General features: G+C 57.3%; 34 protein-coding genes and 1 pseudogene (2 of these 35 cut by a window edge). 24 read left to right on the forward strand and 11 right to left on the reverse strand.

Going from position 1 to position 57,671, the window contains the following annotated elements:
* Nucleotides 1-29, reverse strand: partial view of a tetratricopeptide repeat protein gene (locus tag KGD89_RS20560; RefSeq protein ID WP_025261646.1) — the 5' end (the start) only. It extends 346 nt beyond the left edge of the window; 29 of the gene's 375 nt are visible here — the first part of the coding sequence; its start codon is at nt 27-29; its stop codon lies off the left edge, out of view.
* Between the two features lie 178 nt (nt 30-207).
* On the opposite strand from KGD89_RS20560, the gene pyk reads away from it, so the two are divergent.
* Both pyk and KGD89_RS20570 read left to right on the forward strand, forming a co-directional pair.
* On the forward strand, nt 208-1,659 hold the full coding sequence (pyk, locus tag KGD89_RS20565; RefSeq protein ID WP_025261647.1) for a pyruvate kinase: 1,452 nt from the start codon (nt 208-210) through the stop codon (nt 1,657-1,659).
* A gap of 87 nt (nt 1,660-1,746) precedes the next feature.
* A complete protein-coding gene (locus KGD89_RS20570) occupies nt 1,747-3,117 on the forward strand; it encodes a delta-60 repeat domain-containing protein (RefSeq protein ID WP_025261648.1) in 1,371 nt (456 codons plus the stop codon).
* A 40-nt stretch (nt 3,118-3,157) separates the two neighbouring features.
* Here the strand turns inward: KGD89_RS20570 and KGD89_RS20575 are convergent, their stop codons facing one another.
* Complete coding sequence (locus tag KGD89_RS20575; protein ID WP_025261649.1) at nt 3,158-4,096, reverse strand: iron-sulfur-binding ferredoxin reductase; 939 nt, start codon at nt 4,094-4,096, stop codon at nt 3,158-3,160.
* 186 nt (nt 4,097-4,282) lie between these two features.
* Between KGD89_RS20575 and KGD89_RS20580 the strand changes: the two genes are divergently transcribed.
* The gene (locus KGD89_RS20580; protein ID WP_025261650.1) at nt 4,283-5,806 is read left to right on the forward strand and encodes a fumarate hydratase; all 1,524 of its coding nucleotides are present in this window, start codon (nt 4,283-4,285) and stop codon (nt 5,804-5,806) included.
* Nucleotides 5,807-5,873: 67 nt separating this feature from the next.
* Here the strand turns inward: KGD89_RS20580 and KGD89_RS20585 are convergent, their stop codons facing one another.
* Nucleotides 5,874-8,645 carry an RHS repeat domain-containing protein gene (locus KGD89_RS20585; protein WP_025261651.1) on the reverse strand — a complete coding sequence of 924 codons (2,772 nt, stop codon included), beginning with the start codon at nt 8,643-8,645 and terminating at the stop codon, nt 5,874-5,876.
* 447 nt (nt 8,646-9,092) lie between these two features.
* On the opposite strand from KGD89_RS20585, the gene KGD89_RS20590 reads away from it, so the two are divergent.
* The 7 genes from KGD89_RS20590 to KGD89_RS20620 all read left to right on the forward strand — a co-directional run bounded on the left by KGD89_RS20590 (nt 9,093) and on the right by KGD89_RS20620 (nt 35,103).
* Nucleotides 9,093-12,107, forward strand: a complete 3,015-nt coding sequence (locus KGD89_RS20590; RefSeq protein ID WP_025261652.1) for a Tc toxin subunit A — start codon at nt 9,093-9,095, stop codon at nt 12,105-12,107.
* A gap of 46 nt (nt 12,108-12,153) precedes the next feature.
* On the forward strand, nt 12,154-17,010 hold the full coding sequence (locus tag KGD89_RS20595) for a Tc toxin subunit A-related protein (protein WP_025261653.1): 4,857 nt from the start codon (nt 12,154-12,156) through the stop codon (nt 17,008-17,010).
* Between the two features lie 86 nt (nt 17,011-17,096).
* The gene (locus tag KGD89_RS20600) at nt 17,097-21,932 is read left to right on the forward strand and encodes a Tc toxin subunit A-related protein (protein WP_025261654.1); all 4,836 of its coding nucleotides are present in this window, start codon (nt 17,097-17,099) and stop codon (nt 21,930-21,932) included.
* Nucleotides 21,933-21,950: 18 nt separating this feature from the next.
* Nucleotides 21,951-26,261 (forward strand): SpvB/TcaC N-terminal domain-containing protein, encoded by a 4,311-nt coding sequence (locus KGD89_RS20605; protein ID WP_025261655.1) that lies wholly within the window; start codon nt 21,951-21,953, stop codon nt 26,259-26,261.
* Nucleotides 26,261-29,152: an RHS repeat domain-containing protein gene (locus KGD89_RS20610; protein ID WP_025261656.1), complete on the forward strand. Its 2,892-nt coding sequence runs from the start codon at nt 26,261-26,263 to the stop codon at nt 29,150-29,152. The genes KGD89_RS20605 and KGD89_RS20610 overlap by 1 nt, the downstream gene beginning before the upstream one ends.
* A gap of 187 nt (nt 29,153-29,339) precedes the next feature.
* Complete coding sequence (locus tag KGD89_RS20615; RefSeq protein ID WP_025261657.1) at nt 29,340-32,117, forward strand: RHS repeat domain-containing protein; 2,778 nt, start codon at nt 29,340-29,342, stop codon at nt 32,115-32,117.
* A gap of 166 nt (nt 32,118-32,283) precedes the next feature.
* Nucleotides 32,284-35,103: an RHS repeat-associated core domain-containing protein gene (locus KGD89_RS20620; RefSeq protein ID WP_051427745.1), complete on the forward strand. Its 2,820-nt coding sequence runs from the start codon at nt 32,284-32,286 to the stop codon at nt 35,101-35,103.
* Nucleotides 35,104-35,146: 43 nt separating this feature from the next.
* Here KGD89_RS20620 and KGD89_RS20625 read toward each other — a convergent pair whose 3' ends face one another.
* The 3 genes from KGD89_RS20625 to KGD89_RS20635 form a co-directional block, all read right to left on the reverse strand.
* Entirely contained in the window at nt 35,147-36,304 is a 1,158-nt protein-coding gene (locus KGD89_RS20625) for a phospholipase D-like domain-containing protein (protein ID WP_025261658.1), read from the reverse strand.
* Between the two features lie 138 nt (nt 36,305-36,442).
* A complete protein-coding gene (locus tag KGD89_RS20630) occupies nt 36,443-36,781 on the reverse strand; it encodes a hypothetical protein (protein WP_025261659.1) in 339 nt (112 codons plus the stop codon).
* A complete protein-coding gene (locus tag KGD89_RS20635) occupies nt 36,778-37,884 on the reverse strand; it encodes a serine hydrolase domain-containing protein (RefSeq protein ID WP_025261660.1) in 1,107 nt (368 codons plus the stop codon). The genes KGD89_RS20630 and KGD89_RS20635 overlap by 4 nt, the downstream gene beginning before the upstream one ends.
* Before the next feature lie 272 nt (nt 37,885-38,156).
* Here KGD89_RS20635 and olsB point away from each other — a divergent pair, with 272 nt between their 5' ends.
* Together olsB and KGD89_RS20645 are read left to right on the forward strand one after the other, a co-directional pair.
* Nucleotides 38,157-38,912: an L-ornithine N(alpha)-acyltransferase gene (gene olsB, locus KGD89_RS20640; RefSeq protein ID WP_025261661.1), complete on the forward strand. Its 756-nt coding sequence runs from the start codon at nt 38,157-38,159 to the stop codon at nt 38,910-38,912.
* Nucleotides 38,912-39,703 (forward strand): lysophospholipid acyltransferase family protein, encoded by a 792-nt coding sequence (locus tag KGD89_RS20645; RefSeq protein WP_025261662.1) that lies wholly within the window; start codon nt 38,912-38,914, stop codon nt 39,701-39,703. Before olsB ends, KGD89_RS20645 begins: the two co-directional genes overlap by 1 nt.
* On the opposite strand, the gene KGD89_RS20650 is transcribed toward KGD89_RS20645, so the two are convergent.
* Entirely contained in the window at nt 39,661-40,260 is a 600-nt protein-coding gene (locus tag KGD89_RS20650; RefSeq protein WP_025261663.1) for an acyl carrier protein phosphodiesterase, read from the reverse strand. The two genes, KGD89_RS20645 and KGD89_RS20650, sit on opposite strands and share 43 nt — an antisense overlap.
* 157 nt (nt 40,261-40,417) lie before the next feature.
* Between KGD89_RS20650 and KGD89_RS20655 the strand changes: the two genes are divergently transcribed.
* Genes KGD89_RS20655 through KGD89_RS20665 form a run of 3 tightly spaced genes read left to right on the forward strand, consistent with a single transcriptional unit; the run spans nt 40,418 to nt 42,996 of the window.
* On the forward strand, nt 40,418-40,732 hold the full coding sequence (locus KGD89_RS20655; protein WP_025261664.1) for an ArsR/SmtB family transcription factor: 315 nt from the start codon (nt 40,418-40,420) through the stop codon (nt 40,730-40,732).
* Nucleotides 40,733-40,758: 26 nt separating this feature from the next.
* Complete coding sequence (locus tag KGD89_RS20660; RefSeq protein WP_025261665.1) at nt 40,759-41,925, forward strand: MFS transporter; 1,167 nt, start codon at nt 40,759-40,761, stop codon at nt 41,923-41,925.
* 21 nt (nt 41,926-41,946) lie between these two features.
* Entirely contained in the window at nt 41,947-42,996 is a 1,050-nt protein-coding gene (locus KGD89_RS20665) for an alkene reductase (RefSeq protein ID WP_025261666.1), read from the forward strand.
* Between the two features lie 67 nt (nt 42,997-43,063).
* Here the strand turns inward: KGD89_RS20665 and KGD89_RS20670 are convergent, their stop codons facing one another.
* From KGD89_RS20670 to KGD89_RS20685, 4 genes are all read right to left on the reverse strand, one after another.
* On the reverse strand, nt 43,064-43,606 hold the full coding sequence (locus KGD89_RS20670) for a hypothetical protein (RefSeq protein WP_143008667.1): 543 nt from the start codon (nt 43,604-43,606) through the stop codon (nt 43,064-43,066).
* 512 nt (nt 43,607-44,118) lie between these two features.
* Nucleotides 44,119-44,979 carry an ATPase gene (locus KGD89_RS20675; protein ID WP_025261668.1) on the reverse strand — a complete coding sequence of 287 codons (861 nt, stop codon included), beginning with the start codon at nt 44,977-44,979 and terminating at the stop codon, nt 44,119-44,121.
* 66 nt (nt 44,980-45,045) lie between these two features.
* The gene (locus KGD89_RS20680) at nt 45,046-46,044 is read right to left on the reverse strand and encodes an NAD-dependent epimerase/dehydratase family protein (protein ID WP_025261669.1); all 999 of its coding nucleotides are present in this window, start codon (nt 46,042-46,044) and stop codon (nt 45,046-45,048) included.
* Nucleotides 46,045-46,080: 36 nt separating this feature from the next.
* Nucleotides 46,081-46,980, reverse strand: coding sequence for a LysR family transcriptional regulator ArgP (locus KGD89_RS20685; protein WP_025261670.1), 900 nt, complete (start codon nt 46,978-46,980; stop codon nt 46,081-46,083).
* A 96-nt stretch (nt 46,981-47,076) separates the two neighbouring features.
* Here KGD89_RS20685 and KGD89_RS20690 point away from each other — a divergent pair, with 96 nt between their 5' ends.
* From KGD89_RS20690 to KGD89_RS20730, 9 genes and pseudogenes are all read left to right on the forward strand, one after another.
* Complete coding sequence (locus KGD89_RS20690; protein WP_025261671.1) at nt 47,077-47,679, forward strand: LysE/ArgO family amino acid transporter; 603 nt, start codon at nt 47,077-47,079, stop codon at nt 47,677-47,679.
* Nucleotides 47,680-47,882: 203 nt separating this feature from the next.
* On the forward strand, nt 47,883-48,464 hold the full coding sequence (locus KGD89_RS20695) for a superoxide dismutase (protein WP_025261672.1): 582 nt from the start codon (nt 47,883-47,885) through the stop codon (nt 48,462-48,464).
* Nucleotides 48,465-48,706: 242 nt separating this feature from the next.
* Entirely contained in the window at nt 48,707-49,813 is a 1,107-nt protein-coding gene (gene ptaA / locus KGD89_RS20700) for a pyoverdine biosynthesis transaminase PtaA (protein ID WP_025261673.1), read from the forward strand.
* 327 nt (nt 49,814-50,140) lie between these two features.
* Entirely contained in the window at nt 50,141-52,189 is a 2,049-nt protein-coding gene (locus tag KGD89_RS20705) for a putative bifunctional diguanylate cyclase/phosphodiesterase (RefSeq protein ID WP_025261674.1), read from the forward strand.
* Between the two features lie 195 nt (nt 52,190-52,384).
* Complete coding sequence (locus KGD89_RS20710) at nt 52,385-53,737, forward strand: imelysin family protein (RefSeq protein WP_025261675.1); 1,353 nt, start codon at nt 52,385-52,387, stop codon at nt 53,735-53,737.
* 160 nt (nt 53,738-53,897) lie between these two features.
* Nucleotides 53,898-54,014, forward strand: a pseudogene (locus tag KGD89_RS20715) (PAAR domain-containing protein); the annotation flags it as partial.
* A 165-nt stretch (nt 54,015-54,179) separates the two neighbouring features.
* Nucleotides 54,180-55,607: a di-heme oxidoreductase family protein gene (locus tag KGD89_RS20720; protein ID WP_025261676.1), complete on the forward strand. Its 1,428-nt coding sequence runs from the start codon at nt 54,180-54,182 to the stop codon at nt 55,605-55,607.
* 32 nt (nt 55,608-55,639) lie between these two features.
* Nucleotides 55,640-56,704 (forward strand): imelysin family protein, encoded by a 1,065-nt coding sequence (locus KGD89_RS20725; protein WP_025261677.1) that lies wholly within the window; start codon nt 55,640-55,642, stop codon nt 56,702-56,704.
* Between the two features lie 17 nt (nt 56,705-56,721).
* Nucleotides 56,722-57,671: the 5' portion of a DUF1513 domain-containing protein gene (locus tag KGD89_RS20730; protein WP_025261678.1), read on the forward strand. 148 nt of this gene lie beyond the right edge of the window; 950 of the gene's 1,098 nt are visible here — the first part of the coding sequence; it begins with the start codon at nt 56,722-56,724; the stop codon falls past the right edge of the window.

Below are 57,671 nucleotides of genomic sequence, written 5' to 3' on the forward strand. Positions count from 1 at the left end.
AGTAATACAAGAATCGTTAGAATGCGCATGAGAGTCTCCTGTTCTGTGCCTTGATATCGGCCTGCTGCCCCTTTTCTTCAGGGCAGATTCAATACCGATCATCAGCCGATTGCCCTGTCGATTCCCGAAGAGGTAGTGCAAAGGAACAATGACTACAGCCCCGGACAGGAGTAGCCTCTCGCTGCGCTTCAATTAAGGAGTTTGTGCATGACCGTTCGCCGCACCAAAATCGTTGCCACACTTGGCCCTGCCAGTAATTCGCCAGAAGTCATCGAACAACTCATTCTCTCGGGACTGGACGTTGCTCGCCTGAACTTCTCCCACGGCACCCCGGATGAGCACAAGGCACGCGCCAGGCTGATTCGTGAAATCGCCGCCAGACACGGGCGTTTCGTTGCCCTGCTGGGTGACCTTCAAGGTCCGAAAATCCGCATTGCCAAGTTCACCAACAAAAAAATAGAGCTTAAGGTCGGTGACAAGTTCACCTTCTCCACCGCTCATCCACTGACCGACGGCAATCAGGAAATCGTGGGCATCGATTACCCCGATCTGGTCAAGGATTGCGGCGTGGGCGACGAACTGCTGCTCGACGACGGTCGCGTGGTCATGCGCGTCGATACACAAACCGCTGAAGAACTGCATTGCACCGTGTTGATCGGTGGCCCGCTCTCGGACCACAAAGGCATCAACCGTCGCGGCGGTGGCCTGACGGCACCGGCGCTGACCGAAAAAGACAAGCAGGACATCAAGCTGGCTGCAGAAATGGAGCTGGACTACCTGGCCGTTTCCTTCCCCCGCGATGCTGCGGACATGGAATACGCTCGCCAGTTGCGTGACGAATCCGGTGGCACTGCCTGGCTGGTCGCCAAGATCGAGCGCGCCGAAGCCGTTGCCAACGACGAAGTGCTCGACGAACTGATCCGCGCCAGCGATGCCGTGATGGTTGCCCGTGGCGACCTGGGCGTTGAAATCGGTGACGCAGAGCTGGTTGGCGTCCAGAAGCGCATCATTCTGCACGCACGTCGCCACAACAAGGCGGTGATCGTTGCCACGCAGATGATGGAGTCGATGATCTCCAGCCCGATGCCGACCCGTGCCGAAGTGTCCGACGTGGCCAACGCCGTGCTCGACTACACAGACGCCGTGATGCTCTCGGCCGAAAGTGCTGCCGGTTCTTACCCGATCGAAGCCGTTCAGGCCATGGCACGTATCTGCCTGGGCGCTGAAAAGCACCCGACCGGCAAGACCTCCAGCCACCGCATCGGTCATTCGTTCACCCGTTGTGACGAAAGCATCGCACTGGCCGCCATGTACACCGCCAACCACTTCCCGGGCGTCAAGGCGATCATCGCACTGACCGAAAGTGGCTACACCCCGCTGATCATGTCGCGCATCCGCTCCTCGGTGCCGATCTATGCGTTCTCCCCGCACCGCGAAACCCAGGCTCGTGCCGCCATGTTCCGTGGCGTCTACACCGTGCCGTTCGACCCGGCGAACCTGCCGCCAGGTCAGGTCAGCCAGTCCGCCGTGGACGAGCTGCTCAAGCGCGGCCTCGTCGAGCAAGGCGACTGGGTCATCCTCACCAAGGGTGACAGCTACCACACCATCGGTGGCACCAACGGCATGAAGATCCTGCACGTTGGCGACCCGTTGGTCTAAAGCCAGACCTGCAAGACCCAAAAGCCCCGGCTCGAAAGAGTCGGGGCTTTTTTATTGCTCGTCTATCCGCCCCTCCGGCTGTCATTTATGTCAGTAGACATCTGCTTCGCGTTTCGATTACTTACCCGCTTGATCACTTGGCCAGCGCGGCGGGCGATCAGCGCTATCAAGGAGCTTTTTGCAGCTTTCAAGGAGAAAACAATGAATACAACTCATCAACAAAGCGCACCAGGTGATCTGGACCCGGATTTCGGTGACGGGGGGATAGTGGAGCTGAAGTTCAGGGATGGCACGACCCTGGCTGCCTCGGGTCTGACGCTCGACCCAGACGGCAGGATTTATGTCGCCGGCCCCGCCTCTGAACAACGGTACGGACTGGCCAGACTCAATCAGAACGGTCGTCCGGACGAGACGTTCGGGACATCCGGCATCGTTACCGGCAAGTTTGATACCTATACCTCCTGGGGTATGGCAGTGCAGATAATGCCTGACGGGAGACTTCTCCTGCGGGGAGAGGTTGACATCAATAATGTGGATTACCCGGCACTAGCCTGCTTCAACGTCGACGGAGTTCTGGACACGAGCTTCGGCACGAACGGCTGGGTCATCCTCAGACCCCCATTCTTTGCAGGGGGAATATCGCGACGTGTGCATGAACGTCCGTATCCATCGCCCGTAGCAATCGGCCGTATCCATCAGGGTACGATTTGCCGAATTCACACCAGCGGAAAAATCCTGGTCAGCGCGTATATCGGACAGGAAGCCGCCATTGTCCGACTGAACAATGATGGTTCTCTGGATACAAGCTTTGGCGGCACCGGTTACATCATTCCGGAGGCACAGAAGTACGGCATGTGGCTCGGAACCATTCATGACCTGTCGAGCAAACTGATAGCGGCCGGCTCGATACAAACCAACCTGGAAGAGGTCGGTTATCCTTTTCTGATTCGCTATAACGCTGACGCAAGCATCGACAAGAATTTCGGCACGGGCGGCAGAGTGACGTTAGAAAACGAGCCCGGACAGTTCAGCCAACTGGCGTTAACCGACCAGGGAAAAATGGTTTGCATCGGATATACCCTGGATACGGACAAAGCGATGTTGGTAGGCATGACCCAGGATGGCAGCCCGGACTTGGCATTCAACAACGGCGATCCGGTTTTCACTGTGGCGGATACAGGTTGCGCCTGGCTGGACGGAGCCCTTGTCCTTGGAGGCCAACAGATTGTCGTCACTGGCTTTACCTTTGGTGCGCATGGGACAACGCTCGTCGGTCGCTTCGAAAGCGATGGACGTCCCGATCTGTCATTCGGTATCGCCGGGCTGGTGACTCTTGATCTTGGCGAGCACACGCTTTCAGGAGCACTTGCCCCACAAGCTGACCGGAAAATTATTGTCGGCGGGCATGTTCTGAGGTCGCTTGGGAATTTTGGGTATGTCGCCAGGCTGATCGGGTGATTTTTATTGCCGCCTGGGGAGCCCCTGGCATCAGCCGGAATCACGCCCGTGTCAGAAACACATCCGCGAAGAGCTGATTGCGCGGCAAGCCCGAGAGATAAAGACGTTTGGCGAACGTTTCGACACTTACCGGGCTGCCGCAGACCAGTGCCGTGGCTCTGCGTGACAGCAGCCGGAGTTCGTCCAGAGCAATCGCCAACTGGTCAGACTTGATAAGCCGCACCTGCAGTTCGGGATGTCCGGCGGACAGTGCATGAAGCTCGCGGGCCAGATAATGTTCGTCATCCTCATGAGCCAGATGCAGAAGATGGATCTGGCCTTGATGTTCCTGCCGCAGGGCGTCGCGCAATACCCCCCAGAGCGGCCCCAGTCCGGTGCCGGCCGCCAGCAGCAAGAGCGGCCGCTCCTGCCACTCCGGATCGTAGCGCAACGCCCCGCCGCGCAACTCGCCAAGGCGGACAGGATCGCCAACCTGCAATTGCCGCGCAACATCGCTGAACGCACCGGGACGGCGACAATCGAGATGAAACTCCAGAAACGGATCTTCGCCCGGCAGACTGGCGAGGGAATACGGCCGCGCCACGCCGCTGTCGGTCCACAGCACCAGATGTTGCCCGGCCTGATAACGCAACGGCTTCTCCGGTGCCAGGCGCAAACGCAGCACGCCGGGGCTTAGCCAGTCGCAGCCAGACACTTTTGCCGGCAGGCCATCACGCGCCGCATCGAAGACCTCAATGCCGAGATCTTCGACTACCTGACATTGGCACGCCAGACGCCAGCCCTCGCGGCGCTTGTCGGGTGCCAATGCATCGGGCTGCGAATCGTTCGGCTCGCCCTTCACGCAACGAACCAGACACGCATGACAACTGCCCGCCCGGCAACTGTAAGGGACGGCCAGGCCCGCGTGATTCAGCGCGTCCAGCAGATTGCTGCCCGCCGCTACCGACCAATGACGGTCGCCGGCATGTAATTCAGGCATCGAAAAGTTCCAGGCCCTGCGCAGAAAATATTCGCGATTGTACAGGTTGACCGATTGGGCGGGTTATACTGCCGCGCCTTTTTGCGCCCGCTACGGCTAACCTGACAACTCTGGCTCCTGCCGCTGCGCCAGATGTCCGCCGATAGCGTAATTGAATGTTCCCGTCCTTACAGAGGAGCGCGCCGCATGACCGTGATCAAGCAAGACGACCTGATTCAGAGCGTTGCAGACGCACTGCAATTCATTTCCTATTACCACCCCGTTGATTTCATCCAGGCCATGCATGAGGCCTATCTGCGTGAAGAGTCCCCTGCTGCCCGCGATTCCATGGCTCAGATCCTGATCAACTCGCGCATGTGTGCAACCGGCCATCGTCCGATCTGCCAGGACACCGGCATCGTCACCGTATTCGTGCGTGTCGGCATGGACGTACGCTGGGATGGCGCCACCATGAGCCTGGATGACATGATCAACGAAGGCGTGCGTCGCGCCTACAACCTGCCTGAAAACGTCCTGCGCGCTTCGATCCTGGCCGACCCGGCTGGCGCTCGTAAAAACACCAAGGACAACACCCCGGCGGTCATCCACTACTCCATCGTGCCGGGTAACACCGTCGAAGTGGACGTCGCGGCCAAAGGCGGCGGCTCGGAAAACAAATCGAAGATGGCGATGCTCAACCCGTCCGACTCGATCGTCGACTGGGTATTGAAAACCGTTCCGACCATGGGCGCGGGCTGGTGCCCACCGGGCATGCTGGGCATCGGTATCGGCGGCACAGCCGAGAAAGCAGCGGTCATGGCCAAGGAAGTGTTGATGGAGTCCATCGACATTCACGAGCTCAAGGCCCGTGGCCCGCAGAACCGTATCGAAGAAATGCGTCTTGAGCTGTTCGAGAAGGTCAACCAGTTGGGCATCGGTGCTCAGGGCCTCGGCGGTCTGACCACCGTGCTTGACGTCAAGATCATGGACTACCCGACCCACGCCGCTTCGCTGCCGGTGTGCATGATCCCGAACTGTGCGGCCACCCGTCACGCGCACTTCATTCTGGACGGCTCCGGCCCGGCTTCCCTGGAAGCGCCGCCGCTGGACGCCTACCCGGAAATCGTCTGGGAAGCTGGCCCGTCGGCCCGCCGCGTCAACCTCGACACCCTGACGCCGGAAGAAGTGCAAAGCTGGCAGCCGGGCGAAACCGTACTGCTCAACGGCAAGATGCTTACCGGTCGCGACGCCGCGCACAAGCGCATGGTCGAGATGCTGAACAAGGGCGAAACCCTGCCGGTCGACCTCAAGGGCCGCTTCATCTACTACGTTGGCCCGGTTGATCCGGTACGCGAAGAAGTGGTTGGCCCGGCTGGCCCGACCACCGCAACGCGCATGGACAAGTTCACTCGCCAGATCCTTGAGCAGACCGGCCTGCTGGGCATGATCGGCAAATCCGAGCGCGGCCCGACCGCTATCGACGCGATCAAGGACAACAAGGCCGTGTACCTGATGGCCGTCGGTGGCGCTGCCTACCTCGTGGCTCAGGCGATCAAGAAATCCAAGGTCCTGGCCTTTGCCGAACTGGGCATGGAAGCGATCTACGAGTTCGAGGTCAAGGACATGCCGGTCACGGTCGCCGTCGACAGCAAAGGCGAATCCGTCCACATCACCGGCCCGCAGATCTGGCAGAAAAAAATCAGCGACAGCCTGGCGGTGGAAGTGCAGTAAGTCTGGCTGACGTACTGAAGAAACCCGGCGCAATGCCGGGTTTTCTTTTTGTGTTCTTGTGCAAGACTCATGGATGAAATTGCCCCCACGATTGCAGCCTGGAGGTAATGTTTTTTCTGGACAGCAATACGCCAAGGGCGGCAACGGAGTCAGCATTTCGTCGAAGAAGACTTGCCCTGACGGCAGGGTCACTCAAGCGTTCTATCTGGATGTCCTGTTCACTGTTCACGTCCAACAGTTTCATGAGTTCGTCCTTCTTTACCAATCCATTCTGCGCAAGATCCTGGATGCGGGAAAAGAGATAGGCATTCTCCCTTCCCTCTGCCAAACGGTACGAAGACATCGCCAACTGATCAAAATGGGCGTTCAACTGCTTTCTATTCAAGCTGTTCTGGGTTTCTCTCGTTAACGTCGGGTTCAAATAGGCAAAGTCCTTGGTGTTTTCTGGCTCCAGCACATGAGTGAGTTCATGACTGACAATGAAAGCAGCCCCCAAGGCATGCGTCTTAAACCACGTGTCCGACAGGAATATTCTTTTATAAGGATCAGTAGGCGTCACATAAGCCTGCCCCATGGACCCCGTCACCACAGCAAACTGGTTATACCGTTCACCGTCCTTATAGCTCTGCACGATATGGCTCAAGGATGTGTAGTCATCTGCCAGGCTCGGCAGATGTTTCAGCGACTCAGCCCCCATGGTCACAGACACAAGCTGCTTTAAATCTTCCCCAGAAGTGGACGCCTTCAATTCAAAAATCGCGCCGCCATAGGAAAGCTGCGCAAGCTCCAGAGTCTGTTCAATCGTGGGTGAGTCAGGTGACTTCCACTGTACGATCTGTTCACGCCCCCGGGCCACAATCGACTCGTTGCGGCTTTGGGATTTCTGCTCATATTTATCCCCGATCCCCTGATAAGGCACAGGAACCAATCCGTCCTGATCGCGCTTGCAGACGGGGCTATTGTCGACCATCCGATAGCGGTTCAAACCACCTGCCGGGTCCGGGTTGAGCCAGCGTTGCAACCACGGCGCGTAATACCTGAAACCGTAGTAATACAATCCGCTGGCATCGCGCTCCTTGCCTGAATACCTCACCGTCTTGTACTTGGCCTCCACGACACTGCACGCTGCCCACCATGAAGTACCGCCAAACGGGTAGTAGCTTTCCTGGCTGATCAGGCCGCCTTGCTGATTCAGCTCCAGGGTGCTGGAGCCCAGATGATCACTCAGGTTGTAGCGGACTTGATCGTTGGCGATACCGCTCGGCTGACCTGCCTCCCAGTGCAGCACCCTCACGCCATTACGACCTGCCTGAGCAGTGATGACATGCAGCGTCTCGCCACTGGCATTAGTCCGGATTTCCAGCCCTGGCAGGTAGCGGACCTCATTTTTCAAGGTACGGCTTGAGGTGATGGTGCTGTTGATCTTGCGGCAACGCTGGCCCTGCCCGTCGTAGATATAGCGCTCCTGATCGCTGATTCTCATAGTACGAATCACGGTGGAGATTTCGTGCAGTTGATTGCGTGCATCCCACTCCAGCGTTTGCCCGCGTACCAGTTGCAGCAGATTGCCGTTGGCATCGAAGGCTTCGTTGAAATCGGCATCCACCTCACCTTCAGGCAAGCTGCGATTGCTGTCCGTGGCGACGCGCAGGGTGCGGGTGAAACCCTGCGCACCCACATGGCGCATCTGCAACAGATTACCTGCTGAGTCGTAGCTGTAACTCTGGGTGTAGCGGCTGATCCGGTTCGGGTCGGATGGCAGGTTTTGCTGAGCAGGCAAGGCCGGGCCATGGCTGGCACCGGTGTTGATCTCACGACCTGTGGCCTCAATCAGTTGATACAGCGTGTCATAGCGGTAATGGTTGATTGGCTCGGTGCGCTGGTTGTCGAAGTAACGAATCGGTTGGGCAGCATCTTCGATCTGCAGGATATTGCCGACCGGGTCGTAAGCGTAGTGGAGGTTCTGCAACGTCGGGCTGCCAGCGCGTATTTCCAGCAAACGACCTCCATGTGCATCGTAGATAGAACGGCTGACAACGCCATTGCCCGCCGTTTCCTGCTCGACCTGATCGAAGGCGTTGTAGTGGATATCGCTGACCAGCGCCTGCGCCTGTGTGGCACCGGCCACCATCAGATCGACAGCCTTCAGTTGCCCGGCCACGCTCTGTTTGAAGGACTGCACATGGCCCATGGCATCGGTCTGCCGGAGCGTTTCGCCCACGGCATTGAACGTCCATTGTGTTTCCAGGCAGTTGCTTTCCAGCAAGGCATCACGCCCGGCTTCATCCTGCGGCCAGTCCGGCGTATCCACGTCTTGCAGAAAATGCCGGGCTTCGATAAGTGCCGCGCCGCGCACGCCATAGTCCGGTAAATGCCGTGTGCCAGCCGTATCGTCATGGCGTATCAACTGATTGCACTGGTTATGATCGAAAACATCCGACCCTCCATAGCCAAAGCGCTCGGTCACCTGGCCCTGCTCGATGATTGCCTGCGGGCGCAGCACAGGATCGTACTCAATCTGACGCAGCGTACCGCGACCGTCCCATCCCTCAACGATCTGCCCCGCCTCACCCAATAACCCAAGCCGCCAACCGGCATCGACACTGCCGGTAAACAATGCCTGGCCACTGAGGTTGTAAATCGTACTGAGGTTGGGCAGTGCAAGACGCGGATCACGTTGGCTGACAAGCCGGCCCGCGGCGTCATAGGCTTGATAAGTCACTCGCTCATCGAGAGGCTGATCAGGTTCGCTGCGCAATAACGCAATGCTACGTATCGGGAGACCACGCGGGTCGATAACGACCAGCGTGGGGGTGTGAGCATACAGCCCCATGTTCATCCGCAAGCGTCCCTGTCTGCGACATGAAATGAGTTTAGTGCAGAGAGACTGGCCGATGTGGCCGGGCGTCGAATGGTGTCTGGCTCTTTCGCGCCGGAATATCTACAGACAGGCTATCGAACGATCTACCACGGCCTTGGCCATTTCTGCCAGATGCAACACCGCATGGGCGTCCGGGTATGCAGAGAGGTGTTTATTCGCAAGCATCCCTGTTTGCGGTCTGAAGTGAGTCTAGCCGGAGGAAAGATATCGTTTGTAATGCCTAGGCGAGATTTCCGTTCATAACGGTTTTATTTATTATCTCTAATCGGAATATGTCCTTTAAAATCAGTAACCTACTGTTTTTGTTAGGATAAAAAAAACCACTCGCCCCCACTGTCATTTCTGTCAGATGACAAAAAACCTCTATTGAAAAAGGCTGTCGGTTATCCAGCCGGGAGCACTGACATGACCGACCAACCCTTTTCTCTATTACGGAACCTCGCCAAGGCCGAAGCATCCCCCCCAGAGCGCACTGACGGTAAAGTGGCTTTTGTCAGCGCACTGCAAGAGATGGGGATTACTTCGGTATTCGATATTGTGCGCCGCTCCAAACCCGCCTTCGTGCGGGAGCTTGCCCGGTTGAGCGACGCCAACGGTGAGCTGGCTTATGAAAACGCCCGTTGTTACGCCACCCAGATTGTTCGGCTGTATCGCAACCAACTGGTGTCATCCGGGCGTACGCAAAGCATTACCAGGCGTACCGGTGTTCGCTCGCTGGTGGATATCGGTCCCAGCTTCCCCAACCTGTTCAAGGAAAACTGGGACCTGTTTTGCAAGGTGGGCGCGATTGAAGCCAAGGACTCGCCCGCGGCGTACCTCACGTCCCTGTACAGGTTTGCCAGGGAAGAGCTGGAAGGCAGCACCCCGGAAACAAACCGTATCAGTCTCGAAGACCGTCGCCCGGACCTGAAAGATCTTTTGATCGATCAGCAAAGTACCTTCACTCCGGTGCCGACCTTGCAGATCGTCAATCAGGTATTGAGCAAGGCCATCGACACTTATGTCGATACCGTAGAAGCGGACAAGGACAAGACCATTTATCAATTGGTGGCGGAAAAGAAACACCCCTTTCTGTTCCCGTACAACTTTCACCATCAACAGATCATGCTGGGCCTTGGCGGCAAGAAACCGAGGCTGGGCGAGCTGAGTTACCGTATAAGCCTTGAGGTTCCGGCCACATCTGCCGGGACCAGCGCCTATGGAGCTCTGCAACACAACAGTTCCGTAGCGCAGGTGATGATGAGCGGGTTCAGCCCCGAGCAACAGGCACTTGTGCTGGCCCCTGCCCTGCCCCTGGAACCGCCGCCAGCCGAAACCGCAGATGACGCGCGGGATGATCAGGAAGACCTGCTGACCATCACCCGTTTTTTCAAAGCCAGTTACGGTGTCAGTTACATCCAGGGGGCGGCCAACGCTCTGGATTCGCTCAAGGTGTTCATCGAGAAAACCGGCCTGAACAGTGATGCCGTCGAAGCCGTGCTGGCTGTACACAACCATGCCCCCTATGAATCCCCCAACGTCCTGCCGGCAGGACACAGCGCCATCGAACCTCAGGCGAGCGCTGTCAAATACGGGGCCTGCTATGTCAATGGTCCGTCTGATCAGGCACCGCTGGGTTTGAGCAGAGACGACAAGGGCAATGCACGACTGATCAACACCAGCGTGGACCGCTTCGACCGCCTGCAACGCATGATCCGCCTGCAACGCTGGATGGATATTCCCTTTGCCAAACTGGATACGCTGATCATGGCCGTCATTCGCTCGGAAGGCGAAGCCAACACCGGCCAGGTATTGACTCTGAATACCTTGAGAACACTGGGTACCTATCGCTACCTGAGCAAGCACTACTCCATCGAGCCCGAGGAGTTCGCCGGTTTATTCCATCAATTGAGCGCCTATGCCAGCAACCGGCACTTGCCAATGTACGATCAGGCCTTTAACTACCCTGTCGTGTTCGACACCCCATTGGTACTGGATGGCAAGGACGTCTGGCTGACCAGTGGTGACAGCCTCAGCAACAAGACACTCGCCCAGATCTGCATGGCGCTGGGCCTGGAATACACCCGCGAAAGTCTGTGGCCCATTCTGGTCGACACCCGCAACGCCTATGCTGACGCGGACAAGCCGTTCAAACGTACCTTGTCCATGTTGTCCTCGATGTATCGCCAGACCCGGATCGCTTCGATGCTTGATATTCCAGCCCCGTCCAGCCGCGCGCTGGTCGATCTGCTGGGTGGCGAGTCTTACCGCAATCAGATAGTAAAAGGCGTGCTCAAGGCTCCCGAAACATTGAGCGACGACACCACTCCCGACATCCTCGACATCCTCATGCAATTGGAGTGGGCCGTGAGCTGGCTCAACGAAACCGGACGCGACGTGTGGACGCTCCGTCGCCAGCTGGGAATCGACCCGTCAGAATCCACACTCCCTCAATCGCTGCTCGACCAACTGGATCAACTGGGCAAGGACGCCAGTGCAACCGCACTTGCCGAGGAGCAGTTGGCCCCTTTGAACCTGCCGATCAAGGATGACGGCGGCACAGCCATCGACTGGTGGGGAACCGTGCTTTCTCCTCTCGTCGAATCCCATGGGCTGGTCAAGGCCCTGCCATTGGTGCTGGATGACAACGCTTCGGCTGCCATCGACAAACTGCTCGTTGTCCAGATCGAACCACTGAAACTGGGCGCAGATGCCAAAGAAGCGGCCAGGACCAGCCTGGGCGAATTCGTGTTCAAAGGCTACGTGGTTCAGCACCGCCTGGTGGAAGGCTTGCTGCAGTCCAACGCTGGCTTGCCGCTGGATCGATGCGAAACCGTCATGCGCTGGGCGGGCACCAGTGCTGACGCTTTTCTGGGCAAGGTGCTGGATGCATCGGCGCCTGCAAGCTTCAGCCTGCCATTGGCCGCCAGCAGCCAAGAGGTGATCGACAGCCTGATGACCCTGCTGCGCTACGCCGAGGTCAATCAGGAACTGGGCCTCAGCGCCCAGGCACTGCGCACTTTTCTGGTACATCCACAATGGCTGCATGCCAGTTTCGCCGCCCCGCTACCTCTGTCACTGGCAAGCTTTCATGTTCTGGACCGCTACCGGAACTGGCGTGACAGCTCCGGACATCCGGAAGCAGCCTTGCTCAGCTACTTCGTTCTGGCGAACACCGACGCCACAGCCAGTCAGTGGGCGGCGCGTCTGGCCTCGCTCATGGATTGGAGCTCGACGGAAATAGGAGCTGCAAGCGAACTCCTGGCAAATCGCATCGGCAAATCCATGCACCAGATTGATTGGCTGAGACGCATGCACGGTATCTGCACTCTGACTGGCCTCGGTACCGCCCAGCTACTGGCTGCGACGGCCTTGACCAGCGACAGCACCACCGACGAATGGAAAAAGGTCGGCGACGCCGTCATGGGAGCCAGCCGCTGACCCTTGAATGAACGGACTTACATCAACTGCCATGGAGGCTCCAAATATGTCTCGCTCCATTGATAGCCAGCTCAACGAATCCTTTCGGGATGCACTGGTCGCTTATTACCTGGGTGAGGTGGTTCCCAATTCCCCTTTACTGAGGAGTCTTGGTCTGGACCAACGCCTGAAAACTGCCAACGATCTGTATGAGTTTTTTCTGATCGACAATCAGGTCATCAATGAAGTCGAAACCAGTTATGTGGCCTCTGCCATTGGCAGTATTCAGCAGTTCATCAACGGAGCATTGATGGGCATGGAGCCGGGTTATGACTTGCTGCGACCCACCGAAGCAAACTTCGTCGAATGGCGCGAGCGCAGCAGCCAGTACCCGATCTGGGCCGCCAACATGCAATTGGCGCTCTACCCGGAAACCTTCATTTCCCCGGCCTTGCGGTTGAAGAAATCCGGTTACTTTGAAAATCTGGAAAACGATATCAACCAGAACAAGATCAGTATCGATACGACACAGGAAGCCGTGAAATCCTACCTCGCCAGTTTCGAGGAAGTGGCAAACCTGACGGTGATCAATGGCTATATCGACACTGAGCGCTTTGCAGAGGGCAAGTATTACTTCATTGGCCGGTCTCGTGCCGAGAATATCTATTACTGGCGCATGGTCGATATGAACGAGCGCGCCTACAAGGAAGGCACTGAAGGCCCGAAATATGACTACCCGACACCCGGCGCCTGGTCGGACTGGAAGCGGGCAGAGATCGGGGTCAATGCCAATACGATTGAGCGCACCCTTCGCCCGGTATTCTTCAATAACCGGCTGTTTGTGACCTGGGTGGATATGATTCCTGTCTCCGAAGAGATTGAAGTCACACTGCCGACAGAAAGTATCAAACCCGGTACAGATGGCAGCATTCCCATTATCCCGCCACCCCCACCGACATCCACCCCCAAGGTGCGTCTGCTATTCAATATGTCGTACAAGAAATATGACGACTCCTGGAGCGCACCGCTGATTTACATGGATGTCACGTCGCTCAAAACCTTTACCTTTGCAGACAAGCCGGTCAACCTTGAAACCGATCTGAACAGCATTGCTGTCTTTGACGTTTCTGCGTCGCCGGAATCCCTGTTTATCGCCATCTATGCCGGTGAACATCTGGTCAGTGGCGATACGGATGGATCCACTTCAGATTATGCATTGCTGGAAACCGCGTTTGTTGACAAGAACTTCAACAAGGAAAGATCGTTCCCCAAAGATGGTTACGTGGAAGAAAATTACAATGGAGCAGATGCAGAGCCTAATGAAAGCCGCATTCGTAAAACCTGCTGGGCGCTGGCACTCAAAAACAAAGGAAATTTTCAGTTCACATGGAGTGTTCACATTGGTTTAAAACCCATTATTACCAAACCAGCACTTCCTGGGTCTGCCGACTGGGACTACAACGGTTGGCAGTCCCGGATACGGGCGATGGAAGATCCGGCTATACAACAGCCTACCCTTGACCATGCCAGCTCTACGATACGCTTAACATCCGATATCAATGCCGACATCATCCCGGAAAGCGGTGATAATGCTCCTGAACCGATGACCATTGATATAACTTTTCACTTCAGAGGCGCCCCCCACACTAACTTGCATTTAATAGTAGGCAAAAAAGAAGGCATTTACAACAAACTACTGCCAGGCTCACTCATTACCTTTCTGCCTACAGAGGCAGTACCTAATTTTTTATCCGTTCAGTTTTCCGCTTATATAAGCCATGACATCCGTCTACCTATAGAACTAATCGACTTCATAAGAAACCCAAACCACCTACCCTATGTATTCGGTATAGATTCAAGAACGATCGACGCTACAGACGGCTATATAAACCATTACCTTACCCGACTAGTCAGGCATGAGACCCTTTATGACATAGACGATATCAAGGCAGGGCTTGTCATGATGGAGCTACTAATACCCTTCCAATGCAACGTCACCATTGAAGCGTCTAATACAAACCCTGAAATTACTCTCCATCAGTACATGAGCCACCCTCAAAACATGGCACTGCCTTATGGCCCTCAAAAAATCATCACTAAAACGCAAGACCACGAAAATCTGTTCACACCCACTCCCCAATCCATAACAATCCCCTTTAATAAAGCAACATTACTGCCAACATTACCCGCCACTTTTATGGAGGGTTCAAAAAAATTCTACATTACCCACGGCGTCGGGATTAACACTAAAAAAGACCAGGAATGGATTGGCTCCGCCATCAAATCCACCGAAATAGAACTCACCTGGGAATCCGAAGGCGGCGTCGACCCTATCGCCCCCAAAATCAACAAGCGCACCGATCCACTGCTGGGCATCGCCGAATACATCGACTTCTCTGCCTCCACCATAAAATTCAGCGACGGTTCCTCCAGCGACGAGCGCGACCCGATCCGCATGAACACCCTGTTTGCCCGTGAATTGATCAACAAGGCCAATATCGCCCTGGAAGCGCTGTTGTCCTGGGGTACTCAGCAGTTGCCGGAACCACCGATTGGCGAAGAAACCGCCCCCAGCAAGATGGACTTCAAAGGGGCCAACGGCCTGTACTTCTGGGAGCTGTTCCTGCATCTGCCGTTCATGATTTCCCACCGCCTGAATCTGGAGCTGCGGCTCAACGAAGCCGAGTTCTGGCTGGGATTCATCTTCGATCCGGGACGCAAGGAAAACTCCAGCACCGGCGCGCCAGCCTACTGGAATGTCCGCCCGCTGACCGAGCTGCCGGACCCGGACTATTTCATGCGTGCCCCCATCGACCCGGATGGCATCGCCGCCAGCGACCCGGTCCGTTATCAAAAGGCCGTCTACTTCCACTACATCAAGAACCTGATCGACCGTGGCGACATGGCCTATCGACAAGTGACGCCCGACAGCCTTGGCGAAGCCAAGCTGTGGTACGTGCGCATCCTCGACCTGCTCGGCCCGCGGCCCGATGCCGTGATCACCAGCCAGTGGACACCGATCAAACTGGGGGATCTGGCCGGAGCCAGTAACCCTGGCCTGCGCGAGTTCGAGACGCAACTGATCGAACAGGAGCAACAAGTCCGCGCCAGCGCAGCGGCCAACGAAGGCAAGGCAGTGATCAGCTTCACTCAGCCGTCACTGCGCCTGAGCACCTTTGGCAGCGACCCGACACTGGTGGAGGAAGACAACGGCCACTTCATCGTCCCCATGAATGCCGAGTTGACCAGGTACTGGGACATGGTCGAATCGCGTCTGTACAACCTGCGCCACAACCTGACCCTGGATGGCAAACCCTTGTCTCTGCCGCTGTTTGCCGCGCCTCTGGACCCTCGCGCCCTGCTCGCCGCCTACGCCAATGGCGCCACCGAAGGCGGTGCGGGCAGCCTGCTGGCCCAGGAAATTCCGCACTACCGCTACGCGGTGATGTTCAACCGGGCAAGTAGCGCAGTGGATAACCTGATCCAGTTCGGCAATACCCTGCTGTCGATCATCGAACGCAAGGAACAAGGGCAGTTGATGGAACTGCAACAGCAGCAGGTCTGGGAATTCGCGCAGTACGCCATCGACTTGCAGCTGGAGGCGCAGAAGGTCGAAATCGAAGCGCGCAAGGCGCTGCAAGCCGGCAAAGCCATAGCCGATGCCCGGGCCAGCTTCTACAGCAAACTGGCGGAAGAAAACGTCACTGACACAGAGATCATTGCTGCTGCATCCCATATGGGTGCCAAGGTGTTCAGCGGGGTGGCGGCCATCTCGTCAACTGCCGCCGCGGCGATGAAAGTAGTTCCCAACCATGGGGGAGCTCATGGTGGCCTGATTGGCGGGATGGCCGTCGGAGCAGCAGCAGGCGGCGCTGTAGGTGGTTTTGAAATAGAGGGCATTCCCGAGATGGTCGCCATCGGCGCGCAAGCTCTCGCCACACTCGAAGATAGTATCGGTGACGCTCTGGAACGAGCGGAAATATTACGCCGCCGCCAGCAGGAGTGGGTCAATGCATACCAACAGGCGCATCTGGAATCCGAACAGATCGTCGCACAACTGGCCGTGCATGACGCCCAGGCTCGCGTCACCGCCTTGCAGTTGCGTCAGGCTCAGGAAGCCAGACTGCAGGCCGAAGTCGTTTATGCATTTCTCAACAAACGCTTTACCAATAGCCAGCTGTACCAATGGCTCAACGGCCAGTTCTCGACTTTTTACTATCAAGCCTACGACGCCACGTTCTCTTTGTGCCTGGCCGCCCAAGCCTGTTGGCAATACGAAATTGCCGACTACTCCACCACTTTCATTCAGCCCGCCGCCTGGAAAGACACTTGGCGTGGCCTGACCGCCGGCGAATCGCTCAAGCTGGACCTGTTGCGCATGGATGCGGCGTACCTGGCACGCAACGACCGCAAGCTGGAAATCCTCAAGACGGTGTCGGTGAAGCAGTTGCCTGTCTCCACCGAAGAAGAGCCCAGCATCAACGTCGGCTGGGATGCCGTGGTCGCCCGTCTGGCAGAGGAAGGCATCGCCGAATTCGAAATCACCCAGGCGATGCTCGACGCCGACTATCCCGGCCACTATCTACGCCGCATCAAGCGCGTCAGCGTTTCGCTGCCGGTGACCGTCGGCCCTTATCAGGACATTCGCGCCACCCTCACGCAAACCTATAACGCCGTGCAGATGAATGGCCCGCAAGGGGCACCGAAGGAAAACATGCGCGCCAGCCAGCAGATTGCAGTGTCGACCGGCGTCGACGACGACGGCCTGTTCGTTTTCAACTTCGATGACGAGCGTTACCTGCCCTTTGAAGGCACCGGAGCAATTTCACGCTGGGCCTTGAAGTTCAGTGCCAGCCAGGAGGACATGATCGCTGCGATTACCGACATCATCGTCCACGTACGCTACACCGCGAAAAGCCGCTAATGAAGACGTCAGTAATGCCGTCATGGCGGCCAATAGCTGAGTACTGAACGAACGGATCTTCATCAATTGCCATGGAGGCTCCAAATATGTCTCGCTCCATTGATAGCCAGCTCAACGAATCCTTTCGGGATGCACTGGTCGCTTATTACCTGGGTGAGGTGGTTCCCAATTCCCCTTTACTGAGGAGTCTGGGTCTGGACCAACGCCTGAAAACTGCCAACGATCTGTATGAGTTTTTCCTGATCGACAATCAGGTCATCAATGAAGTCGAAACCAGTTACGTGGCCTCAGCCATCGGCAGTATTCAGCAGTTCATCAACGGAACATTGATGGGCATGGAGCCCGGCTATGACCTGTTGCAACCCACCGAAGCAAACTTCGTCGAATGGCGCGAGCGCAGCAGCCAGTACCCGATCTGGGCCGCCAACATGCAACTGGCGCTCTACCCGGAAACCTTCATTTCCCCGGCCTTGCGGTTGAAGAAATCCGGTTACTTCAAAAATCTGGAAAACGATATCAACCAGAACAAGATCAGTATCGATACGACACAGGAAGCCGTGAAGTCCTACCTCGCCAGTTTCGAGGAAGTGGCGAACCTGACCATCATCAATGGTTATATCGATACGGAGCGTTTTGCTGAAGGCAAGTATTACTTCATTGGCAAGTCTCGCGCCGAGAATATCTATTACTGGCGCACGGTCGATATGAACGAGCGGGCCTACAAGGAAGGCACTGAAGGCCCCAAACACGACTACCCGACGCCTGGTGCATGGTCGGACTGGAAGCGGGCAGAAATCGGGGTCAATGCCAATACTCTGGAGCGCACCCTTCGCCCGGTATTTTTCAATAACCGGCTGTTCGTGACCTGGGTGGATATGATTCCTGTGTCGGAAGAGATTGAAGTGACACTGCCAACAGAAAGTATCAAACCCGGTACAGATGGCAGCATTCCCATTATTCCGCCACCCCCACCGACATCCACCCCCAAGGTGCGCCTGCTCTTCAATATCTCGTACAAGAAATATGATGACTCCTGGAGCGCACCACTGATTTACATGGACATCACGTCACTCAAAACTTTTACCCGGGCAGGCAAGACGGTCAACCTTGAAAACGATCTGAACAGCATTGCCGTGTTTGATCTTTCAGCTTCACCGGAATCCCTGTTTATCGCGATCTATGCCGGTGAACATCTGGTCAGTGGTGATATGGACGGATCCACCTCAGATTACGCACTGCTTGAAACCGCGTTAATTGACAAAAACTTCAATAAGGAAAGATCGTTTCCCAAAGACGGTTTTGTCGATGACAACTATGACAGTACAAAAGCCGAACCTAATGAAAATCAAATTCGTAAAATCTGTTGGGCACTGGCACTGAAGAACAAGGGGAATTTTCAGTTTACGTGGAATATCCGTATCGGATTCAAAACTGTAAAAACAACTGCTCCCACACCCGAGAGCCCGTGGTGGAATTATGAAAGCCTTCAAGAAAAAATAGAAAACATGGAGCCAAAATACTCCCCGACCATTGACTATGCACTATCAACAATCAGACTTACTACGGCCATAAGCTCCGACATACAAATACCCATCGAGACTATGGATATCGAATTCACCAATGATACCATGGGTGTATGGAAACTCACGCTAGTACTCGCACCTCGCGAAGAAGGACTGGTGAGACTTGCTACAGGATCCACACTTCATATAGAGCCATTAGTCAGCCTGGAAAGTCACATCTCGTTCGACATGCTTTACAACAATGAAGAGCTGTTTTTAGGGCTTATGAACTTTCTGCTCGACCCTGACCACTCGCATTACAGTGTCAAGACTGTCGCGGGCAAGGTAACTACAGTAGATCTTGAAAACGGGTTTGTCATGCCCAGCACCATTGATATTCTAATGGGTAACACGGCCATTGACCCAACACTCATAACATCAGGATGTATAAACCTGCTGGACTCCGAAACAACACACACCTACAGCGCATCTTATGGGCCACTGGAAGGATATACACACTACAGTTTAAATCAAGAGTTCATGATACCTCTGGACATGAAGCTTCCATACGCCGACCAAAAAAAAATCAAATACAGTGCCCCCCAAGACTCGTTAATCAGCCCGAGTCTTTTCACCGTTGATATACCTTTTGACAAGTCTACCCTGCTCCCAAAACTGGAAGGCACCACATTTATCGAAAACCAAAAAAAATTCTATATAACTCATGGAACAGGAGTAGATGAAAAAAGCTCGGGGGAGAGTGTAGGTGACGCAATGAAGTCCACCGAAATAGAACTCACCTGGGAATCCGAAGGCGGCGTCGACCCTATCGCCCCCAAAATCAACAAACGCACCGATCCACTGCTGGGCATCGCCGAATACATCGACTTCTCTGCCTCCACCATAAAATTCAGCGACGGTTCCTCCAGCGACGAGCGCGACCCGATCCGCATGAACACCCTGTTTGCCCGTGAATTGATCAACAAGGCCAATATCGCCCTGGAAGCGCTGTTGTCCTGGGGTACTCAGCAGTTGCCGGAACCACCGATTGGCGAAGAAACCGCCCCCAGCAAGATGGACTTCAAAGGGGCCAACGGCCTGTACTTCTGGGAGCTGTTCCTGCATCTGCCGTTCATGATTTCCCACCGCCTGAATCTGGAGCTGCGGCTCAACGAAGCCGAGTTCTGGCTGGGATTCATCTTCGATCCGGGACGCAAGGAAAACTCCAGCACCGGCGCGCCAGCCTACTGGAATGTCCGCCCGCTGACCGAGCTGCCGGACCCGGACTATTTCATGCGTGCCCCCATCGACCCGGATGGCATCGCCGCCAGCGACCCGGTCCGTTATCAAAAGGCCGTCTACTTCCACTACATCAAGAACCTGATCGACCGTGGCGACATGGCCTATCGACAAGTGACGCCCGACAGCCTTGGCGAAGCCAAGCTGTGGTACGTGCGCATCCTCGACCTGCTCGGCCCGCGGCCCGATGCCGTGATCACCAGCCAGTGGACACCGATCAAACTGGGGGATCTGGCCGGAGCCAGTAACCCTGGCCTGCGCGAGTTCGAGACGCAACTGATCGAACAGGAGCAACAAGTCCGCGCCAGCGCAGCGGCCAACGAAGGCAAGGCAGTGATCAGCTTCACTCAGCCGTCACTGCGCCTGAGCACCTTTGGCAGCGACCCGACACTGGTGGAGGAAGACAACGGCCACTTCATCGTCCCCATGAATGCCGAGTTGACCAGGTACTGGGACATGGTCGAATCGCGTCTGTACAACCTGCGCCACAACCTGACCCTGGATGGCAAACCCTTGTCTCTGCCGCTGTTTGCCGCGCCTCTGGACCCTCGCGCCCTGCTCGCCGCCTACGCCAATGGCGCCACCGAAGGCGGTGCGGGCAGCCTGCTGGCCCAGGAAATTCCGCACTACCGCTACGCGGTGATGTTCAACCGGGCAAGTAGCGCAGTGGATAACCTGATCCAGTTCGGCAATACCCTGCTGTCGATCATCGAACGCAAGGAACAAGGGCAACTGATAGAACTGCAACAGCAGCAAGCGTGGAAGTTTGCGCAGTACGCCATCGACTTGCAGTTGGAAGCTCAAAAGGTCGAAATCGAAGCGCGCAAGGCGCTGCAAGCCGCCAAGGCCATAGCCGATGCCCGGGCCAGCTTCTACGGCAAGCTGGCGGATGAGAATGTCACTGACATTGAGATCGATGCGGCTGTTTCTCATATGAAGGCCAGAGTGGCAAGCGGCAGCGCATCGGTCTCGAAGGCTGTTGCTGCAGCACTGAAACCCGTCCCCAACCATCTGGGAGTTCATTCAGGCGCAGTTGCCGGGTACGTATGCGGGGCCGCAACCGGCATGGCAGGAGGAGGATTCCAGCTTGAAGGTATTCCTCAAATGGTTGCCATCGGCGCAGAGGGTCTCGCCACACTCGAAGACAGCATCGGCACCGCTCTGGAACATACGGAGTTTTTCCGGCGTCGTTTGCAGGAGTGGGAAAACTCTCGTGATCAGGCCAGGCTGGAATCGGAGCACATCGACACGCAACTGGCCGTGCATGACGCACAGACCCGCATCACCGCCCTGCAACTTCGTCAGGCCCAGGAAGCGAAGAAACAGGCCGAAGTCATTTATGCATTCCTCAACAAGCGCTTCACCCACAGCCAGCTGTACCAATGGCTCAACGGCCAGTTCTCGACCTTTTACTATCAGGCTTACGACGCCACTTTCTCTCTATGCCTGGCAGCCCAAGCCTGTTGGCAATACGAAATTGCCGACTACGCGACCACCTTCATCAAGCCCGCCGCGTGGAAAGACGCCTGGCGTGGCCTGACCGCTGGCGAATCGCTCAAGCTGAACCTGTTGCGCATGGATGCGGCGTATCTGACGCGCAACGACCGCAAGCTGGAAATCATCAAGACGGTTTCAGTGAAGCAATTGCCTGTCTCCACCGAAGAGGCCCCCAGCATCAATCCTGGCTGGGACGCCGTGGTCGCTCGCCTGGCAGAGGAAGGCATCGCCGAATTCGAGATCACCCAGGCGATGCTCGACGCCGACTATCCCGGCCACTACCTGCGCCGCATCAAGCGCGTCAGCGTTTCGCTGCCGGTGACAGTAGGCCCTTATCAGGATATCCGCGCCATCCTCACGCAAACCTACAGCGCCGTACAGATGAATGGTCCGCAAGGGGCGCTGAAGGAAAACATGCGCGCCAGCCAGCAGATTGCGGTTTCAACCGGCGTCGATGACGACGGCATATTCGTTTTCAACTTCGATGACGAGCGCTATCTGCCCTATGAAGGCACCGGAGCGATTTCCCGTTGGGCCTTGCAGTTCAGTGCCAGCCAGGAGGGCATGATCGCCTCGATCACCGACATCATCGTACACGTGCGCTACACCGCGAAAAGCAGCTGACAACGGAGAGCCAGAGCCATGGACGCTCAAGCACAATCGCAACAACCATCGCAGCCGGCAGTCGCGACGCCCTCGCTGCCCAAAGGGGGTGGGGCCATTCAAAGTATTGGCAAAAGCTGGGGGGCCGTTGGCAGCAACGGTTCGGCGTCTCTGGAAATCGCCTTGCCTGTAAGCCCTGGTCGAGGCTATGACCCTGCGCTCTCGCTCAGATACCAAAGCACCATCGGCAATGGCCTGTTCGGTATTGGCTGGAGCCTGAACCTCGGCTGCGTGGCGCGGCGGGCCAGCAAAGGCGTGCCCGGCTACAACGACGATGATCTGATCCTCGGCCCCAATGGCGAAGCCTGGTTGCCGGAGCGCGACGCCAATGGTGTCATCCAGTTCACCAGTGCCAGCAGCTATAACGGCCATGATCTGGGCAAGACGTATCAAGTGGTTCGCTATTTCGCCAGGATCGAAGGCGCGTTCGAGCGAATAGAACACTGGCGCATCGACCCGGTCGATCCGGGTTTCTGGCTGATTCACGGTGCCGACGGCAGCCTGCATTTCTACGGCAAGAAATCCAGTTCACGCAGCACCGACCCGGCCGACGCCAACCGGGTCGCCGAGTGGCTGCTGGAAGAAAGCATGAATGCCACGGGCGAACATATTCTCTACGAGTACAAGGCCGAGGACGAAGCCGGCCTGCCCGATGATTATCCTCGGGACTTCATTGCCCAGTGTTATCTGTGGCGGGTGCGTTATGGCAACGCCAAGGCCCATCCGGTGCTGTACCTGTGGGACGAAGACTCGCTGGAAAACCTGGAGTGGCACTTCGACCTGCTGTTCGACTATGGCGAACGCAGCATCGATCCAAAGACCATACCGACCTATGCGGAGCAGGCTGAATGGCCGGTGCGCAGCGACCCGCACTCCAGCTTTGCCTATGGCTTCGAGCTGGGCAACCTGCGGCTGTGTCAGCAAGTCCTGATGTTTCATCACTTTGCGGACGAACTGGAGGAGTCACCCTTGCTGGTCCAGCGCCTGCTGCTGGAATACAAACAGACCACTCTCAAATACAACGCGCTGGTCGGTGCGCATTCACAGGCCTGGGACGGGACAGCAATGCATCAACTCCAACAGCAGCCCACCCTGCAATTTACCTACAGCGAATTCGATAGCAAAAACGACATTTACAAACCAATGGATTCGATGCCGGGCCTCAATGACGGCCAGCGCTATCAGATGGCCGATTTGTACGGCGATGGCTTGCCCGGCGTGCTCTATAAAGAGGACAAGAGCTGGCGCTATCGGGAACCGGTACGCGCTGATACAGGCGGTGCGGATGCCGTAGCGTACGGTCCGTGGCAGGAGTTGCCCAAAATCCCGACTGCCGACTCAAACACACCGGTACGCCAGGCGCTCACCGACATGACCGGCGACGGACGGCTGGACTGGATCGTTGCCCAGCCCGGCATGTCCGGTTTCTTCACACTCAAGCCGGACCGGAGCTGGTCAAGCTTTGCGAGCTTCGCGGCCTTCCCGCCCGAGTTCTTTAATCCTCAGGGGCAGATGGCCGATCTGGTGGGTAACGGGCTTTCGGATCTGGCCTTGATCGGCCCACGCAGCGTTCGGCTGTATGCCAATCGCCGGGCGGCGGGCTTCGCAGCACCGACTGACGTCACACATGACGATGACCGCTTGCCACTGCTCAGCGACAGCCCCAATGAACTGGTGGCATTCGCCGACTTGCTGGGCACCGGGCAGCAGCATCTGATCCGCATTCGGCACAATGAAGTCCGCTTCTGGCCAAATCTGGGGCATGGGCGTTTCGGCAAGGGCCAGCTGTTCGCCAGCTTGCCGTTCAGCTATGAAGCATTCGATTCGAGCCGGATTCTACTGGCCGACATGGATGGCTCCGGAGCCAGCGACCTGCTTTACCTTGAACCTGACGGTATTCAGGTTTTCATGAACGAAGGCGGCAATGCTTTTGCAGCACCCTTCCAGCAAGTCTGGCCCGATGGGATGCACTATGACCGCTTCTGTCAGGTCAGTGCCGCCGACCTGCAAGGCCTGGGTTTTTCCAGCCTGGTCATCACCGCACCGCACATGCAACCGCGCCACTGGACCATACACTACGCCGCAAACGCGATGGGCACGCAGCATAAGCCCTACATGCTCAAAGCCACGGACAACCATATGGGCGCGACAGGTGAAGTGACTTATCGCAGCTCGGCCCAGGAATGGCTGGATGAGAAAAAGGACTTGCTTGCGGAAGGCAAGGCCGCTGTCTCGCATCTGCCATTTCCGGTTCATGTGGTGGTCAAACAAACCCAGAAAGACCTGGTGACGGGCAACACACTGACCCAACTGTTCCAGTATCGACATGGCTTTTACGATCCTCGCGAACGGGAGTTCCGTGGTTTCGGCCGGGTCTTGCAGACCGACACCGAAACACCGCCCCAGCAGCAGGAAGGCTTTACCGCGCCAGTACTGAGCAAAACCTGGTTTCATACCGGACGCGACCCACAGCAGTCTTACGACGACTACGACACCCGCGATCCGCAGGCAGTGCCGCTGGGTGAACATCTGCTGTCCCGCTACGACTCTGCGACCCAGACCGAGCAACTGATCAGTGAACCTGACCAGGCCGCTCGCTGGGCAATGGCCCGCGCACTCAGCGGTTCGCCATTGCGCACAGAAGTCTCAAGCACGGACGGCGTGCTGTATTCCGTACAAGCGCAACGCTATCTGGTACGCCAGCTTCAGCCACGATCACCACATCAGCCTTACGCCTTGATGATGCCGATGGCGCTGGAATCCATCACTTATCAATACGAGGCCGAGCAGCTTGATGACCCTATGTGCCAGCATCAGTTGAACCTGGCCTGGGACCATTACGGCACCGTGACTTACGCCGTAACGGTGAGCTATGCACGGCGCAAGAAGCCGCAGGATACGCCACCTTTCGAAGACCCCTGGCAGCAACAATGGTGGCAGGCGTCCCATGACGAAGCGCAGCAGAACTTCTACCTGAACGAGGCTCGCAGCGCAGTCATTCATCTGGACAGCCCGCAAAGCTGGCGCCTGGGGTTGCCCTACAGGATGCGCGGCAACGCCATGGTCGTTCCGGCAAGCGTACTGGCACCGTCGCAGATCAGCTACGAGCACTTCATCGACCCGCAAGGCACATTCGCCGCCCTGCCCCGCACACTCATCGGCCTGTCGGTACAACGCTACATCGGTGCAGGCGATGGGGAGGCGACTTTTCAGGCGCTGGCCGACGCCGTCGAAAACGCAGAACTGGACGATCACGCGCTCAGCGCCTACGAGCGCGTCATGGATGCCGATCAACTGGCCATCAGACTCGCAGAAGTGGGCTACCAACAGATGCCCTCGTTCCTGCCCGATGACGGTTTGAACCTCTGGTCGGTCAAGCAGGGATTCTTCACCTACGCCGGGCCTGAAGCCTTCTATCGCATCACCACATTCAGGCCGACGCGCAGCCATGGCTGGACCAGCGTTGAATACGACCCCTACAGCTTGTTCGTGAACAAGATCACCGACCCGGTGGGTTGCATCACCACAGCGACTTACAACTACCGCGTGCTGCAAGTGTTCCGGATTGTCGATCCCAACCACAACACCCAGGAGGCGGACTACGATGCATTCGGTCGGTTATGGGCCAGCAGTTTCTACGGCACCGAGCTGGGCCAGGAGGTCGGCTTCGATCCGCTCGATCCCGAGACCCGCGTCTGGGGTGGCAGCAACGAGGCAATCAATTCGCCTGCAAGTGCCCTGAGAAATTCGGCAGCCGTTTATTACTACGACGGCAATGTCTCATTTGGTACGGGCAGCATCCCCTTTGCCAGTGCGGTCCTTCAGGCAGACCGCTACCCGGGCGATCCGCAGAAACAGATCCGCATCAGCCTGGTTTCAGTGGATGGCTTCGCACGCACCTTGCAGACCCGGCAACTGGTCGAGGATGGCGACGCCTATGCGGTCGACGAATACGGCAAGCTGATACTGGAAGGCGGCAAACCGAAAATCGTCCACGCCTCGCCCCGCTGGCGGATAAGCGAGCGTGTGGAATACAACAACAAGGGGCTGGCGGTGCGGGTCTATCGCCCATACTTCGCCAACCGTCATGTCTATGTGAAAGACGAATCGTTGCGTGAACATGGTTATTTCGACCGACAGTTCTACGACCCGCTGGGGCGCCCGACCATTACCCTCACCGCCAAGGGCTGGATGCGACGTCAGACTTACCGCACCTGGTACAGCATCAGCGAGGACGAGAACGACACAGCTGAAGAAATGCTGGCATTGAAGGCGTCAGGAGAGCACTGATGAGCAATGCACTGCACTCCCACACCCCGATTGTCACTGCTATTGACGGGCGGGGCCTGACGGTGCGCGCAACCGAATATCGCAAACTTCAGGACCAGGACGAACCGCTCACCCTGACGTCGCGCATGGCCTATGACGCAGCGGGCCGCCTCACTGCGCTCTGGGACCCACGCCTGTGGGCACTCGCGCAACAGGATGCAGCATCACCCACCACCCGTACTTACCGTTACAGCCTTACCAGAGTCCCGCTGTTGACCGAGAGCGTGGACGCTGGCTGGGAACTGACCTTATCGGCTGAGGCCAGCAATGTCGTTGAAAGTTGGGATGCACGCGGCAGCACACGGCAGATCAAATACGACCCCTACCTCAGGCCAGTGGCGACAGTGGAAATCGACGCACAGCAGAATGCCCGCACGATCATCCGCTCGGTGTATGCCGACAGCAGCGATGATTCAGCCGAACACAACCGGTGCGGTCAACTGGCTCGCCTGGATGACACCGCAGGCTCGCTGCATTTTCCCGATTACGGGGTTCTGGGCCAGCTTCTCAGCCAGCCCAGGCAATTCCTGAAAACCCCGGAACTGCCTGACTGGACAGACGCAACGGACTATCTCGACCTGGTGGAAACCGAAGCATTCACCACGCACTGGCAGTACAACGCTGTCGCAGAGCCGACACTGCAAACCGATGCAAGAGGCAATGTCCAACGTGCGGCCTACTCGGTTGCAGGCAACCTGAGCGGCGTCTATCTACAACTGAATTCACAGGACGAAACCACGCTTGTGGATGGCATGGTCTACAACGCATTCGGCCAGGTAGAAAAACAGACAGCGGGAAACGGCGTGGTCAGCCAGATCGTTTATGAGGCATCCACCGGCCTGCTGCAAAGCCTGACCGCTGGCCGCGCAGGCAGTGAAGCCTTGCAGTCGCTGCATTACGGTTACGACCCGGTCAGCAATATCCTGATGATCGAAGACAACGCCCAACCGATTCGCTTCTTCGCCAACCAGCGTATCGAACCCATCAGCCTCTACCGCTACGACACGCTTTATCAATTGATCGAAGCCACAGGCCGTGAAGTCAAAACCGGTGCCAGCCATGGCCCCGCCTTGCCCGTCCTGCAAAACCTGCCGCCCGACCCGAATCAGGTCAGCAACTACACCCAGAGTTACAGCTACGACAGCGCCGGCAACCTGTTGCAGATGCGCCATGTCGGCGCACAAGCCTTTACCCGCACCCTGCGCGTGGCACCGGACAGCAACCGCAGCCTGCCCGAAGGTGAAGTGGAGGTGGATTTCGACACCGCCTTCGACGCCAATGGCAACCTGTTGCAACTGGTGCGCGGCCAGACGCTGGAGTGGGATTTACGCAATCAGTTGCAGCAGATCACCACCGTCACCCGCGCCACCGCAGCGAGCGATAACGAGCATTACATCTACGAAGGCCAGGGCCAGCGCTGCCGCAAGATCCACAGCGCCCAGACCTCCAGCCGCACGTTGAGCAATGAAGTGCGCTACCTGCCAGGCCTGGAAATCCGCACTACCGCCGATGGCGAAATCCTGCATGTCATTACGGCCCAGGCCGGTCGCAGCAACGTGCGGGTTCTGCACTGGCAGGCCGGCCAGCCGAACGACATTGACAACGATCAAATGCGTTACAGCCTGGACGATCATCTGGGGTCGAGCACCCTGGAGCTGGACCAGCAAGGAGGCCTGATCAGCCAGGAAGGCTACTACCCGTTTGGCGGCACGGCCTGGTGGGCAGCGCGCAGTGCCGTGGAAGCGAAGTACAAGACGGTGCGTTACTCGGGTAAGGAACTCGATGCCAGCGGGCTGTATTACTACGGTTTTCGCTATTACGCACCATGGTTGCAGCGCTGGATCAATCCGGACCCGGCGGGCGATATCGACGGTTTGAATTTATATCAGATGCTGGGTAACAACCCCATCAGTCGATTCGATCTGGATGGAAGAATGGATTCATCCGGACAGCAAGATCGAAGCAAAGCCAAAAGGAGACTTATCCACAATACGGTTGTTCATCTGGCAGCGCTGAAACTTATTAAAGAGCGGGTCAATGCAGTCATACAGCAGATAGAAAACTATCTGGACCATGAGGAGCGTGGTATCTCGGCTGTCAAACGCAGCACTTCCCTGATGGGCCAGACTACCGCAAAAATGGCCGGCTCTACAGGCGGTGGCGCTGCAGCGGGAGCCTTGGTTGGGGCAATCGCATGCGGAGCATGCGGCCCCCCCGGGTGGGTGGCGGGCGGAGCTGTACTCGTCGGTGGGTTCGCAGCCGCGAAGGCATCAGGGTACATAGCGGAAAAAACCACTGGCAGACTGAAATGGAACACGGCCATCAATTTGAAAAACAGCGAACTGGACCCTGAAAAGATATTTGATGAAGCTTCGCAAACAGCCCACTCACTGCATGGGACGGTGATACATGCGGCCCGTGAATATACCGATCTAAGAGATCAAAAAGCACGCAACAACATGATGAAATTGATGGCTGGAACAGCATTGGAGCAAACACCAGTGGTCGGTATTGCCATAAAACACGCTCCGGAATTCGTGGAGCTGACATACGAAATACAGCACAGCGAAAAACAGATAGAACCTGAGAAATGGGGGGAGCTGGACACCCATCTGAATACACTGGAGACGGACTTGCTAGAAAGGATGAACGCTCTCAAAGATGAGTTTGAAAGAATCGGCATAGAGTCGGTAAAGGTCAGTGTAATACCGTTGAAAGAAAGAGCATCGGTTGAAACCTTGAACAAAAAGATGAGAACGGTAATGGGCATTATTAAAAACGCCCGAGACCTGTCCATTGAAGCAAGGAAACCGAGTCGACAAAACTCAAAGTTCAAGATGACTAGATTGTGAAAACGACAGGTGAAGCGAATTCGCGCAGACCTGCTGATGCTGTAGATACCGCTCGTGGCCAAGGTCCCTCCCATATGGCCCTGTGGGAGGGGCCTTGGCCGCGATCAGGGGGGATGTGACATACGGCCAAACCGGCCAATGTCACTGAACTAAACTCATGTCAGACCGCAAACAGGGACGCTTGCGAATGAACATGGCACTGCACACTCACACACCCAGGCTGCTCGTTATCGATCCGCGTGGATTGGCGCTACGCAGCGTTGAGTTTTGTCGCCGCGAGCAGGATCAGCCTGTCGATGAGCGTGTGACCTGCCAGGCCTACAATGCGGCTGGACATCTGGTCAGCCAGCGTGATCCTCGTCTTGCACTTCCCAACCTCAGCACGGCTTACAGCCTCAGCAATCAGGCGTTGCTGACCGAAAGCGTCGACGCCGGCTGGCGGCTCGGGTTATTGAACGAAGCAGGCTTGCCGGTTGAAGGGTGGGACAGTCGCGGTAGCCAACGCCAGGTTGAATACGATGCTGTGTTGCGTCCGTTGGCAATCACCGAAGACGGGCAAGTAACCGAGCGGCTTGATTACGGTGGGCCAGATGGTTTTGAGCACAACCAGTGTAACCGGCCAGTTCGCCATGACGATACGGCGGGGACTCGCCATCTACCGGATTACGGTGTGCTCGGGGCTGCACTGATCGAAGCCCGGTATTTTTTGCTTGATCCAGAAGCACCGGATTGGCCACTGGACGAAGCAGAGCGCGATGCCCTTCTGGAAAGCAATCGCCTGGAAACACAATGGGCCTTTAATGCCTTGGGCGAGCCTCTTCTACAGACCGACGCCATCGGCAATGCGCAGTCCTTCAAGCAGACCGTGGCCGGGCAATTGAAAGCCGTCGATCTGACGTTATCCGGTGCAACGCAAACGCTGGTCAGCGATATCCGTTACAACGCCTTCAATCAGATCGAGCAGGAAACGGCGGGCAATGGTGTGATCAGCCACTCGATCTACGATCCTCAAGATAGTCGTTTGATAGAAATCCGGGCGGGCAGCCCGGCGTTGCAGCACCTCATCTACGCTTACGATCCGGTCGGCAATATCCAGCAGATCGAAGATGCTGCCCAACCGATTCGTTACTTCGCCAACCAGCGCGTCGAGGCGATTAATCAGTACCGCTACGACACGCTCTATCAGTTGATCGAAGCAACGGGCCGTGAGGTCAATATCGGTGCCAGTCACGGTCCTGCCCTGCCCGGTTTGCAGCCGCTGCCGCCTGATCCGAACCAGATCAGCAATTACACCCAAAACTACGACTACGACGCGGCGGGCAATCTGTTGCAGATGAGGCATGTCGGCGCGCAGTCTTTTACCCGCACCATGCGCGTAGCCCCGGACAGTAACCGCAGCCTGCCCGAAGGTGAAGTGGATGTGGATTTCGACACAGCCTTCGATGCCAACGGCAACCTGCTGCAACTGGTCCGCGGCCAGACGCTGGAATGGGATCGACGCAATCAATTGCAGCAGATCACCACCATCACTCGCGCGGCAAAGGCCAACGATCACGAACGCTATATCTACGACGGCCAGGCCCAGCGCTGCCGCAAGATCAACAGCACCCTGACCTCCAGTCGCATGCTGAATAACGAGGCTCGCTACCTTTCGGGCCTGGAAATCCGCACCAACGCCGATGGCGAGATCCTCCATGTCATCACCGCTCAGGCGGGGCGCAGCAGCGTGCAGGTATTGCACTGGCAGGCAGGCCTGCCGAGCGGCATCGCCAACGACCAGGTCCGCTACAACCTGGGCGATCACCTGGGATCGAGCACTTTGGAACTGGATCAACAAGGCGACCTGATCAGCCAGGAAAGTTATTACCCGTTTGGTGGCACGGCATGGTGGGCGGCTCGCAGTGCATTAGAAGCGAAGTACAAGACGGTGAGGTATTCGGGCAAGGAACGCGATGTCAGCGGATTGTATTATTACGGCTTCAGGTATTACGCACCGTGGTTGCAGCGGTGGATCAATCCGGACCCGACGGGTGATGTGAACGGGTTGAATCTTTTTTGTTTTGTGGGTAATTCCCCCGTCTGTCATAAGGATATGGACGGCAGGATTTATATAGGGGTACGAGACCCAGTCGAAGAAGAGATACTGAACGCCGGAAACGTTATCATGTTTCGGGGCCTGGATGAGTTCCCGGATGATTTAAAAGAAAATATAAAAAGAGCCTTAGTCAGCAATCAAATCACCTACCAGCATGCAGGCGAAATGATAAGGTATTACCCAAACGAAAGCGCCGACATTATGCGCAGCTTCTTTGGCTACCAATATTCTGATGTCGTACACGACGTTACCCACTCGTGGGAATCCTCTTATATACGGGCCTCTGAATACCTGAGCGATGATGGAGAAGGAAAGTTTCTTGGAATTAGAACCCCTAACGAGAAGCTCAGCGCCTTTATTTTCCCCGAAGACCCTCTAGGCCGGATAGCCATAGATACCAGACATGCCTATACAAAAAAGCTGCCTCATACCATAGGCCACGAGCTGACGCACATAGACGACGTACTGGAAAGTGCAGTAAAAGGCCCTTCCTCAACGGACAATTACTATATCTTCGCAGAATACATCTCCCTATTGACAGGGGGAGGAAATATAACCCAGAAACCCCCATACCAAGCCGTTTCCGAAATCATCACCAGTGGAGGTTTGAACTTGAACTATTTCTCATACATCTTACCGGCCGCCAACAACTTCATAGAACGGGTCAAGACTTTTTATCCTGCCCCTGAGTTCATCACAGATTTAAATACTGCAATCACTCAATTTAATCAAAACCCCGGTATTGCTGCCAGGGTTTCCGCCAATAATGCTGACAGCCTAATGCATGCAGCCCATCACTTACACGAGTATTACATGAAAAACATCTTGACGCAGACTGCCCCTACAACACAGAGACGCGGTCAGCCATAAAAAGAGATACGAAGTTGACGGCATTCGCAAAAAAGTATTCCGGCCTGCAAGAATACAGGAGGCCTATTCCCGGATAAATCCGGTCCTACATGATTCGATATATGGACAAGCCATCCAATCGCCTTGAACTAAACTCATGTCAGACCGCAGACAGGGACGCTTGCGAATGAATATGGCACTGCACACTCACACACCCAGGCTGCTCGTTATCGATCCGCGTGGATTGGCGCTACGCAGCGTTGAGTTTTGCCGCAGCAAGCAGGATCAACCTGCCGATGAGCGGGTAACCTGCCAGGCCTACGATGCCGCGGGACGTCTGGTCAGCCAGCGTGATCCTCGTCTTGCACTTCCCAACCTCAGCACGACTTACAGCCTCAGCAATCAGGCGTTGCTGACCGAAAGCGTCGACGCCGGCTGGCGGCTCGGGTTATTGAACGAAGCAGGCTTGCCGGTTGAAGGGTGGGACAGTCGCGGTAGCCGACGCCAGGTTGAATACGATGCTGTGTTGCGTCCGTTGGCAATCACCGAAGACGGGCTGGTAACCGAGCGGCTTGACTACGGTGGGCCAGATGGTTTTGAGCACAACCAGTGCAACCAGCTCATTCGCCATGACGATACGGCGGGGACTCGCCATCTGCCGGATTACGGTTTGCTCGGGGCTGCACTGATCGAAGCTCGGCATTTTCTGCATGCCTTGGAAACACCGGACTGGCCACTGGCCGAAGCAGAGCGCGATGCCCTTCTGGAGAGCGACAGCCTGGAAACACAGTGGGCGTTCAATACTCTGGGCGAACAGATTCGGCAGACCGATGCCATGGGTAATGCGCAGTCCCTCAAACAGACCGTAGCCGGGCAATTGAAAGCCGTCGATCTGAAGTCATCGAGCACCACGCAGACGCTGGTCAGTGATATCCAGTACAACGCCTTCAATCAGGTTGAGCAGGAAACCGCAGGCAATGGTGTGATCAGCCGCTCGCTCTACGATCCTCAAGATGGTCGTTTGATGGAAATTCGTGCGGGCGATCCAGCGTTGCAGCACCTCATCTACGCTTACGACCCGGTCGGTAATATCCTGCGAATCGAAGACGCTGCCCAACCGGTTCGCTTCTTCGCCAATCAGCGCGTCGAGGCGATTAATCACTGCCGCTACGACACACTCTATCAGTTGATCGAGGCCACGGGCCGCGAGGTCAATACCGGTGCCAGTCACGGCCCTGCCCTACCCGGCTTGCAGCCGCTGCCGCCCGATCCGAACCAGATCAGCAATTACACCCAAAACTACGATTACGACAGCGCCGGGAATCTGTTGCAGATGCGCCACGTCGGCGCGCAAAACTTTACCCGCACCATGCGTGTGGCAGAGGACAGCAATCGCAGCCTGCCCGAAGGTGAAACCGACGCGGACTTTGATACCGGCTTCGACCCCAACGGCAACCAGTTGCAACTGGTCCGTGGCCAGACGATGGAGTGGGATGTCCGCAACCAGTTACAGCAAATCACCACCGTCACCCGCGCCACCGAAGCCAGCGATAACGAGCGCTATATCTACGACGGCCAAGGGCAAAGATGCCGCAAGATCAACAGCACTCTGGCCTCCAGTCGCACGCTGAATAACGAGGTTCGCTACCTGCCGGGGCTGGAAATCCGCACCACTGCCGATGGAGAAGTTTTGCACGTCATCACAGCCCGAAACAGTCGGATACTGCACTGGCAGGCAGGTCTGCCGAGCGGCATCGCCAATGATCAAATCCGCTATAGCCTGAGCGATCACTTGGGCTCAAACACTCTGGAACTGGACCAGCAAGGCAACCTGATCAGCCAGGAAAGTTACTACCCGTTTGGCGGTACATCGTGGTGGGCTGCGCGCAGTGCTGTGGAAGCGAAATACAAGACAATTAGATATTCAGGTAAAGAGCGTGATGCCAGCGGGTTGTATTACTACGGGTTCAGGTATTACGCGCCATGGTTGCAGCGCTGGATCAACCCGGACCCGTCAGGCGATGTGGATGGGTTGAATCTCTTTTGCTTTGTCGAGAACAACCCCATCAATCGCATTGATCCAGATGGACAAAAAAACGAAATGGCCAGAGAACGTTGGAGGCTCGCGGTCGATGAAATCAAAGAACGGAAGAACACGAGTGACATAAGCGTCAAAACATTTGCCCCTGGCATAATTGCAGTGAGCATAGAAGGCAAGAATGAATTATTTTCAAGAATGGGGATAAATTTCGCTCGTCCCTTCAAAGGTAAACGCCAACTTTCTTATCTATCTCTAGAGTCGGATTATAAAAGCAAAATTTCAGGTGGCGACTACCGTTTCCCACTAAAGTCTGCACCCGGTTTCAAAATATATGAAGAGGCTGGCGCTCCGACGAGTAATTATATCGCCTTCATCAACGGTGGCTTCTATAACAACAGAGGTGAAGCATCACCCTCTGCACCTACACATGCAGCGATTGGGAAGATATTCATGGGAGGGAAGGAGAAAGCGTCAGTCGATATTCCCAAAGGTTACGAGCAGTATTATGTCCCCCTTACCATGAGTGATGGCTCGACCATTCACACAGGCCCATTATTGACGTCCGGAGGCAAGCTTGAGTTTACTGAAGAGCACTTGAAGGATAAAAAATTCCAATACTCCCCAGAGACGGCTGCCCCCGGACAACTGGGACATGCAGGCACGCCCAATCAGCGTTCGGGCATCAGTATGCCGGTCGTGTTCGATAAAGAATCCAGAATTCGTATCGCAGTAGGTTTGGGTGGAGGCAGAACGCAAAGCTCCCGTGCCTATACAATGCCCGAATGGGCAAATGTAATGCTCAAACTGGATAGTATGAATGCGACATCAGGCTGGTCAGTCAATCTGGATGGTGGCGACAGTTCCGTGTTGGGTGTTGTCTCCCGTAACGGGACCATACTTATGGATCAAGCGGCACTGGCTAATCATAAGCGAAGAATACCCAACTTCATTACCTTTTATAAATAAGTGTAACTTTCGCTCGCGAATGAATTCGTTCCAACATCACCGCTTAGTTGCGCCGATCCAGCAGATTGACCACCAACCGATCAATCCAGCCCCAAAGCCGCTGCTTGACCCGGCGCCACAAAGGTCGGGCTTTCCAGGCGTCCAGAGTAATTTCGGTGCTCTGGGCGAAATCCTTGTCGAAGCTGGCAACCACATCGCGGGTCAGGTCCGGGTCGATGGCTTCGAGGTTGGCCTCAAGGTTGAAGCGCAGGTTCCAGTGATCGAAATTGCAGGAACCAATGCTGACCCAGTCATCGATCAGCACCATTTTCAGGTGCAGGAATCGCGGCCGGTACTCGAAGATTTTCACTCCGGCCCTGAGCAGACGCGGGTAATAGCGATGCCCGGCGTAACGCACCGAGGGATGATCGGTACGCGGGCCGGTAAGCAGCAAGCGAACATCGACACCTCGCAAAGCCGCCTTGCGCAGCGAGCGGCGAACTTTCCAGGTGGGCAGAAAATATGGCGTCGCCAGCCAGATACGCTTCTGGCCGCTGTTCAGCGCGCGGACCAGAGACTGCACGATATCGCGATGCTGACGCGCATCGGCGTAAGCCACGCGCCCTAGGCCGTGACCGGACTCAGGAATTCTTGGCAGATGCCTGAGACCGAAGTCTTCCATGGGTCGCCAGGCCGTGCGGTGCAGGTTGGCGTGGAACTGACGGTCGAACAACGCCTGCCAGTCGATCACCAGCGGGCCGGTGATTTCCACCATCACTTCATGCCACTGGCTGACCGGATGGCTCGGCTCCCAGAATTCATCCGTGACACCCGTACCGCCCACCACCGCCAATGCCTTGTCCACCACCAGCACCTTGCGATGATCGCGGTAAAAATTGCGGATGCCCCGTCGCCAGCGAATCGGGTTATAGAACCGCAGGATCACCCCGGCGTCGGTCAGTTGCCTGCGCAATCCGGTGCTGAAAGCCTGAGAGCCGAAGTCGTCAAACAGACAGCGCACGATCACACCGCGTCGTGCGGCTTCGGCCAACGCTCGAACGATGGCGTCCGCACAGGCGCCTGCTTCGACCAGATACAGCTCCAGATCGACCTGCTGCTCGGCGCGGTCGATGGCGGCGATCATGCGCGGGAAAAACGTCGGGCCATCAATCAGCAGTTGAAAGTGGTTGTCCGGCCGCCAGGGAAAGATCGCTCCCGCCACGTCAGCGTGCCGTGAAGATCAAAACAGCGGTAGCGAGGGTGGCGTGGGCAAGCAGCTTGGGCATGAAAACTCCGAATGCACATTCAAGGGCAACCTTATCCGCCTGTCAGACCGCTGGCAAACAACTCGGTTCGTCTCTCAAGGTGCATCAGGCAGCAAACGACACCCCTGACGTGTGCCCTGCCACGCCGCAACGCTGCTGCGTCCCAACCCGCTGGCACTGACCGACTTGTTTAGTGAGTCATCCGTCAGGGTAGCGGGAATGTATTGCTTGACGTAACTGCGGCAGTAATCGGCAGGATTGTTCATCACATAACGGCACGAACAGTACTCCTTGGCCGTGTAGGCACTGATGATGGTGGGGAACGCTTGCAAGGCAACACGGTATTGCCAGGCGAGTACGGAGATCATCAAGAGCGCCAACAAGAGCAGACTGCTGAAGGGACGACGCAGGATAAACATTCGACGTGCGCTCATTGCCCGCCCTCCTTGCCGAAGGCCACCTGTAATAGCTTGAGCATCCGGTTGTGGTCGTAGCTGCCATCGCGGTCATCGGCATAGCGCACGATGACGAGCTTTTCGCTGGGGATCACATACAGCGCCTGCCCCCAATGCCCAAGCGCCGCGAAGGTCTCGGGCGGAGCATCCGGCCACGGGCCATGGCCACCGTCATGGGTCCGATTGAGCCACCAATGTCCGCCCGGCACTTCGGCGCTCGCTTGTACGTTCTGGCCGCTAAAAGGCGTCAGGACAAAATCCACCCAGGCGGTCGGCAGCAACTGTTGTTGCTGCCAACGCCCGCCGCGCTGCATCAACAGGCCAATACGCGCCAGGTCACGGGCGGTAATGTAGGTGTAGGAAGAACCGACGAAGGTGCCGCTGCCATCGGTTTCCCATGTCGCACTGCCAATGCCAAGCGGGTCGAACAGCGCGGTCCATGGATAGTCCTGGTAAACCTGTTCACCCACCATGTTTTTCAAGGCGGCGGACAGAACATTGCTGTCGCCACTGGAATATCGATACGACGTGCCCGCAGCGCTGGCAATCCCATGGCTGGCCGTAAAACGGGCCATGTCGTCACGACCTCGGGTGTAAAGCATGGCCACGACCGATGAGTTAAGCGGCGCGTATTCATAGTCTTCCTGCCAGTCGAGGCCCGATGCCCAGTGCAGGAGGTCTTGAACGGTCATGTCTGGATGCGTCTTGAGCGGGCTGTAGAACTTTGCGACGGGATCATTCAACTGGAAACGCCCTTGCCCGAATGCCACCCCCAACACAGTGGCCAACACACTCTTGCTGATTGACCAGGTCAGGTGTGGCGTCTGGGCCGTTGTGACTCCGGCATAGCGTTCATAGACGATACGACCGTCACGAATCACCAGCAGGGCATCGCTGCGAACACCTGCGCGGGTCGTGTCGTCACGGGGCGCAAAAGCGTAGTCCTCAAGCGCCTTGAGCGCGGCTGTCGGCGTAACGGGCTCAACGACCCATTGCTCACCTGGCCAGTCTTCGGCCAGTGCCGCAAAGGCATTCAGGCCCACAAGCAAAAGCAGACATAACCGGACAAAACGACGGGACATGGCCAAAGTCTCTGGAGAATAACCGGGCAACCTTAGCAGGGGTTCGTGACAGAACAGATCTCTGGCGGGAGCACATTGGGTGGTGCGAATGAGGTGGGAGCCAATTCATTCGCGAAGGCTAACAACCAACACCATCACCCGCCCCCGTCACACAACCATCACCAAAGCTTCACCTCCATGACACGACGGCTCCCTAGCCTGCACATACAGCAAGCGCTTGGACAATTCAGTCAACCGGCCGCACTTGCATGGCTGGCTTATGGAGATTTCGCATGACCCAGATTGCCCGCATCCGTGACAACACTTCTGACCGTCGTCTTCAGGCCGAACGCCTGATCGGTGCACACGCCCTGCAGGAAGCTCAGGCGTTGCGTTTCAGCGTGTTCAGCGAAGAATTCAACGCCCGTCTCAAAGGCGCTGAACTGGGTCTGGATATTGATGACTACGATGTCCACTGCTCGCATATCGGTGTTCGCGACCTCAACACCGGTCGCCTGGTCGCCACCACCCGTTTGCTCGATCACAAGGCCGCAAGCTCTCTGGGCCGCTTCTACAGCGAAGAAGAATTCAGCTTGCACGGCCTGCTGCATCTGCAAGGCCCGATCCTGGAGCTGGGCCGCACCTGCGTTGACCCGGCCTACCGCAACGGCGGCACCATCGCCGTGTTGTGGAGCGAACTGGCGGAAGTCCTCAACGAAGGTGGTTACAGCTACCTGATGGGCTGCGCCAGCATTCCGATGCAGGACGGCGGCATTCAGGCTCATGCGATCATGCAGCGTTTGCGCGAACGCTATCTGTGCACCGAAAACCTGCGCGCCGAACCCAAGAACCCGCTGCCGACCCTCGACATTCCAAACAACGTGATCTGCGAGATGCCGCCACTGCTCAAGGCCTACATGCGCCTGGGTGCAAAGATCTGCGGCGAACCTTGCTGGGATGAAGATTTCCAGGTCGCCGATGTATTCATCCTGCTCAAGCGCGACGAGCTGTGCCCGCGCTATGCCCGCCACTTCAAGGCAGCCGTGTGATGAGCCGCCTGCGCAGCCATGCGCGTGTTGCACGGGTGTTGCTGGTGATTGCTGTAGGGCTGACGATTGCCGCAGCCTTTGCGGTGATGGAGCGTTTGAAAGTCGGCAGTTCCATGGAACGCCGACAACGCTGGACTCGCTGGTTCATGGCTCGCCTGACCAATGCCCTGCCCTTTCGTGTGACGGTCAGCGGCAAGCTGCCGACTCAGCCAATGCTGTGGGTCAGCAACCATGTGTCATGGACGGATATTCCACTGCTGGGCATGCTCGCGCCGCTGTCGTTTCTGTCCAAGGCCGAGGTACGGACCTGGCCGGTTGCGGGCTGGCTGGCGCTCAAGGCAGGCACCTTGTTCATTCGTCGTGGCTCGGGCGACAGCCGCCTGATCCAGCGCCAGATGGGCAGCCATCTGCAACACGGCACGCCATTGGTGATTTTCCCGGAAGGCACCACCACCGATGGCCGTGCCCTGCGCACCTTCCACGGTCGCCTGCTGTCCAGCGCCATCGAAACAGGCGTGGCCTTGCAACCCGTGGCGATTGCCTATTCACGCGACGGCAAGCCGGACCCGATTGCGCCGTTCATTGGTGATGACGATCTGCTGTCGCACTTGCGCCGCCTGTTCGCCAACGATCAGGGCGATGTGCATATCCATCTGCTGGAGCCGATTCCCACTGCCGGCCTGGAACGTGCCGCACTGGCATTTCAGGCACAACAGGCAGTTCAGGTGGCGCTGTTTGGTGAAACCGCTCAGCCGAGCGAAGCGGTGTCGCGCCCAGCCAGGGCTGCTTGAGCGAAGTCCTGCAACAGCGGATAGAACTCATCGAAATCCGCACTCAAGGGTTGGTACAGCGCCTGCAATTCCTGCATGGCACCGGCCAACCCTTCAGGCCGTGACAGACGCCTGGAAATCCCGCCCAGCACTTGCTCCAGCACCTCGAACTCCCGATACGAACCCAGCCAGTCCTGCGCCGCCATGCGCGGCGCAATCAGTGCCAGGCGCTCTGGCAATTGAGGCTCAGCGGCCAGTGCACCGTAGACCTTGCGGGTAAAGGTTTGCAGCGGGATATCGGCATAGCGGTGCCAGTCCCGTGCCAGGCAATGGTCGAAAAAGACATCCAGCATGATCCCCGCATAACGTCGCCGCTGCACCGGGAAACGAGCCATCGCATCCTTGATCAGCGGATGGTTGTCGGTGAATGAATCGATGCTGCGATGCAGCCGGATCGAGGCTTCCAGCTCCGCAGGAAAACGCCCCGGCAAAGGCCCTTTGACGAAATCGCCATACAGGCTGCCGAGCAATTGGGCGGGCCGTTGGCCGCCAAGATGAAGGTGTGCGAGGTAATTCATGGAGCAAAGCCTACGCCGTTTTCAGAGTGCCGGTCTATATATCGTTATAACCCGATATACCGATTTGATCCTTGCTTAGCGCAATTGCATATTTGTATATCGCGAAATACAGATATAAAGTTCGCTCCATCGCGATATACCGTTAACTGAGAACGACATGACCATCGACCTCGACGAAATAATAAAAGCCCTGGCGCACCCCTTGCGCCGCGAGATCCTGACCTGGCTCAAGGATCCGCGAGCCAGCTTTCCGACTCAGGAATACTCCATCGAACACGGCGTGTGCGCCGGTCAGATCGATCAGCGTGCAGGGATGTCGCAATCCACGGTTTCAGCCCACCTCGCCACTCTGCAACGCGCAGGCCTGATCAGCAGCAAAAAGGTCGGGCAATGGCATTTCTTCAGACGCAATGAAGAAACCATCGAAGCCTTCGTCAAAGCCCTGGTGCAGGAACTGGACAACCAGTCATGACGCCCCAGCCCCCAAGGAGACGCCACGTGCCCTTTCCCTTACTTATTCTGGCCCTGAGCGCCTTTGCCATCGGCACCACTGAATTCGTCATCATGGGCCTGCTGCCCAATGTCGCCGCCGACCTGGGTGTTTCGATCCCCGGCGCCGGCTGGCTGGTGACCGGTTATGCACTGGGGGTAGCCATAGGAGCCCCGTTCATGGCCCTGGCCACCGCCAAGTTGCCGCGCAAGGCCGCACTGGTCACGCTGATGGGTATTTTCATCATCGGTAATCTGCTCTGCGCGCTGGCCAGCGACTACGACGTGCTGATGTTCGCCCGTGTCGTCACAGCCCTGTGCCATGGCGCATTCTTCGGGATCGGTTCAGTGGTTGCCGCAGGCCTGGTCCCGGCCAACCGCCGCGCTTCTGCCGTAGCACTGATGTTTACCGGCCTGACGCTGGCCAACGTGCTGGGCGTGCCGCTGGGCACAGCACTGGGTCAATACGCGGGCTGGCGTTCGACCTTCTGGGCCGTGACCATTATCGGCGTCATTGCCTTCATCGGTCTGGTTCGCTTCCTGCCGGGCAACCGCGAGGAAGAAAAACTCGACATGCGTGCCGAACTGGCCGCACTCAAGGGCGCCGGTATCTGGCTGTCGCTGAGCATGACTGCCCTGTTCGCAGCGTCGGTATTCACCCTGTTCACTTACGTTGCGCCATTGCTGGGCGAAGTGACTGGCGTGTCGCCGAACGGCGTGACCTGGACCCTGCTGTTGATCGGCCTGGGCCTGACAGCGGGCAATGTCCTGGGCGGCAAGATGGCTGACCGCAGCATCCCGACCACCCTGATTGGCGTGTTCATCGCCATGGCTGTGATTTCCACCATCCTGAGCTGGAGCAGCGTGGCGCTGATCCCGGCTGAAATCACCCTCTTCCTCTGGGCGGTTGCTGCCTTTGCCGCAGTGCCTGCCTTGCAGATCAATGTCGTGACCTTCGGCAAGGCCGCACCGAATCTGGTATCGACCCTGAATATCGGCGCCTTCAACGTCGGCAATGCGCTGGGCGCGTGGGTCGGCGGCAGTGTCATCGCTCATGGCCTTGGCCTGACCAGCGTGCCACTGGCCGCAGCCGTGCTGGCCGTGCTTGCACTGCTGGTCACCCTGATTACTTTCCGCCAGACCGCCAATCCCGATCTGGCTCCTGCTACCAACTGATCATTTAAGAGGGTTCGACGCATGACAACTATCTTTGACCCGATCACCGTGGGCGATCTGCAACTGCCTAACCGCATCATCATGGCGCCACTGACGCGCTGCCGCGCCGACGAAGGCCGCATACCGAATGCGATGATGGCCGAGTACTACGTACAGCGCGCCTCGGCAGGCCTGATCATCAGCGAAGCCACTTCGGTCACGCCGCTGGGCGTGGGTTACCCGGATACGCCAGGTATCTGGTCCAACGATCAGGTTCGCGGCTGGAGCAATATCACCAAGGCGGTACATGGCGCCGGTGGCCGCATTGTCATGCAACTGTGGCACGTAGGGCGTATTTCCCACCCTTCGTACCTGAACGACGAAACACCTGTAGCACCGAGCGCAATCAAGCCGGCTGGCCATGTGAGCCTGCTGCGTCCCAAGTCCGACTTCGTGACACCTCGCGCGCTGGAACTGGCGGAAATCGGTGATGTGATAGAGGCCTACCGGGTCGGCGCAGAAAACGCCAAGGCTGCCGGTTTCGATGGCGTGGAGCTGCATGCCGCCAACGGTTACCTGATCGATCAGTTCCTGCAGACCAGCACCAACCAGCGCAACGACCAATACGGCGGCACTCTGGAAAACCGTGCCCGTCTTTTGCTGGAAGTCACCGACGCAATCATCGAAATCTGGGGCCCGGGCCGTGTCGGTGTGCATCTGGCACCACGCGCCGACCTGCATGACATGGGCGACGACAACCTGGCCGAAACCTTCGGCTATGTAGCGACTGAACTGGGCAAGCGCGGCATCGCATTCCTGTGCTCCCGGGAAAAGGAAGCAGGCGACAGCCTCGGGCCGCAACTCAAGAAAGCCTTTGGTGGCGTTTACATCGCCAACGAAAGATTCACCAAGGCCAGCAGTAATGCCTGGCTGGCAGAAGGCAAGGCCGATGCCGTGGCCTTCGGTGTGCCTTATATCGCCAACCCGGATCTGGTAGAGCGCCTGGAAAAGGATGCTCCGCTGAACCCGGCCATTCCTGAAACCTTCTACGGCAAAGGCCCGGTTGGCTATATCGATTACCCACGCCTGTAATCACAAAAAACACCACAAAGCCCTGACTCGAAAGAGCCAGGGCTTTTTTGCATCAGAACACTTTTACTTACTTTGTACTTTCAACAGAGCCCTGCACATTACCGTCTGCATCCGTGATCGTGCCATCGGCCAACTTCCAGCGACCATCCGGATACTTCACCGAACCATCGGCCAGCAACCAGGTGCCATCTTTATACAGATAGCTACCATCGACATACTGCGTGGTGCCATCGGCATGCACGATAGTACCGTCCACGTTCTGCACGGTGCCGTCAGGGCTGGTGACCGATTGCCCTTGCGCATCGGCAACACTCCCATTGGGATAAGTGACGGTCCCGTTGGGGTTGAATACGCTATTGAGCGGATGGACCAATTGCAGAACACCCGTTGCCGTATTGATTACGTTCAATGTTGTTTCCAGACGCGATGGTCGCACTGGAGCAGGCGGCAGACTTGAAGCATTGATGCTGGGCGCAGAGCCGCTGAAAACCGGTGTTGGCGGGACCGGGCTGACTGCAGGCTTTTTAGCTGTCGGCTTGACGGGCAGAACAGGCTTGACCGGCGGCTTGGTCGGTAGTGTCGGTTTGACCGGAGGCTTGGGAGGTGCCACTGGCTTGACCGGAGGCTGTTTCGGTTTGGTAGGAAACTTCGGTGGCTTGGTGGGAGGCCAGCCTGGCTTGGGTGGTTTTATCCCCACGCGGGGCCTTTGCTGCAAATCTGCAAGCTTGTCCGGCCCCGCAGGAACACCCACAACGTCACTATAATCGTCAGAACTTTTAAAACTTTCCTCAGCCCTGTTCGATACTTTATTTTCGACGCCTTTCATACTCTTGATTCCATTCATTATTTAAACTCCTATTTAAAACCGCACCTCCACAGTAATACCTGCCACCCAATATTTCGTATATTTATTTATTGAGTGAGATATTTTTACTTAACAAATTCAAACAAGAAACTCATTAAAAACAAAAATCGATTACTTATAAAAAACCGTCTAACCCTAATTAAAACGCGCACGAAAGAGTGCCTTTGCGCACTGTTCAAGCGCCTGTCACTGTCCCAAGGCGAGAACCTGAAATCGACCTGCCCCGCGACAAAGTTGCCACGGGGCAGGCCTGAACCTTATCGACTGGCGTTGACCTGCTGCGACAACGTCTGGATCTGGCTGGTCAGGGTGTTGATGCTGCGGGTCACCTGAGCGCGGAAGGCATCGAACTCGGCAGTATTGCCAGCACTGGCCGCCACAGGTGCCGGGCGGTTTTCCTGTTCGCTCTTGAGCACCACAAGGTCCTGTTCAAGGCGCTCGATGGCCGCTGACGGGTTGCCCTGTTTTTTCAGAGTCGCTACATCGGCACTCAGGCTCTTGAGCTGGGTGTCTAACTTGGCCTGATCGCTCTGGGCAGCTTTGAGGTCCGGCAATGCGGTCTTGAGGGCTGTCAGTTCGATAGCGACGTTCTTGAGCTGTTCCTGCAACTGCGCATTGTCATGCTGTTGCTGCGCAGCTTGTGTGGATATCTGCTCCAGACGCTTGTCCAGGCTGGTTTGCTGCCCTTCGACACCTGCGCGTTGCTTGTCCTGATCTTCCAGTTGCGCTTCAAGAAGCTTGATGCGCTGCTTGAGGGCTTCGCCATCGCTGCTCAGGGATTCGGTCGCGACCACCTTGCCGGAAATATCCTGTAGGCGACCGGCCGCTTCCTCGCTGATGCGGGCAAAACTTTCCTGGGTCGCGACCAGTTGCTGTTCCATCAGGGAAACCTGCTGGAAGCTCCACCAGCCCAGACCACAGAACGCAATGAACAAAGCGCCCACCAAAGCCCAGAGCGGACCGGTGCTCGGCCCTTTGACCTTGACCACCGGCGTGGTGCGCGAGTGCACAGTCGTGCGTTCACGAGCCCCTTTGGTAGGGACGAAATCATCGTCATCGTCGTCCTTGGCACTGAGGTTCGGAACGTCATCGACGTCGTCGTATGGATCGTTACGCATGGGTAACCCTTTAAAAGAAACGGTTGAAACCAAAGTTGCGCAGTATAACCGGGCTCTGTTGCCGTTTCAGCGCGAACCACCCTGCTGGGCCGACCACCAGCCACAGAACTCATCCAGCGCAGTCCATAGGCTGACTCTGGGCTGGTAATCCAGATAATGCCTGGCCCGGCTGATATCAAGCGTGAAATCCTTGTTCATGACCTGCATACCCAACCTCGACAGCGTGGGTTCAGGTCGACCCGGCCACAACAGGCATGCGCCTTCGTTGATCGCCGCGGCGGTATACGCCAACCGGTATGAGCGATAGCGCGTGACCTGAGGCAACTGCATCTGGCGCATCACATAGTTGATGGCATCCCACAGCGGGACCGGCGCACCATTGCTGATGTTATAGGCCTTGCCCAGCGCCGACCCGGTTGCCAGCAGGCTGCTTAACATGGCGTCGTTAAGATTCTGCATGCTGGTGAAATCCACCACGTTCAGGCCATTGCCCACGATTGCCAGACGCTTCTTGCGCTGCATGTGCAGCAGGCGCGGGAAAATGCTGGTGTCGCCCGCACCCGTGACAAAACGCGGCCGCAAGGCGATGACTTCAAGCCCGAACTCTTCAGCGCCAAACACCTTTTGCTCGGCCAGGTACTTGGTGCTGGCGTAGTGATTGTTCAAGCGCCTTGGCACTTGCTCTTCCTTGATGTCGCGGTGCGAACGTCCGTCGAAATAGATCGAAGGTGACGAGAGATGGACAAGCCGTCGCACTCTTTGTTTCAGACAGGCCTCGACAATGTTTTCGGTGAGCTGCACGTTGCCCTGGACGAAATCCTGGCGAGTCCCCCATAAACCGACCGCACCGGCGCAATGCACCACGGCCTCCACGTCATGACACAAGGCCTTGACCAGTTCCGGGTCCGCCAGATCACCCTGGATGAACTCGGCGCCGCGTCGTACCAGATGCTCGACACCTTCGGCCCGACGGCCATTGATGCGCACGCTCATGCCCTGCTCCAGAGCGAAGCGCGCAAAGCGTCCGCCGATGAAGCCGCTTGCGCCGGTGACCAGAATCTTCATTTACCGCTCCCACATTTCATATGTCTGCACTGACGCTCACTTGTCGTTCAGGGGCACCAGCCACTTGCTCGCCTGCTGCACCAGGTTCTCAGTGAGGCGCGTCAGCAATTGCCCGCCATTGCGCCAGTGGTGCCAATACAAGGGCACATCGATGTAGCGTTCAGGCACCAGTTCGCGCAGCGAGCCTTGCTGCAATTGCGTCTGCACCTGCAACTCGGGCACCAGCCCCCAGCCGACACCCGCCTCTATCATCCGCACAAACCCTTCGGACGAAGGGCACAGATGATGCTCGAAACCGCCCTCGCACCCAAGCAGGGCAAGGTAGCGGTGCTGTAAAAAGTCATCGGGGCCAAACACAAGGGCCGCTGAACGCATCAGCTTTTCAGGGCTGACGCCTTCGGCGAAATACCGTTCGATGAACGCCGGGCTGGCCAGCGCACGATAGCGCATGGCACCCAGCAACTGGCTGCGGGCGCCGGCCACCGGTCGCTCGCTGCCACACAGGCAGGCGGCCACTTCACCGGCGCGCATGCGCTTGAGGCCGACGTCCTGATCCTCGACCACCAGATCCAGCAACAGACGTTGCTCGGCACAGAAGGCACCCACTGTCGGCGCCCACCAGGTCGCCAGACTGTCGGCATTGATCGCGATGCGCAGCCGTTCAGGCAGGCCATTTTCGTCCAGCGCAGGCACCAGGCCTTGCAGGTCACGTTCCAGCAGACGCACCTGCTGCACGTGGTTGAGCAGGCGTCTGCCGATATCGGTAGGCGTGGGTGGCGTGGCCCGTACCAGCACCGGCTGGCCAATGCGCGCTTCAAGCAGCTTGATGCGTTGCGAGACGGCCGACTGGGACAACCCCAATACCTGAGCGGCACGTTCAAAACCTGCCTGCTCAATGACAGCCGCCAGGGCTGACAGTAACTTGTAATCGAACATCAGTTTTCCTAATGAGGAATCAGGAATATTTGTTTTTCTTATACACCCAGAGGCCAGACAATCGCTACCTCTCCTCGGCATTGCGGAATTCATTTCATGTGGCAAAGTTACTTCAACGGCCTGTTGGTCGCGGGCGGCCTGATCATGGCCATCGGTGCACAGAATGCTTTTGTCCTGGCACAGGGACTGAGACGCGAACACCACGTGCCGGTGGCGATGCTGTGTATCCTCTGCGATGCGATTCTCGTCGCTGTAGGGGTTTTCGGTCTGGCGAATGTCCTGGTGCAGAACCCGACCTTGCTGGCGATCGCACGCTGGGGCGGCGTGATCTTCCTGACCTGGTACGGCGTGCAGGCCTTGCGTCGCGCCTGTTCGCGCCAGAGCCTTGAGCAAAGTGCGACCGCTGGCCAAAGATCGCGTCGTGCAGTGCTGCTCAGCGCTCTGGCAGTCACGCTGCTCAATCCGCACGTGTATCTCGATACGGTCCTGCTGATCGGCTCGCTGGGTGCGCAGCAAAGTGCGCCAGGCGCCTATGTCGCCGGTGCCGCCAGCGCTTCGTTTCTGTGGTTCTCGACCCTCGCCATCGGCGCGGCCTGGCTTGCCCCATGGCTGGCACGCCCGGCTACGTGGAGGCTGCTCGATCTGATGGTGGCAGTGATGATGTTCAGTGTGGCGGCACAATTGATCAGGGCTGACTGAAAGGCTTTTCCTTTTAGTGATAAATGGATACAACGGCTCTGGAACCTTTATCCCACACACTTGTTGCGTGGTTAAGCCGAAGGCCCGGTGCTATGATCCGGGGTCTGCGCCGCAAAAGAGTAAAAACTCCCGGTGCATGCTGTATACGGCCGCCCGTGATCGGCCTTGCGATTACCGCAATCGACCTGATAAGGAGATGAACCATGGCTTTTGAATTGCCACCTCTGCCCTACGCAAAAGACGCTCTGGTGCCGCACCTTACTGCTGAGACGCTGGAATATCACCACGACAAGCACCACAACACCTATGTCGTGAACCTGAACAACCTGGTGCCAGGCACCGAGTTTGAAGGCAAGACTCTGGAAGAAATCATCAAGACTTCTTCGGGCGGCATCTTCAACAACGCCGCTCAGGTCTGGAACCACACGTTCTACTGGGAATGCCTGTCGCCAAATGGCGGCGGCGAGCCAACCGGCGCTCTGGCCGATGCCATCACCGCTGCATTCGGCTCCTTCGAGAAATTCAAGGAAGAGTTCAGCAAAACCGCCATCGGCACTTTCGGTTCCGGTTGGGGCTGGCTGGTGAAGAAAGCTGACGGTTCCCTGGCTCTGGCCAGCACCATCGGTGCAGGCAACCCGCTGACCAGCGGCGACACCCCGCTGCTGACCTGCGACGTCTGGGAACACGCTTACTACATCGACTACCGCAACCTGCGTCCGAAGTACGTCGAAGCGTTCTGGAACCTGGTGAACTGGGACTTCGTGGCCAAGCAATACGCTGCCTGATTCCTGCTGTTTACAAAAAACCCGGCCATGCCGGGTTTTTTATTGTGTGCCATTCAGTCCTTTGATTTAAAAAGAAATACTGCGCCCTCCAGACCGACCTTGTCCGCCCTCCCGAATCCCGCCGGTAAATATCCTTCGCTTGCTATCGTTTTCATCAACGAAGACCCCGCCACTCAAGGCCTGCGTACCATCAATACGCTATTACGAGTGCAGACGTTCGCAACCAACAAGGGACTTACTCCATGTCATCGGTCAGTCGTCGTTCTTTCGTTACCCTCTCTGCCCTGGCCTGCACAAGCCTGGCACTCCCGCGAATCAGCTCAGCCGCTCCCGCAACCAAGCATCCTGCCGGCAATGACAGGATTCATCTCAACTTCAATGAAAGCCATCTAGGCCCTTCTCCCCTGGCACTTGAAAAAATGCAGGCTGGTGCAGCCTCGACAGGACGCTATCACTACGGCGCGCAATTGAAACTGATCGAGCTGTTTGCCAGACAGAATCAGATACCCAGTGATTACGTGCATGCCTACAGCGGCTCGCGTGAACCCTTGCAGTACGCCATTGCGGCCTTTACCGATGAGCACCGCAGCCTTACTCTCGCTACACCTTCCTATGATGCGCCCATCGAAGCGGCTAACAGCCAGCACGTCGCCTTTCATGAAGTCCCCCTGCTACCTGACGGGGCACATGATCTTGAGGCCATGTTGAAAGTCGACAAGACACCCGGCCTGATTTACATCTGTAACCCCAACAATCCCACCGGGACCGTGACACCCCAGCAGCAGATAGAAAAAGCCATACTCACCAAACCCGAAGGTTCAGTGGTGCTGATCGATGAGGCGTACATTCACTTCTCGGATGCCGCCAGCCTTGTTTCGCTGGCAGCCAGGCGCAAGGATGTTCTGGTCCTGCGCACCTTCTCCAAGCTCTATGGCATGGCGGGAGCCAGGCTGGGTCTGGCGGTAGGACATCCCGAACTGCTGGAGAAAATAGAAGTGTGGGGCGGCAACAATTTCGTCCCGCTGCCTGCGGCCATGGGCGGCATGGCCAGTCTTGAAGACCCTGACTTGGTAAGGCAGCGCAAGCAGCTCAATACCCGCGTACGCGAAGAAACCCGTGCCTTTCTCGCAAGCCATGGATTCACCTGCACGCCTTCCCAGGCCAATTGCTTCATGATAGATACCGGCCATGAGGCTGAGAGGGTCATCAAGGGATTGGCCAAACGCAATATTCTGATTGGCAGGAAATGGGATGTCTGGCCGACCTGGGTGCGAGTCAGCATTGGTACAGAGGCAGAAATGCAGGCATTTCGCCAAGCATTCCTCGAAGTCGTACAACAATTGGCCTGAGTTTTCCGGACCCAGCGCTCTGGGTCGGCTTTCTTCCCCCGCTTCGTGCCAGCGGGGGCATCCAGCCTCAACCTGACACGGCTGGTTTACATGTTGCCAGAAGGCAATAGCATACTAATATTACTTCTTGTATTTACAGAGTCATACTCAAGTTCCATGCATACTCGCCCGACACAGTAGAGTTGCCTGGATCCAACGCTACGCGCAGGCAGGACAAAGGAAGCAGAAATCGGCCTGATGAGTACACGCTCGTCACAGGGCTGACACAGCTGGTTTTTCGATGGGTGCAGGGTTGCACGCTCCCGGCACGAATTAAGGAATGACCATTTGAAGCTGGAACTCAAACACAGCTTGTCGGTTAAGTTGTTGCGCGTAGTACTGCTTTCAGCGCTGCTCGTGGGCGTTGTCTTGAGTTGCGCACAAATTGTCTACGATGCCTACAAGACCCACCAGAACGTGGCCAGTGATGCCGAACGTATTCTGGACATGTTCCGTGACCCGTCGACCCAGGCGGTGTACAGCCTGGACCGGGAAATGGGCATGCAGGTCATCGAAGGTCTGTTCCAGGATGACTCCGTTCGCATGGCCTCCATCGGGCACCCGAACGAAACGTTGCTCGCAGAAAAAGCGCGCCCTCTGAAAGATTCTCCCATTCGCTGGCTCACAGACATCATTCTTGGCCAGGAGCGCAGCTTCACGACCCAACTGGTCGGCCGCAGCCCCTACAGCGAATACTACGGTGATCTGCGCATCACGCTGGATACCGCCAACTATGGCGAGAGCTTTATCATCAATGCGGTGATCATTTTCGTGTCAGGGGTATTACGTGCCCTGGCCATGGGTCTGGTGTTGTATCTGGTCTATCACTGGCTGCTGACCAAGCCGCTGTCCCGAATCATCGAACACCTGACCAGCATCAACCCGGACCGCCCAAGCGAACACCTGCTGCCGCTGCTCAAGGGCCATGAAAAGAATGAGTTGGGTATCTGGGTCAATACCGCCAACCAGTTGCTGGCCTCCATCGAGCGCAATACCCACCTTCGCCACGAAGCGGAAAACAGCCTGCAGCGCATGGCCCAATACGACTTCCTGACCGGCCTGCCCAATCGCCTGCAATTACAGACACAACTGGACAAGATTCTGGTGGACGCCGGACGCCTGCAGCGTCGTGTCGCGGTGTTGTGTGTCGGCCTGGATGATTTCAAAGGCATCAACGAGCAGTTCAGTTATCAGACCGGCGACCAGTTGCTTCTGGCCCTGGCAGACCGGCTGCGCGCTCATAGCGGGCGACTGGGTGCTCTGGCACGCCTGGGTGGCGACCAGTTCGCTCTGGTTCAGGCCGATATCGAGCAGCCTTATGAAGCCGCAGAGCTGGCGCAGAATATTCTGGATGACCTTGAGGCGCCGTTCGCCCTGGATCTTCATGAAATCCGCCTGCGCGCAACCATCGGCATCACTTTGTTCCCGGAAGACGGCGACAGCACCGAGAAGCTGCTGCAGAAAGCCGAACAGACCATGACCCTGGCCAAGACACGCTCGCGCAACCGCTATCAGTTCTATATCGCCAGTGTCGACAGCGAAATGCGCCGCCGTCGCGAGCTGGAAAAAGACCTGCGCGAAGCCCTGCCCCGAGGCCAGCTATATCTGGTCTATCAGCCACAGATCAGCTATCGCGACCATCGGGTGATGGGCGTCGAGGCGTTGATCCGCTGGCAACACCCGGAGCACGGTCTGGTGCCGCCCGATGTCTTCATTCCGCTGGCAGAGCAGAACGGCACCATCATCGCCATCGGTGAGTGGGTGCTCGATCAGGCCTGTCGCCAGTTGCGGGAGTGGCACGATCAGGGCTTCACCGAACTGCGTATGGCGGTCAACCTGTCCACTGTGCAACTTCACCACTCGGAACTGCCCCGCGTGGTCAACAACCTGTTGCAGATCTACCGCCTGCCACCTCGCAGCCTGGAGCTGGAAGTCACCGAAACCGGCCTGATGGAAGACATCGACACCGCCGCCCAGCACTTGCTCAGCCTGCGCCGCTCAGGTGCGCTGATCGCCATCGACGACTTCGGTACCGGCTATTCGTCACTGAGTTATCTCAAGAGCCTGCCGCTGGACAAGATCAAGATCGACAAGAGCTTCGTGCAGGACCTGCTCGACGACGATGACGATGCGACCATCGTGCGCGCCATTATCCAGTTGGGTAAAAGCCTCGGCATGCAGGTCATTGCCGAAGGCGTGGAAACCAGCGAACAGGAAGCCTACATCATCTCCGAAGGCTGTCATGAAGGTCAGGGCTACCTGTACAGCAAACCCCTGCCCGGCCGTGACATCCTGCCGTACCTGAAACAGGCGCAGCGCAGCCAGGTAGAGGCGTGAGCGAATTCATTCGCGAATGAATGCGCTCCTACGGCCAGTTTCGGGTTGTCTTGAAACCGACAGTTACATGTCGTCGAATGCTCGTTCACGACTTTAAGGGCGTTATGCCTTTACACCGAATGCAAATCTTTCGCATTATGTCGCAGTTTTTCTGGGCGCCCGGCGCCATAAATCCCCTAGACGCAGGAATTCGTCATGATTCGTATGCCTCTGGCAACAGCTAGTCTGCTGGCCATAGCTATCTCCCTCGCCGGTTGCGGTGAAGGCAAGGACAAGGCAGCCGCTCCCGCCCCTGCTGCAGCTCCTGTGACTCCGGCAGCAGCGCCTGCCGCACCTGCTTCATCAGCTGCAACCCAGACCGATGACGCCGCTGCCAAGGCCGTGGTCGCCAATTACACCAACATTGTCTTCGCCGTGTTCAGCGATGCCGAAACCGGCGCCAAGAAGCTGCAGACCGCTGTCGATGCTTTCCTTGCCGCACCGAACGACCAGACCCTCAAGGCTGCTCGTGATGCCTGGGTTGCCGCCCGCGTGCCTTACATGCAGAGCGAAGTCTTCCGCTTCGGCAATACCATCATCGACGACTGGGAAGGTCAGGTTAACGCCTGGCCCCTGGACGAAGGCCTGATCGACTACGTGGCCAAGGATTACCAGCACGCGCTGGGCAACCCGGGCGCGACCGCCAACATCATTGCCAACACTGAAATCCAGGTCGGCGAAGACAAGGTAGACGTCAAGGACATCACCGCCGAGAAACTCGCCAGCCTCAATGAGCTGGGCGGTTCCGAGGCCAACGTCGCCACCGGCTACCACGCCATCGAATTCCTGCTGTGGGGCCAGGACCTGAACGGCACCGGCCCTGGCGCCGGCGCACGTCCTGCCAGCGACTACCTGGAAGGTGCCGGTGCAACCGGCGGCCACAACGACCGTCGCCGTGCCTACCTCAAGGCCGTGACCGAACTGCTGGTCACCGACCTGGAAGAAATGTCGCTCAACTGGAAACCCGGTGTAGCCGACAACTATCGCGCGTCCCTGGAAGCAGAAACCGGCGAAAGCGGCCTGCGCAAAATGCTGTTCGGCATGGGCAGCCTGTCCCTGGGCGAACTGGCCGGCGAGCGCATGAAAGTGGCACTGGAAGCCAACTCCAGCGAAGACGAGCACGACTGCTTCAGCGACAACACGCACAACTCGCACTTCTACAACGGCAAAGGCATCCGCAACGTCTACCTGGGCGAATACACCCGCACCGACGGCAGCAAGATCACCGGTCCGAGTATCTCGTCCCTGGTCGCCAAGGTTGACCCGGCCACCGACGCCACCCTGCGCGCCGACCTGGACGACACCCAGGCCAAGTTGCAAGTGATCGTTGACCACGCCAACAAGGGCGAGCACTTCGACCAGTTGATCGCAGCGGGCAACACTGCTGGCAATCAAGTGGTGCGTGACGCCATTGGAGCCCTGGTCAAACAGACCGGCGCCATCGAGCAAGCCGCAGGCAAGCTGGGCATCACCGACCTGAACCCGGACAACGCCGATCACGAGTTCTGATCAGTGATGTAACCGAGGCTTCAGGCCTGCAATACCGAATGCCAGTCAGGTCTGCTGACTGGCATTTTTTTCAAGAACGCAGTCTCGCCGGACGCATTAAACAGACCTTGCAGAACGAGCCTTACGACTACCGACACGCTCAATCAGGACGGAATCTGATATGGCAAAACCTGCAGCTCGTGTAACTGCACCGACTGCCTGCCCTTCCCCAGGGCACGCTATAAATCCGATCGTTTCCGGTTCTCCCGACGTTTTCTTTGATGGATTAGCCGCCGCCCCTGAGAGAGTTTGTCGCCACCGTTGATGGTATTCAGATTTCCGGCGTCACCGATTTAGTAACAATACGTTGCCTCAGCCCGAGTAAACGGTAACTTTTCCTATTTCAGACCCATCAGGCTGATAAGCTTGCTCGCCCTGATTTTCAGCTCGTTGCAGAATTCGTATGAGTATGCCGCTGCGCCTGTCCCTCGTTTTTTTATCGGTTCTGGTCCTGACCGCGTGCGATGACGCGCCGCAGTTCACTCAGGCCGAACCGGGGGAAGCTCTGTCTGGAGGTGCTGCTACGGTAAAGAAAAGCGATCAGAACGCCTTCTCCCTGCCATCGGCCAATCTCTCGCCGGTGCGCAGGCTGGACTTCAGTGTCGGCAACAGTTTCTTCCGCAATCCCTGGGTCATCGCGCCCTCGACCACCACTGCCCGTGACGGGCTGGGTCCGTTATTCAATACCAATGCCTGCCAGAACTGCCATATCAAGGACGGTCGCGGCCATCCGCCAGAGCCCGGCGACACCAATGCCGTGTCGATGCTGGTAAGGCTTTCGATTCCAAACAGCCCGGCGTATGCGGAGGTCATCAAGCGCAACGGTGTGGTGCCCGAGCCGAGTTATGGCGGACAGCTACAGGACATGTCGACCCCTGGTGTCGCGCCAGAAGGCAAGGTGCGGGTCGAGTACGATCCTCTGACCATCCGCTTTCGCGATGGTATGACTGTCGAGTTGCGCCAGCCGACCTTGCGTATCACGCAACTGGGCTATGGCCCCATGCACCCCGACACCCACGCTTCGGCGCGCATTGCTCCGCCCATGATCGGTCTGGGTCTGCTTGAGGCGATTCCCGAAGCAGCGATCCTGGCCAATGCCGACCCTGACGACAAGAATGACGACGGTATTTCCGGCCGCACCAACTGGGTCTGGGACGATGTGCAGCAAAAGGTCGTCATGGGACGTTTCGGCTGGAAAGCCGGGCAACCCACACTCAATCAACAGAATGTCCACGCCTTTTCGGGCGATATGGGCCTGACCACCAGCCTGAAAACCGTCGACGACTGCACCCCGGCGCAAGCGGATTGCCGCAACGCACCGAACGGCAATGGCCCCAACGGCGAACCCGAGGTGAGCGACAACATTCTGCGACTGGTAGAGTTCTATACCCGCAACCTGGCTGTTCCGGCACGTCGTAGCGTGGACGACCCGCAAGTGCTGGCGGGCAAGAACCTGTTCTTCAAGGCAGGCTGCCAGCAATGCCACACACCGCAATTCACCACCCGCGCCGATGCCGCAGAACCGGAGCTGGCCAATCAGGTGATTCGTCCCTACAGCGACCTGTTGCTCCACGATATGGGCGAAGGTCTGGCCGACAACCGGACCGAGTTCCAGGCCACCGGCCGCGAATGGCGTACACCGCCGCTCTGGGGCCTGGGCCTGACCGCTACCGTCAGCGGGCACACACAATTTCTACATGATGGTCGCGCTCGCAACGTGATGGAGGCGATACTGTGGCACGGCGGCGAAGCCCAGGCAGCACAACGACAGGTCCTGGCCTTCGACGCCGACCAGCGTGCGGCGCTGTTGGCGTTCCTGAATTCGTTATAAGCATTCCCCTTTAAAAAGAAGGAGCCGGACACATGTTCCGACCCAAGTTGTTGTTCACCAGCCTCGCGGCCCTGGCTCTGGGCGCCTGTGCACCATCGGACCCGCAAGCCATCACCTCTGCCGCCATCGCCAAACAGGTGATCCTGCCGACCTACAGCCGCTGGGTCGAAGCTGATCGCCAACTGGCAAGCAGTGCAATTGCTTTCTGTCAGGGCAAGACCGATCTGGAAAGCGCACGCGCCGACTTCCTGAAAGCACAGAAAACCTGGGCCGAGCTGCAGCCCTTGCTGATCGGGCCGCTGGCCGAAGGCAACCGAGCCTGGCAGGTGCAGTTCTGGCCGGACAAGAAGAATCTGGTCGGACGTCAGGTCGAGCAACTGGTCAACGCACAACCACAGATCAATGCCGAAGACTTGTCCAAGGCCAGCGTCGTGGTTCAAGGCTTGTCGGCGTATGAATACATTCTGTTCGATGCCGAGATCGACATGGCCAACGCCGAACAGAAAGCCCGCTACTGCCCGTTACTGATGGCCATCGGTGAGCGCCAGAAGATTCTGGCCGAGGAAATCCTCAGCCGCTGGAACAGCAACGACGGCATGCTCGCGCAACTGAGCAAGTTCCCGAACCCGCGCTACGCCGACTCCCACGAAGCGATCGCCGAAGTGCTGCGCGTGCAGGTCACGGCACTGGACAGCTTGAAGAAAAAGCTGGGCACGCCATTGGGTCGCCAGACCAAAGGCCAGCCGCAACCGTTCCAGGCAGATTCGTGGCGCAGCAAGTCCTCGCTCAGCAGCCTGGAAGCCAGCCTGATCAGCGCTCAGACCGTCTGGGCCGGCGTGGATAACAAGGGCCTGCGAGGTCTGCTGCCCGCCGAGCAGAAACCGCTGGCCGACAAGATCGACGCAGCCTACGCTGCCAGCCGCAAACTGCTGTCGGAACTCAAGCCGCCACTGGCCGATTTGCTGGCCAGCGAAGCCGGTCGTCAGCAGCTCAATGGGTTTTACGACAGCCTGAACGTGGTTCACCGTCTGCATGAAGGCGAACTGGCCAAGGCCTTGGGTATTCAGTTGGGCTTCAACGCCAACGACGGCGATTGATCGAGAGGGTGTAGATGATGTTGCGACGCCAGGCTCTGGCACTTGGCAGCCTGTTGCTCAGCGCTTGTACGCTGGGCGGCTGGACGCTGTTTCGGCAAAAAGGCAAAAGCCCGCTGCTGCTTTCCGCTCGCGACGATGGCGACGCAAGGCATTACGCAGTAGGTTACCGGCTCGACGGCACGCAGGTGTTCGCAACTCAGGTCGCCCAGCGTTGCCATGACATCATCCATCACCCATCCTTGCCGCTGGCGGTCTTCATCGCCCGCAGGCCCGGCACTGAAAGCTACCTGATCGACCTGCGCGATGGCCGCCTGCTGCAAACCATCACGTCACAGCCCAACCGGCACTTCTACGGCCATGCCGTGATTCATGGCGATGGCGAATGGCTGTACGCCACGGAAAACGACACCACCGATCCGGGTCGCGGCCTGCTGGGGGTTTATCGTTTTGTCGATGAGCGACTGGTGCATTCGGCAGAGATTTCCACTCATGGTATCGGCCCACATCAGGTGTCGTGGATGCCGGACGGCGAAACCCTGGTGGTCGCCAATGGCGGCATTCGCACCGAGGCAGAAAGCCGGGTCGAGATGAACCTGCATGCCATGGAGCCCAGCCTGGTACTGATGCAACGCGACGGCACACTGCTGAGCAAGGAAACCCTCAGGCAACAGATGAACAGCGTGCGCCACATGGGCATTGCCAGCGACGGCACCATTGTCTCCGGGCAGCAGTTCATGGGCGATGCTCATGAGTCCTCCGAACTGTTGGCGATAAAACGTCCAGGCCAGCCCTTCCAGGCCTTTCCCGTGGCCGAAGAGCAATTGCGGGCGATGGGTCACTACACCGCCAGCGTCGCGGTGCACAGCGACCTGCGACTGGTTGCACTGACCGCCCCGCGTGGCAACCGGTTCTTTATCTGGGACCTGGACAGCGGTGCAGTAAAACTCGACGCGCCTCTGCCCGACTG

The sequence above is a fragment of the Pseudomonas cichorii genome (assembly GCF_018343775.1).
In the GTDB taxonomy this organism is placed as follows: Bacteria; Pseudomonadota; Gammaproteobacteria; order Pseudomonadales; family Pseudomonadaceae; genus Aquipseudomonas; species Aquipseudomonas cichorii.

Excerpts from the sequence above, each read along its gene's own strand:
- KGD89_RS20595 (WP_025261653.1), top strand. The coding sequence starts at position 12,154 with ATGTCTCGCTCCATTGATAGCCAGCTCAACGAATCCTTTCGGGATGCA.
- KGD89_RS20655 (WP_025261664.1), top strand. The coding sequence starts at position 40,418 with ATGACCATCGACCTCGACGAAATAATAAAAGCCCTGGCGCACCCCTTG.
- KGD89_RS20645 (WP_025261662.1), top strand. The coding sequence starts at position 38,912 with ATGAGCCGCCTGCGCAGCCATGCGCGTGTTGCACGGGTGTTGCTGGTG.
- KGD89_RS20665 (WP_025261666.1), top strand. The coding sequence starts at position 41,947 with ATGACAACTATCTTTGACCCGATCACCGTGGGCGATCTGCAACTGCCT.
- KGD89_RS20685 (WP_025261670.1), bottom strand. The coding sequence starts at position 46,980 with ATGTTCGATTACAAGTTACTGTCAGCCCTGGCGGCTGTCATTGAGCAG.
- KGD89_RS20610 (WP_025261656.1), top strand. The coding sequence starts at position 26,261 with ATGAGCAATGCACTGCACTCCCACACCCCGATTGTCACTGCTATTGAC.
- ptaA (WP_025261673.1), top strand. The coding sequence starts at position 48,707 with ATGTCATCGGTCAGTCGTCGTTCTTTCGTTACCCTCTCTGCCCTGGCC.
- KGD89_RS20605 (WP_025261655.1), top strand. The coding sequence starts at position 21,951 with ATGGACGCTCAAGCACAATCGCAACAACCATCGCAGCCGGCAGTCGCG.
- KGD89_RS20725 (WP_025261677.1), top strand. The coding sequence starts at position 55,640 with ATGTTCCGACCCAAGTTGTTGTTCACCAGCCTCGCGGCCCTGGCTCTG.
- KGD89_RS20580 (WP_025261650.1), top strand. The coding sequence starts at position 4,283 with ATGACCGTGATCAAGCAAGACGACCTGATTCAGAGCGTTGCAGACGCA.
- KGD89_RS20620 (WP_051427745.1), top strand. The coding sequence starts at position 32,284 with ATGAATATGGCACTGCACACTCACACACCCAGGCTGCTCGTTATCGAT.
- KGD89_RS20585 (WP_025261651.1), bottom strand. The coding sequence starts at position 8,645 with ATGAACATGGGGCTGTATGCTCACACCCCCACGCTGGTCGTTATCGAC.
- KGD89_RS20650 (WP_025261663.1), bottom strand. The coding sequence starts at position 40,260 with ATGAATTACCTCGCACACCTTCATCTTGGCGGCCAACGGCCCGCCCAA.
- KGD89_RS20630 (WP_025261659.1), bottom strand. The coding sequence starts at position 36,781 with ATGAGCGCACGTCGAATGTTTATCCTGCGTCGTCCCTTCAGCAGTCTG.
- KGD89_RS20615 (WP_025261657.1), top strand. The coding sequence starts at position 29,340 with ATGAACATGGCACTGCACACTCACACACCCAGGCTGCTCGTTATCGAT.
- KGD89_RS20590 (WP_025261652.1), top strand. The coding sequence starts at position 9,093 with ATGACCGACCAACCCTTTTCTCTATTACGGAACCTCGCCAAGGCCGAA.
- KGD89_RS20675 (WP_025261668.1), bottom strand. The coding sequence starts at position 44,979 with ATGCGTAACGATCCATACGACGACGTCGATGACGTTCCGAACCTCAGT.
- KGD89_RS20600 (WP_025261654.1), top strand. The coding sequence starts at position 17,097 with ATGTCTCGCTCCATTGATAGCCAGCTCAACGAATCCTTTCGGGATGCA.
- KGD89_RS20690 (WP_025261671.1), top strand. The coding sequence starts at position 47,077 with ATGTGGCAAAGTTACTTCAACGGCCTGTTGGTCGCGGGCGGCCTGATC.
- KGD89_RS20575 (WP_025261649.1), bottom strand. The coding sequence starts at position 4,096 with ATGCCTGAATTACATGCCGGCGACCGTCATTGGTCGGTAGCGGCGGGC.
- olsB (WP_025261661.1), top strand. The coding sequence starts at position 38,157 with ATGACCCAGATTGCCCGCATCCGTGACAACACTTCTGACCGTCGTCTT.
- KGD89_RS20720 (WP_025261676.1), top strand. The coding sequence starts at position 54,180 with ATGAGTATGCCGCTGCGCCTGTCCCTCGTTTTTTTATCGGTTCTGGTC.
- KGD89_RS20680 (WP_025261669.1), bottom strand. The coding sequence starts at position 46,044 with ATGAAGATTCTGGTCACCGGCGCAAGCGGCTTCATCGGCGGACGCTTT.
- pyk (WP_025261647.1), top strand. The coding sequence starts at position 208 with ATGACCGTTCGCCGCACCAAAATCGTTGCCACACTTGGCCCTGCCAGT.
- KGD89_RS20570 (WP_025261648.1), top strand. The coding sequence starts at position 1,747 with ATGTCAGTAGACATCTGCTTCGCGTTTCGATTACTTACCCGCTTGATC.
- KGD89_RS20710 (WP_025261675.1), top strand. The coding sequence starts at position 52,385 with ATGATTCGTATGCCTCTGGCAACAGCTAGTCTGCTGGCCATAGCTATC.
- KGD89_RS20695 (WP_025261672.1), top strand. The coding sequence starts at position 47,883 with ATGGCTTTTGAATTGCCACCTCTGCCCTACGCAAAAGACGCTCTGGTG.
- KGD89_RS20635 (WP_025261660.1), bottom strand. The coding sequence starts at position 37,884 with ATGTCCCGTCGTTTTGTCCGGTTATGTCTGCTTTTGCTTGTGGGCCTG.